Source organism: Nocardioides sp. LHD-245, assembly GCF_030929495.1.
Classification (GTDB): domain Bacteria; phylum Actinomycetota; class Actinomycetes; order Propionibacteriales; family Nocardioidaceae; genus Nocardioides.
Window position 1 is genome coordinate 1 of record NZ_JAVFWN010000023.1, and the last position, 57671, is coordinate 57671.

Genomic DNA, 57671 nt, shown 5'->3' on the forward strand with positions numbered 1-57671 from the left:
ACACCAGCTCGAAGAACTGGTCCCACTGCTCCCACGATCGACACGAACCCCGCCCTGACAACGGTCTCATCGCAACGCTCCTCCAAGGTCACGTTGCTTCGACCCCTTGAACCCGCCGCGCGCACGACGACGAATTCGGTAGTTGAACCGCACACACCGGCACCCGTCAGAACAGCACGAGCGCCAGGACCGGCACGAGCAGGCTGATCGCGAGCGCCGAGAGCCCCATGGCGAGGCCGGCGAAGGCACCCTCGGTCTCGTCCTCGCGCAGCATCCGCGAGGCGCCGATGCCGTGGCTGACCGCGCCGACGGCGAGGCCGCGGGCCCGGCGGTCGCGGATGCGGAGCAGGTTGAGCACGGCCGGGGCGGTGATCGCGCTGACGATGCCGGTCACGATCGCGAACACGGCCGCCAGCGGCGGGATGCCGCCGAGCGTCTCGGTGAGGGCGATCGCGACGGGCGTGGTGGCGGCCTTGGTCGACAGCGTCTTCTCCAGCGCCTCGTCGGCGCCGAGGAGGCGAGCGAGCAGGACGGCCGAGACGATCGACGTGGCCGCGCCGACGACGACAGCGACGAGGAGCGGGACGACGAAGCCCTTGAGCCGGTCCGCCTGCCGGTGCAGCGGGATGGCCAGGGCCACCGTCGCCGGGCCCAGCCAGAAGGCGATCAGCTCGGTGGCGCTGCGATAGTCGGCGTAGTCGACGTCGAGCACGGTGATCGCCGTACCGGCGACGGCGATCGCGACGAGGACGGGTTGCGCGAGGGCGTGCCCGCCGGTGCGGGTCTGGAGCCAGCGGCCCGCCTGGTAGCCGGCGAGGGTGACCAGCAGCAGGGTCAGCGGCGAGCGGGCCAGGTCGAGGAGGTCCTCCCTCACGGCACCTCCCCCGTCTCGCCCGCCCCGGGCAGGTCGTCGCGCGGCGCGCCGAGCAGCCGCTCCAGGCCGACCGCCGTCCAGCCGACGACGGCGAGGCCCAGCAGCCAGGAGCCCAGCAGGGCCACGGAGATCGGCAGGGCGTGCTCGCCGAGCAGGCCGAGATAGGCGACGATCCCCACGCCCGCGGGGATGAAGAACAGCTGCAGGTGCCGCAGCAGTGCGGATCCCGCGCGCACGATGGAGCCGCTGTCGTCGTACCTGCGGACCCGGAGGTAGACGAAGAGCAGCAGCATCCCCACGACCGGCCCGGGCACGGTGACGTCGAGGACCCGGACGATCGCCTCCCCGAGGACCTGGAAGGCGAGCAGCCAGGTGAGGCCGGTGATCACCGCCGCTCGCGGAGCCGCGCGTTGGGCAGTTCGGGAGCGGGGATCGGCCGCAGCGGCTGGTCGGGGACGACACCGAACCGCCCCGGCGCGACCTGTCGGCTGTCGGGGACGACCTCGCCGTCGGCACCGGTGATCTGGTCCTGCCAGGCCGCGCGGTAGGCGACGACCTCGTCGTGGGTGCGACCCACGAAGTTCCACCACATCACGATCGACTCCCCGAACGGCGGTCCGCCGAGCACCAGCAGCCGCGCCCCCTCGTCGCCCGCGGTGAGGGTGAGCTCGTCCGCGCCCGGCGGGACGTAGGCCAGGTCGGCCGCCCTCGCGGCGACACCACCGACGCTGACGCCGCCGAGGTCGACCAGCACCCCGTGCTCGTACGACGCGTCGACGGGGACGGCGAGCGTCGTACCCGGGTCGAGCACGAGCTCGGCCCCCAGCAGCGGCGTGAAGGTGGCGACCGGCGAGCTGTCGCCGAGCAGCGAGCCGAGGAAGACGTGGGCCCGCCAGCCCTCCCCGCCGATCGCGGCCGGTGCGTAGTGCTGGAAGCCGGCGTCGGTGTCGCGGTCCGCGTCAGGCAGCGCGACCCACAGCTGCGCGCCGTGCAGGACGGTGGTCTCCGGCGTCGAGACCTCGGAGTGGCTGATGCCACGGCCCGCGGTCATCAGGTTGACCTCCTTCGGCCGCACCATCGCGACGTTCCCGGCGCTGTCGCGGTGCTCGATCTCGCCGGTGAACAGCCAGCTCACCGTCTGCAGGCCGGTGTGCGGGTGCGGCGCGACCTCCATGCCGCCGCTCTCGCTGACGCGGTCCGGTCCGTAGTGGTCGAGGAAGCACCAGGCGCCGATCAGCGAGCGCTGCCGCTGCGGCAGCGTGCGGCGCACCTGCATCGCCCGCGGGCCGCCGAGCGGTACCTCGCGGGGCTCCATCACCTCGATGCCGGCTGCCTGCCGGCCCTCGCAGATCACCTCGTCGGGCGCGGCTTCCGGGTTGCTCATGCCCTCCATCCTTTCGCGCCCGTCAACCGGGCCGTGGTCGGGTCGTGACGCGCGGTTCACCCGCCGCCGCAAGGGTGTGCCCGTGCGGATCGCCCAGCTGGCCAACTTCGTCGGCGCGACGTCCGGAGGCATGCGGACCGCGATCGAGCAGCTGGGCCGGGGGTACGTCGCCGCCGGCGCGGAGCGGCTGCTCGTGATCCCCGGGCCGGTCGACGCCGTACGGACGACGTCGCTCGGGGACGTGGTCCAGGTCCGCGCGCCGCGCGTGGGCGGCGGCTACCGGCTGATCGTCGAGCCGTGGCGGGTCACCGACGTCCTCGAGCGGTTCGCGCCGACCAGCGTCGAGTGGAGCGACAAGCTGACCCTGCTGCCCGTCGCCTGGTGGGCGCGGCGCAACGGCGTCCGGTCGGTACTGCTGTCGCACGAGCGGATGGGGGACATGGTCGCGATGCGCACCGGCCTGGAGACCACCTCCAAGGTCTCGATCGGCCTCCTCAACCGGCTGATCGTGCGCAGCTTCGACGTGGTGGTCGTGACGTCGGCGTACGCCGAGGGCGAGTTCCGGGCCGTCGCCGACGCCGCCGGCTGCCCGGTCGCGCGAGTGCCGCTCGGGGTGGACCTGGCGACCTTCCGGCCCGCTGCTCGCACCGCCGGGGACGGCAGGGTGCGGCTGGTGCATGCCGGCCGGCTGTCCCGCGAGAAGTCCCCGCACCTGGCCGTCGCGACCGCGGTCGAGCTGCACCGCCGCGGCATCCCGCTGCGCCTCGACGTCTACGGCGAGGGGCCGCACCGCGACGAGCTCGAGGAGCTCGCCGCCGACGCCCCCGTCCACTTCCACGGGTACGTCGACGGGCGGGCCGCCCTCCGCGACCGGCTCGCCGCCGCCGAGGTCTCCCTGTCCGTGTGCCCCGGCGAGACGTTCGGACTCGCCGTCCTGGAGGCGCTGGCCTGCGGCACGCCCGTCGTCACCGCCGACCGTGGTGGTGCCCGGGAGCTCGTCGACGCGTCGTGCGGTGCGTGGGCGGAGCCGTCGCCGACCGCGCTGGCCGACGCCGTCCTGCGTCTCCTCGAGGTGCCCGAGTCGCGCCGTCGTACCGCCGCCCGTCGGCGTGCCGAGCAGTACGGCTGGGACCGCGCCGTGGCGCGGATGCTCGCGCTGCATGCCGGCGACCGGGTCGGCGCGCTCAGCGCCTGAGCGCTTGTAACTAAGGGTTACAGCGAGGAATTCGCTGCAACAGCACCCGGGTAGGTGTCATAGCACCTGGGTAGATGAGCTCAGGCCGACCGCCGGTCGCCGTACTCCTGGCGCAGTTCTGCGGCCTCGCGCGCCAGCTCCGGGTTCAGATCGGCGCCGAATCGCTGGACCGACTCGGCGTACCCGCGCCGGATCCGATGGATCGCCTCCGCGCGGCGGCGGCCCTTCCAGATGTCGTCGTTGACGACGCGCACCACGATCACCCCGCGGTCGGTGACCGCCCGCTCGCGGAGCTTCTCGTCGAACCAGGTCCGTTGTGGATCCTCCGACAGCCCACCGTCCGCCACCGGGGTGAGCTTGACCTCGCCGTCGGCCTCGATCATGAGGTTGCCGACTCGGAGGTCACACCACGCGATCCCGCGCGTCGTACGCACGGGGAACTGGGTCTCCGGTTCCCCGATCCCCGCCTCGATGACGAGTTCGCGCGCCAGGCTCTCCAAGACGCTCTCCGCTCCAGGGTCGGCCAGGTCGATGGCGGCGCGCGCCTCCTTCACGCCCGGCCAGCACGTCATGATGTCGGCCGCACCGCGGAGCTCGGCGCGACCGACGCCGCGTCTCATGGCTGCGTCGCACGCCACCAGGCCGTGGCGGAAGCCGTGCTCGCGGCCCAGGTCGACCGCCGTCCGGGCGAGGTCGAGCGCGCGAAGCCCGTCCCTGACGATCACCTGCGCGGGATCGAACCGGGCGAGGTGGTGCTTGACGCCGTACTCCGTCCAGGCGTTCGTCCAGCCCGGACGCGTCAGATGCACCAGCGGATCCCTCGGGCGCAGGATCGGCAGTTGCTGCAGGTGCGCGGACGAGTCGTGGCTCAGCACCCAGTCCCGCTTCGCGGCGAGGCCCGCGGCTCGCGCCAGGAGCAGTGGTCGGCCGACGTACTCGTCGAGGGCGTTCCAGTACTCGGTCGCGGTGAAGATCCCGCGTCTCAGCACCCGCAGGCGCGGTTCGTCCTCGTCGCGGCGTCGATGCAGCATCGAGCGGATCTGGCCCGGCCCGACGCCGAGGTCGTGCAGCTCGTGACGGGTGATCAAGCCACCGTTGGCGGCCATCGCGGCCAGGATCCTGGGATGCATGAGACGAACGGTTGCCGCCCCGGGCGCCCGCGACACATCGGACCTGTGGACCTGTGGATAGCCGCGTACGACGGGCGGACGGTCCGCCCCTTCCCGACGCGACTACCCGGGTGCTGTGACACCTACCCGGGCGTTGTTGCGCCGGTTTTCGCGCGGTAACCCTTAGTTACAAGGGGCGGGGCGAGCGGGGCGACGATCCGGGCCAGCCGCTCGCGGGCAGGAGGAGTGAGCAGCAGGAACGGGAGCAGCAGGGCGACGGTCATGCAGCCGATCACGATGGCGTAGTAGGCGCCGTGGAGCGAGGAGTCCAGGGGCGCGACCAGGCCGAGCAGCACCGAGACCGCGACGAGCGCTCCGGTGGCGTGGCGCGGGAGCCGCTGGGTGGCGAGGAACGGCGGCAGCAGCAGGAAGTACCACAGGTGCACGACCGGCGAGAGCAGCACGAACGCGGCTCCGGTGGCAGCAACGGCGGCGATCGCCGTACGCCGGGAGCCGGTCGGCCAGCGCAGGGCGACCCACCCGCCGATCCCCGCGGCGGCGAGGAGGCCGAGCGCGCGGACCAGGTCGCGGAAGAAGGCGGGACCGGTGCCGAGGCCGAGGTGGCCGGCCAGCCAGTCGAGGACGCCGCCGACCAGGGTGGTGGCGGAGAGGGGCGTGTTGACCTCGCCGGGGACGGTGAGGGCGCGCAGCCAGCCGTTGCCGATGCCGGTGACGAGACCCAGGCCGAGCAGGGTGCCGACCGAGACCGCGGCGACGGCGCCGAGGCGACGCAGCCGCGCGGCCAGCGGGGCCGCCACCGGCAGGGAGACGAGCACGATCCCGACGCAGACCAGGCCGCCGGGGACCTTGACCGCCGCGGCGAGGCCGGCGATCACCGCGCCCCACGCCCAGCCGCGCTCGACGGCCACGACGAGGGCCGCCGCCATCAGCCCGACCATGAGGAGATCGTTGTGGAGGCCGGCGACGCCGTTGGCCATCATCAGCGGCGAGACCACGACGAGGGCGGTGGCGACGGCCGGGTTCGCACCGCCCCAACGGGCGAGGCGCGGCACCGCCCAGGCCAGCAGGACCAGGCCCACCAGCGCGAAGCCCCGATGCCCGACGACCAGGATCCACGGGTTGCCGGTGACGCCGGCGACGACAGCGCCGAGGAACACCGGGACCGGCCCGTACGGCGTCGCGGTGTCCCACCACATCGGGTCGACCGCCTGCACGATGGGCGGTCCGGTGACCCAGCCGGGCAACGGGAGGAAGGTGGCGGGCGCCAGCGCCCCGGGACCGACGACGTACGGCGACAGCCCCACCTCGGCCAGCATGCCCTGGGCGGCGTACGACCAGCCGTCGCGGGAGAACAGCGGCGGCGCGAGCAGCAGCGGGGCCGACCAGACCACGGCGGCGAACCGCACCAGCGCCTCGCCGTCGGCCGGGTCGGCGGTCTCGCGGTCGCCGACGGCGACCGTCCGGCACAGCCGCAGCCACGCGTTCGCCAGGAGCCCCAGGCCCACCAGAACCACCACCAGTCCGGCCATCCGGCCGATCTCGTGACCGCGCAGCGCCTCCAGCGCACCGAGCCGGAGGACCGGCGTCGACGCGGGCAGCGTCGCCGTGACGACTCCGCCGAGCAGCACCAGCAGGCTGCCGAGCGTTCCACGAGCGATCACGGTCGGACGGTAGGAGGGGCCGCTGTCGCGGGGTTGAACGCCCGGGCAACGGGGCACGAACGCTCGCAATGCCTGCTCGGAGGCCGCCGGGGGCACTACATTGCTGCCATCCCGGTGCGCCCCCCGCACCATGACGCGAGGAGACCCCATGTCCGAGAACCAGCCGCCTCCCCCGCCCCCGCCGGGCGGGACTCCGCCGCCCCCGCCGGGTGGCTACGGCGGTGCGCCGCAGCCCGGCTTCGGCGGCGCGCCGGCCGGCGTCCCGCGCCCCGGCGAGCTGCTCAACCGCTTCCTGGCGCGCCTGATCGACCACGTGCTGCTGGGCATCGTGTACGCGATCCTCTACGCCGTCTTCAGCGGGATCTTCCTGACCGGCTTCGTGCACTCGTTCGGCGAGTACTTCCTGTTCTGGACGGTCACCGCGATCCTGCAGGCCGCCATCTATCTCGGCTACTTCGCCTTCATGGAGTCCAACTCCGGCCAGACCGTCGGCAAGATGGTGATGAAGCTGCGCACCTACGGCCCCGACGGCGAGAGCAAGCCGACCATGGAGCAGGCCCTCAAGCGCAACGCCTACTCCGCGCTCGGCATCTTGAGCATCATCCCGTTCATCGGCTGGTTCTTCCTCGGCTGGGCCGTGCCGCTGGCCGCGGTGATCTACATCGCGATCACGCTCAACAACGACCAGCCCAACCACCAGGGCTGGCACGACAAGTTCGCCGGCGGCACCCGCGTCCTGCAGGTCGGCTGACCGCGGCGCACGCCGTACGACGGGGCGTCCTCCTGCGCGGAGGGCGCCCCGTCGCGCATCTGGGCCCGCCCGCACCACGGATGCGAGAACACGTTCTAGGGTTCGGCCATGGGCCTGTTCACCCCCGTCGCGATCAAGCTCGGCTCCCAGCCGTGGATGCCGAGGCTGCTCCCCCAGATCACCTGGACCGACCAGCACCTGCAGCGGCTCACCGGCCGCCGGGTCAGCCTGGTGGGGCTCGCCGGGCTGCCGAGCCTGCTGCTGACGGTGCCCGGCCGGAAGACCGGGATCCCGCGCTCCACGCCACTGCTGTGCGTGCCGTGGCAGGGCGGCTGGCTGATCGCCGGCTCGTCCTTCGGCGCCCCGAAGCCGCCGGTGTGGTCGGCGAACCTGCGGGCGGCGGAGACGGTCGAGATCGACTACCGCCGCCGGCGCCACACCTGCACCTGGCGTGAGCTCACCGGGGCGGAGAAGGAGCGGGCCTGGGGGCACATGCTGACGGTCTGGCCGAACTACGCGAAGTACGTCGCGTGGACCGACCGGGTGATCCCGGTCTTCCTGCTCCACCCGCAGGAGCCATCTCAGTAAGGGCAGCCTCTCCGAGCCAAGGGCAGCCTTGCTTTAGCCTTCCCCCATGGGGGAGGGCACAGCAGGTGCACAGGTCGCGGCGGGCATCGCCGACGACCTCGCCCGGCACGGCACCCACCCCGCGCTCCGGACGACGACCGGCACCGTCACCTACGCCGAGCTCGCCGCGCGCGTGGCCACCGCCCGCGCGGATTTGGACCTGCTCGGCGCCGGGCACCGGCAGCTCGTCCACCTACGCCCGGCCACCACCTCGGAGTTCGTGGTGGCCTGGCTGGCCGCCCTCACCGGCGGGCACGCCACCCTCCTCACCCACGACGACGGCCTGGCCCGCGCCTACGGAGTGTCCGTGGCCCACGACGGCCGCTCCTGGCGGCCGACCGGGCGCCCGGCTCCCGAGCTCCACCCCGACCTGCGGCTGCTGCTGAGCACCTCGGGCTCGACCGGGTCGCCCAAGCTGGTGCGCCTCTCGGCGGCGAACCTCGACGCCAACGCCGCCGCCATCGCCGACTACCTCGGCCTCACCGGCGACGACGTCGCGCTCACGACGCTGCCCCTCGACTACTGCTACGGCCTCTCCGTGCTGCACAGCCACCTGCTGGCCGGTGCCGCCCTCGTGCTCGACGACCGCACGGTGACCGACCCCGTTCTGTGGGACCGGGCCCGCGCCGAGGGGGTCACCTCCTTCGCGGGGGTGCCCTACACCTTCGACCTGCTCGGCGCCGCCGGCTGGCCGACGCTGCCGACGCTGCGCCAGGTCACCCAGGCCGGCGGCCGGCTCGCGCCCGAGCGGGTCCGCGCGCTCGCCGAGCAGGGCCGCCGCGAGGGGTGGGAGCTGGTCGTGATGTACGGCCAGACCGAGGCCACGGCCCGGATGGCCTTCCTGCCGTCCGAGCTCGCCCTCACCCATCCCGGCTCGGTCGGCGTCGCGATCCCCGGCGGGGCGTTCCAGCTCGACCCGGTGGCCGATGCCGAGCCCGGCGTCGGGGAGCTGGTCTACCGCGGCCCGAACGTGATGATGGGGTACGCCGAGACGCCCGCCGACCTCGCCCACGGCGCCGGGCCCGACGAGCTGCGCACCGGCGACCTGGCCCGGCTCAGCCCGGAGGGTCTGGTCGAGATCGTCGGGCGGCGGTCGCGGTTCGCGAAGCTGTTCGGACAGCGGGTCGACCTCGACCGGGTGCAGACCCTGCTCGGCCTCAGCGGGTACGACGCCGGGTGCGCCGAGTCCGCCGACGGCCGGCGTCTGGTCGTGGCCGTCCCGGGCTCGCCCGACCCGGCGACGGTGGGCGAGGTCGTCGACGCCGCCGCGACGGCCGCCGGTCTCCCCGCGCACGCGGTGCTCGGCGTACCCGTCGCGGCGCTGCCGCGGCTGCCCAACGGCAAGCTCGACCAGCAGGCGCTGGCCCAGCTCCCGCCGGCTCCCGCGCCGGACGCCGGATCGGCCGAGGCCTCGATCGCCCGCCTCTACGGCCGGATCCTGGGCCACGAGCGGGTCGACCCGGGCGCCTCCTTCGTCAGCCTCGGTGGCGACTCGCTGTCCTATGTCGAGCTGTCGCTGCGCCTGGAGAGCCGGATCGGCCGGCTGCCCCACGACTGGCAGACCTGGTCCGTCGCCGAGCTCGCCGCCCGGCCCGACGCCGACGCCCCAGCACCGGGCCGCCGGCCGCGCTGGGCGCGGGTCGACACCACGATCGTGCTGCGCGCGCTGGCGATCGTGCTCGTCGTCGGCTCTCACACCGACCTGTGGGTGGTGCTCGGGGGTGCCCACGTGCTGCTCGCCGTCGCGGGTGTGAACTTCGCGCGCTTCCACCTCGCCGACGAGGGCCCGCGCGAGCGGCTGCGGCGGGTCGGCCGGGCCGCCGGCCGGGTCGCCGTGCCGGCGGTGCTCTGGATCGGAGCGGTCGCGCTCCTCACCGGCCGGCCGGGCTGGCGCAGCGTGCTGCTGCTCAACGACGTGCTCGGGTCCCGCGACTGGTCCGAGCCGGCCTGGTACTACTGGTTCGTCGAGGTCGTGCTGCTGCTCGCGATCGGGGCCGGGCTGCTGACCGCCGTCCCGCGGGTGATGGCCCTCGAGCGCCGCCACCGGTTCCCGCTGGCCCTGGGGCTAGCTACCCTGGCCCTCCTGCCGCGAGCGTGGGCCGACCTGGCGTCGTACGACGGCGACGTGATCCACTCCTCCGTCTTCGTCGCGTGGCTCTTCCTCGGCGGCTGGGCGGCCGCCGTCGCCCGCGGCCGCCGCGACCGCGTCCTGGTCACCGTCGTCCTGCTCGCCGGCTGCTGGGGCTTCACCGGCAGCACCGACCGCGACCTGCTCATCGCCGCCGGCTGCCTCGCCCTGGTGTGGGTGCCGAGCGTGCCCTGGCCGCGGCTGCTGGTCGGGCCGATCGGGGTGATCGCCGGCGCCTCGCTCTACGTCTACCTGACCCACTGGCAGGTCTACCCGTGGTTCGAGAGCCGCTGGCCGCTCGGCGGGCTGATCGCCTCGCTGGCGGTCGGCGTCCTGACCTGGCAGCTCGTCAACCGGGCACCCGTCTGGGCCCGGCGTGTGGGCGCCGTCGTGGCCCCGTCCCGGCCTCACTACTCTCCCGTCCAACCACTCCGACAGGAAGTCCGATGAAGAAGCAGCTGGTCCTCGGCGTCACGGCCCTCACCCTGGTCTCCCCGCTCCTCGCCGCGTGCGGCGAGGACGAGCCGAAGCTGGTGATCTACAACGCCCAGCACGAGCCCCTGCTCAAGGAGCTGGCGCCGGAGTTCACCGAGGAGACGGGCATCGAGGTCCAGCTGCGCAACGGCAAGGATCTCGAGCTGTCCAACCAGCTCGTCCAGGAGGGCAAGGCCTCGCCCGCCGACGTCTTCCTCACCGAGAACTCGCCGGCCATGTCGCAGGTCGAGGCCGCCGGCCTCTTCGACCAGCTGCCGGCCGACATCCTCGACGTGATCCCCGCGCAGTTCCGGCCCGTCAGCGGCCTGTGGACCGGGTTCGTGGCCCGCTCGACGGTCCTCGTCTACAACACCGAGCAGATCCAGGAGGCCGACCTGCCGGCCTCGCTCCTCGACCTCGCCGATCCCGCGTGGAAGGGGCGGATCTCCTTCTCCCCCACCGGCGCCGACTTCCAGGCGATCGTCGCGGCGGTGCTCGAGCTCGAGGGGCCGGAGGCGACCAAGGCCTGGCTGGAGGGCATCAAGGACAACGGCACCGTGTACGACGGCAACAACCTCGTGCTCGAGGCCGTCGACTCCGGTGAGGTCGAGGTCGGCATCGTCTACCACTACTACTGGGAGCGCGACCGCAAGGAGAACGGCGACGTCAGCGACCAGAGCGCCCAGCACTACTTCACCGGCGGCGACCCGGGCGCCTTCGTCAGCGTCTCCGGCGCCGGCGTCCTGAAGTCGAGCGACATGAAGGAGGAGGCCCGTGAGTTCGTCGAGTTCCTCGTGAGGGAGAAGGGCCAGCAGGTCCTCGCCGACAGCTACGCGCTGGAGTACCCGCTCAACCCGGCCGTGCAGCTGCCCGGCGTCACCAAGCAGTTCAGCGAGCTCCAACCGCCGCAGGTCAACGTCTCCGACCTCGATGCCGAGGCCGTGGTCGACCTGATGACGGAGGTCGGCTTCCTCTGAGCCCACCCCGCGCCCCGGGGGCGTCCCGCTCGACCCCCGCCCTCCTCCTCGTCGGCCTGGCCATCGCCGGGCTCGCCCTGGTCCCCCTCGGCTACGTGCTGTGGACCACGGCCGAGCTCGGCCCGGGCGAGGCCGGCGACTTCCTGTGGCGCCCGCGGATCGGGGAGCTGCTGTGGAACACCACCCGGCTGCTGGTCGCCGGGGTGCTCACCAGCGCCGTCGTCGGGGTGGCGGGAGCGTGGGTGGTCGAGCGGACCGACGTACCGGGACGCGGCTGGTGGCACGGCCTGCTGTGCGCACCGCTCGCCGTACCCGCGTTCGTCAACGGCTTCGGCTGGGTCTCGACGACCCACGCCGTGCAGTCCTTCCCCGGCGCCGTCATGGTCGTCACGCTGTCGTACTACCCGCTCGTCTACCTGCCGACCGTCGCCGCGCTGCGCCGCCTCGACCCGGCCGTCGAGGAGGTCGCCACCGCGCTCGGCAAGGGTCCGTGGCAGGTGTTCCTCCGGGTCACCCTGCCGGCGATCAGCCCGGCCGTGCTCGGCGGCGCGCTGCTGGTGGGCCTGCACCTGCTGGCGGAGTACGGCGCCCTGCAGCTGCTCAACTACCCCACCCTGACGACCGCGATCCTCCAGCAGTACGCCACCGTCTTCAACGGCCCGGAGGCCACCCTGCTGGCCCTGGTGCTGGTCACCTTCTGCCTGCTCCTGCTGGGCCTCGAGCTGCTGCTGCGCGGCCGGCGGCCCCGGTCGCGGGTCGGCGCGGGCACCAGCCGGGAGTTCGCCCGGGTCCGGCTCGGACGACGTCGCCCGGTCGTCGTCGCCGGGCTGGCCGGGCTCGCCGTGTGGGCCCTCGGCGTCCCCCTCGCCAGCCTGGTCCGCTGGCTGGTCCGGGGCACCTCGGCCGGCCTGGAGACGGGCGAGCTCGCCGGCGCTCTCGGCAACACCCTGCTGCTCGCCGTGCTGGGCGGGGCGCTCACCACCGCCGCCGCGGTCCCGGTCGTGTGGCTCGCGGTGCGCCATCGCGGGCTCCTGACGACTGCGATCGAGCGGAGCGTCTACACCGCCAGCGCGATGCCCGGGATCGTGATCGCCCTGGCCCTGGTCACCGTGTCGATCCGCGCCGTGCCGGACCTGTACCAGACCCTGGCCCTGCTCCTCGCCGGCTACCTGATCCTGTTCCTCCCCCGTGCGGTGGTCAGCGTGCGCGGCACCTTCGAGCTGGTGCCGCCCGGCCTGGAGGAGGTCGCCCGCAGCCTCGGCTGCGCCGGGCCCGCGGTGGCGCGCCGGGTGACCCTGCCGCTCGTCGTACCCGGCCTGGCGTCGGGCGCGGCGCTGGTCGCCCTCGCGATCTCGACCGAGCTCACCGCGACGCTGCTCCTGGCGCCGCTCGGCACCGAGACGCTGGCGACGAAGTTCTGGTCCTACGGCTCCTCGATCGCGTACGGCGCCGCCGCGCCCTACGCGCTCGCCCTGATCGTCCTGTCCGTCCCGTCCACCTGGCTGCTGGCCCGGCTCAGCATCCGGGCCCCGAGGAGCACCCGATGACCGCACTCGAGATCCACGGGCTGGCGGCCGGCTACGGCCGCACCACCGTGCTGCAGGGCGTGGACCTCCGGGTCACGTCCGGCGTGACCGCGATCCTCGGCTCGTCGGGGTGCGGCAAGACCACGCTGCTGCGGGCGGTCGCGGGCTTCGTCGAGCCCACCGCCGGCACCATCGACGTGGCCGGTACCCGGGTCGTGGGCGGCTCGCGCACCGTGCCGGCCCGCCGCCGCGGGATCGGCTACGTCCCCCAGGAGGGCGCGCTCTTCCCCCACCTGAGCGTGGCCCGCAATGTCGCCTTCGGCCTGCCCCGCGCGCAGCGTCGCGACGCCGGGGCGGCCGTCGCCACGGCCCTCGAGCTGGTCGAGATCGACCCCGGCCTGGCCGAGCGCTACCCGCACGAGCTGTCCGGCGGCCAGCAGCAGCGGGTGGCCCTGGCCCGTGCCCTCGCGCCACGGCCGGCGCTGGTGCTGCTCGACGAGCCCTTCTCCTCCCTCGACGCGTCCCTGCGCGAGGAGACCGGCCGCGCGGTGGTCCGGGCCCTGCGGGCGGCCGGCGCCGCCGCCGTCCTCGTGACCCACGACCAGGGCGAGGCGCTCTCCCTCGCCGACCAGGTCGCCGTCATGGTGGGGGGACAGTTCCTCCAGGTCGCCGCCCCCGCCGAGGTCTACCTGACCCCCGCCGACCCCCGCGTCGCCGGCTTCATCGGCCACGCCTCGCTGCTGCCCGGAGAGGTGACCGCCGAGGGCCGGGGTCGCTGCGCGCTCGGTGACCTCCCCCTCCGTTCCGCCGCTTCCCCTACGCCGCCCGGACCGGCCCGGCTGGCCGTCCGCTCCGAGCAGCTGCAGGTCCACGCCGCCGCGGCCGAGGCCCCGGGGAGCGTCGGAGGCGAGGTCCTCGACGTGAGCTTCTTCGGCCACGACGCCACCATCCGGGTGCGGCTCGCCTCCGGCGAGCAGGTCACCGCCCGCACGCCCGCCGACTCCGTCCCGCGCCCCGGCGACCGGGTGCGGGTGGTGGTCGTCGGCGACGTGATCGCCTTTCCCGAGGGAGTGTCCGACGTCGCGCGGAACGGGCCAGCCCGGCCGAGCTGATGGCGCCGAGCAGCGGGCCCGGCGCCCCACGGGACGGTCAGAGTTCCGACCTGATCTCCCAGAGGTCGGGGAACGCGGGCCGGAACAGGGTGCTCCGCAGGTAGGCGGCCCCGGCCGAGCCGCCGGTCCCGATCTTGGCACCGATGATCCGCTCCACCATCTTCACGTGGCGGTAGCGCCACTCCTGGAGCCCCTCGTCGATGTCGACCAGCGCCTCGGCAAGCCCCGCCTCGACCGACCCCTCACGGCGGTAGAGGTCGATGAGGACCCGCTGGACACGTTCGTCCCCTTCCCACTCCTGGGTGACATCCCGAGACAGGACGTCGGCCGGGATCGGCCAGCCCTGGAGGGCGAGGCACTGCAGGAACGAGTCGAACACCGAGCGCCGGGAGACGATGGCGGACAGGCTGTCGTCGCGTGCCCCCGCGCTGAAGTCGCGACGGCCGACGACAGCCTCGATGTAGCGGAACTGGTAGGACTGGAAGCCGCTGGAGGAGCCGAGCTCGGAGCGGAAGCTCGTGAAGCCGCCCGGCGTCATCGTCTCGAGGATGTCGAGCTGCCCGACGACCGTCTTGAGGATCTTGCCGATCCGGCGGGCGGGCGCCAGCGCACCGGCGCACTCCCCGCCCTCGAGACGCGACTGGAGAAGCGCCGCTTCGTGCAGGATCTGCTTGAACCACAGCTCGTAGGTCTGGTGGATGATCACGAAGAGCAGTTCGTCGTGGGCGTCGGTCTGCGTGGTCTGGGCGTCGAGCAGGTCGTCGAGGCGCAGGTACGAGCCGTAGGTCAGGTCGGTGGCGCTCATCGGTGGTCCTCTCGGTGGGGCAGGAGCGAGCGAGCGGCGTTGGCGGCGAGCACGCCCGCGGTCGCCACCGCGGTGACCAACCGCTGCCTGCCGACCCGGGCAGGGATCTCGGCGTACGGCACGGTCGTGAAGGACACCAACTCGTAGCGTGAGACGAACCGGCCGGGCAGCGTGCGCTCGAGCCAGTGCTCGGCCTGGGTCTTGGCCTGGAACACCGGGGAGTTCACGCGGTCGCGCATCTCCACGAAGTTGTCGAGCGCCATCTCCGCGATGGCGTCGCAGTTGGCCTTGCGGCGCTGCTGGTAGGCGTCGAGCGCGCGCCGCCAGTCCCCGTCGTGCTCGGCCAGGGACCGGTCGATCTCGATGCAGTCCTCGAACGCGCAGTTGGCGCCCTGGCCGAAGAACGGCACGATCGCGTGCGCGGCGTCGCCGACCAGCGCGAGCGTCGCCCGTTCTCCGCGATGCACCCACGGGTAGCTGCGGATCGTGGCGAGGGAGCCGATCGGGTTGTGCCGGTAGTCGTCGACCAGGTCCGGCGCGAGCCCCACCACGTCGGGGTAGCGGGCGGCGAAGTGGTCGACGATCTGTTCGTCGCTGACGAGCGCGTCGAACTCCGCCCGGGTCCAGAACAGCGTGCAGGTGAACGACCGGTCCATGTTGGGCAGCGCGATCATCATCGATCCGCCGCGCGGCCAGATGTGCAGGGCGTCGGGACTCATCGCGAACTCGCCGTCCGCGGTGGGCGGGATCGTCAGCTCCTTGTAGCCGTGCTCGAGGTAGTCCTGGCTGAAGTTGAAGCCGGTCCGGAACGTCACAGCCCTCCGGGCGGCGCTGAAGGCGCCGTCGGCGGCGAGCACGATGCTCGCCCTCACCTCCTCGGCGCCGGCCGGGGTGTCGAAGGCGAGCACGCCGCTGTCGAGGTCCGCGCTGCGGAGTCGGTAGCCGAACCTCAGCTCGACGCCGGGGGTCTTCGCCGCCTCCTCCAGAAGCGCGAGGTTGAGCTCGGAGCGGCTGATGGAGTGGATCGGCCGGGTTCCGTCGGCGCTGTAGGGACGCGACGACTGCTCGCCGGTGGGCGTGTGCACCATCCGTCCGTGCATCGGGAGCGCTCGCGCCAGGGCGTCGTCCTTGAGGCCGACCTCGTCGAGCGCGGCCAGACCGCGGGCCGAGATCGCCAGGTTGATGGACCTGCCGCGCTCGGGCTCTGCCGTGCGCGGGTCGGCGCGGCGCTCGTAGAGCGTGACCTCGATGCCGCGACGCCCCAGGAGCGCCGCCAGCAGGCACCCCGCCAGCCCGGCGCCGACGATGGCGACGCTCTCCCCCCGGTCAGCCACGGAGCAGCTCCGCGAGCGCGGACGCGGCGCGCCAGCAGTCGTGGTGGGTCACGTACAGCGGGACCGGGGCGAAGCGGATCACGTCGGGCTGCCGCGCGTCGGCGTATACCCCGTGCTCCTCGCGCAACCGCGCGGTGAGCTTCCCGACGTCGGTGTCGTCCAGCTGGACCGACAGCTGGCTGCCGCGGCGAGCAGTGTCGCGGGGCGTGATCACCCGCGCGGCGTGGCCGACGAGCACATCGTCGAAGAGGTCGTAGAGGAACGACGAGAGGCGGCGGCTCTTGGCCCGGAGCGCGGGCATCCCGACCTCGTCGAACATCTGGAGGCTCAGCAGGACCGGCGCCATCGCGAAGATCGGCGGATTGGACAGCTGCCAGGAGTCGGCGGTGGCGACCGGCGTGACGGTCGGCTCCATCCGGAACCGGGTCGCTTCCTGCGTCGACCACCACCCCTGGAGCTTCGGCAGGGCCGGGTCGGCGACGTGCTGCTCGTGGACGAACGCGCCGGCGAGGGAGCCCGGACCAGCGTTGAGGTACTTGTAGGAGCACCACGCCGCCCAGTCGACGTCCCAGTCGTGCAGCCTCAGCTCCACGTTGCCCGCAGCGTGGGCCAGGTCCCAGCCGGCGATCGCGCCGGCCTCGTGCGCGGCACGGGTGATGGCAGCGATGTCGAGCAGCTCACCGCTGTAGTAGTTGACCCCACCCAGCAGCACCAGCGCGACGGTCGAGCCGTGCTCGGCCAGGTAGGCGACGATGTCGTCGCTGCGCAGCGCCGCCTCGCCCGGTCGGGGTCGCAGGCGGACCACGGCTGTGTCCGGGTCGTAGCCGTGGAAGGCGGCCTGGCTGCGCACGGCGTAGGAGTCGGAGGGGAACGCCGTGTCCTCGATGAGGATCTGCCACCGGTCGGCGGTGGGGCGGTAGAAGCTGACCATCATCAGATGGAGGTTGACGGTCAGGGAGTTCATCACCACGACCTCCTCGGGTCGCCCGCCCACGAGTCGCGCGGCCGAGTCGCGCAGGAGGCTGTGGTATCCCAGCCACGGCCGGGTCGCCTCCAGGTGTCCCTCCACGCCGAGCCGGGCCCAGTCGTCGAGCTCGGTGCCGACGAAGTCACGCAGCGCGCGGGGCTGGAGCCCCAGCGAGTTGCCCGCGAAGTACGCCGCCTCGCCCTCGCCGTACGGCGGGACGAAGAACTCCGCGCGCCGGGTGGGCAGCGCGTCGCCCGTGTCGAAGGCGCGGGCGTCGGCTTCGTTCAAGGTCATGCGGGCTCTCCGGTGGTCGTGCCGCCGGGCGCCGCGGTCGGTCGTTGCATAGCCCCAGTCTCCGCCCGTGGTCCTATGTCGATCCAATGCCTCTTCGCTCGACCACCATGCCCGAACAGGCATATCCTGTCGACATGGGCCACCCGGAGCTGCTCAACGGCCGCCTGAAGATCCGGCATCTCGTCTACGTCGACACGCTGGCCGCCGCCGGCAGCGTCGTCCGGGCCGCCGAGCGGCTCCACATCACCCAACCCGTGATGACCCGCGCCCTGCGGGAGCTCGAGGAGATCGTCGGGGTGCAGCTGTTCGCGCGAGGAGCGCGCGGGATCTCCCCCACGCCGTACGGCACGGCGTTCGTCGACCATGCCCGCACCGTGCTGGCCGAGCTCCGCCTCACCGCCAGCCACCTGGCCGAGCTGGCCGACGCCACGACCGGGACCGTCACTGTCGGCACCTACCTCTTCGGCTCCAACCGGCTGCTCCCCATGGCGATCGAGCGGCTCAAGCGCTCCCGTCCCCGGGTCACGGTCGTCGTCCGCGAGAGCAACCCGGAGGTGCTGGTGACCGAGCTCCTCGCCGGTGGCCTCGATCTCATCGTCGGTCGCCTCACGCCGCTCGACGACAGCAGCCGACTCGAGCAGCGTGTGCTCTACCAGGAGCCCGTCCGCCTGGTCGCCCGGAAGGGCCACCCCGCTGCACGCGAGCCGGTGCCCCCACTGTCCGCCCTCACGTCCTACCCGTGGGTCGTGCCGGTGGCCGAGACCGCGCTGCGGCGCGAGCTGGAGGCGGCGTTCCTGCGGGAGGGGATCCGGCTGCCGGCTGACCGCGTCGAGTGCATGTCGTACCTCACGACCCGCCACCTCATGGTCCACTCCGACGCCATCGCGGCCTTGCCCGAGATGATCACCGCCGACGACGAGCAGATCGCTCTGCTGCCCACCCCCGTGCCGTCCCTGGGCAGCGCGGTCGGGCTCACCGAGGCCCAGGGGCGGAGCCAAGGCCCCACGGCCGCCCTCTTCGTTGAGTGCCTCGACGCCGTGGCCGCCGGCATCCGGGACTCCGCGCCGCAGCCGCCCCTGCTCCCGTCGAGTGACGCGGCCGCGCGGCCCAGCTGATTGATCCCGAGGACTCGCTCGCGAGATCCCTTGGAATCACTCAGCTAGCGCAGAAGCGCGCTCGCGCGACGCTCGGTCTCGCGCCAGATCCTGGACGCCGGGTCGATGACAGCGAAGTGGTCGCCCTCCGCGACGATCAACTCCGGCCGGCCGAGGTGGTCGGCCCGGCTGAGTCGGAGGTTCATGTCCTGGAGGTCGAGGGAGTCGTCGGTGCCCTGCACGAGCAGCCAGCTCGCGCGGCGGGCGCGGTAGCCGGCCGGCGACGCGGCGGCGTACCGCTCGGGGACCTCGTCCGGTGCACCACCCAGGGCGAGCCGCACGGCGTCCTCCCCCATGAAGCGGGAGTGCGCGACCGGCAGGTCGACGACCCCGGCCATGGAGACCGCGAGCACCGCAGGATCGGACCGGTCCGGCTCGGGGAGCGACTCGACGAGCTGGAGCACGAGCTGTCCGCCTGCCGAGTGACCGAAGAGCGCCACCGGCAGTGTGGGGTCGAGCTGCCGCGCCGCCTCGAAGCCGGCCCGTACGTCGGCGACGGTCGCCTCCCAGCCGACCCGGTCGGGACGGCCGTACTCGAGGTTGACGGCGAGCCAGCCCTGGTCGGCGAGGTCGGCCGCGATGCCGTTCATCAGCGTCGCGTCCCAGAGCGAGCGGTAGAAGCCGCCGTGGACCAGCACGGCGATCGCCGCCGGCGTGCCGGCCGGTCGGCGTACGTCGAGCCACTGGTCGCGGTCGGTGCCGTAGCGGATGCGGTCGGCGGGCCGCGCGAGCCCGCGCAGCCAGTCCGAGACCGGGAACCAGAGGGTGTCGAGTCCGTGGCCGCGCACCTGCGCGACGTCCAATTCGGGCGCGGAGGCATCGAGCTCGACGCGCAGCAGCGGCCGTCCGGCGACCTGACCGACGGGGTCTCCGGATCCGGCGATCTCGACCACGGCGTCCGGCGCTGCGTCCGATGCTGTGTCCGGTGCGTCGGTGGCGACCAGCACCCAGCCTGCGCGCTCCGCGGCCCTGGCGAGCACGCGACGCAGGAGCTCCCGGTCGACCGCCGCCCGGCTACCGACCACGACCGCGACTCTCGGGCTCACGACGGGTCACGCTTCAGCATGGGCAGCACCTCGCGTCCGATCAGCGTGATGCCGACCTTGTCGTCCGCGAGGCCGTGCGGCGTGCCGAACTCGACCCGGTCGACGCCCGCGTCGATGAGCGCCTGCGCCTGGGCGGCCACCTGCTCGGGAGTGCCGGAGAACGCGAAGCGGTCCAGGATGTCGTCCGGGATCAGCTCCCCTGCCGCCGCGTGGTCGTTCGCGGCCAGACGGTCGCGGACTCCCGCGAGCAGCCCGGAAGGAAGCTCGACGGTCGGGTCCAGCTCGGCGACGGCGTCGAGGTACATCGCGACCTCGCGCCGCGCCGCCGTCCGCGCCGCGGCGCCGTCGGTGTCCACGACGGTCACCGCCCCGAAGCACAGCCGGACCGTGCCGAGCGGGCGGCCCGTGGCGGTCTCGCCGACCGCCAGCCGCTCCCGGACCACGGGCACCAGGTCGGGGTTGGCCGTGCCGCCCAGCTTCAGCTCGTCGGCCGTCCGGCCGGCGAGCGCGATGCCCAACGGGCCCCAGCTGCCGAGGAGCAGCGGTGGCTCGGGCCGCAGAACGGGATAGCGCAGCCGCACATCCGGCCGCAGTGGGTAGAGCTCACCGTCGTACCCGCGGCCGTCGCCCGCGAGCAGCGCCCGGATGTGGCCGACCGCCTCACGTAGGTGCGCCACCGCTCGCGGCTGAGCGACCCCGATCGCGCCGAGCCAGGTGCCCTTGGCCAGCCCGAGATAGGCCCGGCCGCCGCTTGCCTGGTCGAGGAGCGCGAACTGACCGGCGATCTCGTAGGGGTGCAGGGTGAACGGGTTCCAGCACGCCGCCCCGAGCCGGACCCTCTCGGTCGCGCCGGCGATCTCGAGCAGCGCGCCGATCGGAGGCTGGAAGAGCAGGTCGCTGAACACGCTGATCACGTCGATCCCGTACTCTTCCGCGGTCCTGGCCAGCTGCGCGTAGCGGCCGGGCAGCTTGTCGCACTGAAGGCCCAGCCCGATCTCGACGCGGCTCATGTGAGCTCCGAGGAGCGCATCGCCTTCAGTTCGCCCCGCTCGATCCGCATGATCAGTCGCTCGTCCGGGTCGGGACAGGCGACGTACTGGTCCCGCTCGAGCCAGTCCCCGGGCGGCAGCGCGCGCTGCTTGGCGGGGATGAGCGGCAGGACGGCCGAGAGCGCGTAGAGGCAGAACGCGCCCGGCACCCGCACATGGGCGGAGTTGACGACCTCGAAGCAGTCGCCGACCGACATCCCGCACACCGAGCGGCCCTCGATACGGTCGACGACCACACGAATGTCGTAGAGCTCCATGTCGGTCTCGTCGTCGTGGTGCTCGGGCTCACCCTGCACCGGGTCCTGCATCGGGCTCATGACTCAGTCTCCTCCATCCTGACGACGATCTTTCCGTGCGTGCGGCCGGACTCGAGGTCGTCGAGGGCGGCGGGTGCCTCGTCGAGCGTCACCACCCGCGACACCACCGGGGCGAGGCGGCCGGCCGCGACGTCGGCGAACAGCTCGCCGTACACCGCCCGGACCGCGTCCGGCTTCGCGAACGGGTACGTCGATCCCCAGGACAACCCGACCAGGTCGGCGTTGGCCTGCGTCAGCCGCACCGGGTCCACGGTCACCGAGCCGCCCGCCTGGCCGACGGCGACGTAGCGGCCCTCGAAGGCGATCACCTGGAGCGAGACGTCGAAGAGTCTCCCGGCGACCGGGTCGACCACGATGTCGACCGGCCCGCCTGCGTCCAGGATCGCGTGGGCAAGACCCGCGTCGCCGGAGTCGAACGCCGCCTCCGCGCCCTGCTCCAGGCAGTGCGCGACCTTGGCGGCAGTGCCGGCCGTCGCGATGACCGAGGCACCGCGCAGCCGGGCGAGCTGGATCGTCGCGGAGCCGACGCCGCCGGCGGCACCGTGCACGAGGACGCGGTCCCCCGGGCCGACCCGGGCGCGCTCGAGCGCCCACCACGCGGTCTGGTAGGTCACGGGCAGCGCCGCGGCGACCTCGGGTGGGATCGACGCCGGTCGATCGACCAGGAGCGCCGCCGGTACGACGACCTCCTCACCGAGGGCACCGTCGGGAAGGGTCGGGCAGGCGACGACCTCGCGGCCGAGCCAGGACTCGGCCTCCGCGCCGGTCTCGATGACCGTCCCGGCGGTCTCGACGCCGGGCGTCGCGGGGAAGGCCGGCTTCACGGGGTAGGCGCCTCGGCACAGCGTCGCGTCGAGGAAGTTGAGCCCGGTTGCCCGTACCCATAGTCGTGCCTCCCCGGCCCCCAGCACCCGGCGAGGCAGCCGCCGGGTGGCCAGGACCTCGCCGGGCGGGCCGAACCGGTCGCACGCGACCGCGGTATACGTGGCGTTCACGGACACTCCTCGCTGCGGGCCTGGTGCAGCGGGGCCTCGTCGGGCCGGGCTTCGTCGGGCACGCGCCGGGCCTCGGCGTGGTGGTGGGCGATGCGCCAGCCGGCCTCGTCCCGGGTGAGGACGTCGGTGATTCTCGTGGTCTCGGGGGTGCGGTTCGCGACCACGGCATGCAACAGATAGCGCGCGACCGCGACCCCGCCCCAGACGTCGACCCGGTGCACGGTCACCTGCAGGTCATCGATCGCGGGCAGGTCAGCCGGCGTGCGCCGGTCGCGGTAGCTGTCGAGCTCGTGGCGGTCGAACAGTCGCGGCAGGTGGCTCTCCCACGTCGTGGCGTCCGCGGCGAGGTGGCGGTCGAAGCGCACCCGGTCCTGGGCGAGGTACGCGTCGTACATGTCCCGGATGCCGCTGACGATCACCTCCACCTCGTCGGACACGTTGCTCGTAGACCTGCTCGTGGACGCGCTCACCGGGTTGCTCCTGCGACCGTCAGCCGGTCGTCGCGAACCGTCTTCCCGGACTTCATCACCCAGCTGATGCCACGCAGTGCGGACGTGTCGGCGAGAGGGTCGGCGTCCATGGCGATCAGGTCGGCCTGCTTGCCGACCGCGATGCTTCCCACGCGATCGTCGACCCTCAGCCACTCGGCGGTGGCCAGGGTGCCGGCCCGGAGTGTGGCCGCGGGACCGAGCCCGTTCTCGCTGACGTGCTCCATCTCTCGCACGATCGCCGTCGTGCCCTCGTAGAACCAGAAGGGCGGCATGTCGCTGCCGATGAGGATCTCGACCCCTGCCTCGATCGCCATCCGGAAGGACTCGAGGTGCCGGGGACCCGCCTCGAGCGACCGCTGCTGCATCCACGTCGGCACGCCGAGCTGGTCGAAGAACTCCCCACAGCGAGTCACGACGAGGGTCGGGACCAGCGCCGTCCCATGAGAGGCCATGGCACGGGCGACCTCCGGCGTCAGCTCGTAGCCATGCTCGACGCCGTCGAGACCCAGCTCGACGGCGCGGGCGATGACCGAGGCCGGCCCGGCGTGCGCGGTGACCTTACGCCCCCAGGCGTGGGCGGTCTCGATGACGGCGGCCATCTCGTCCTGGCTGAGCTGAGGAGTGGCGATCCCCTCGTGCTCGCCCGCGATGCCGCCGGAGATCATCACCTTGATCAGGTCCGCTCCGGCCTTGATCTGGGTACGTACGCCGCGTCGGAAGCCGTCCGCCCCGTCGCACTCGAGGGTGTCGTCCCCCTCGTGACCGTGGCCGCCGGTGCACACCAGGCCCTGGCCGGCGGTGTAGATGTCCGGCCCGAGAACCTCGCCTCGCTGAATCGCCTTGCGCAGCGCGAAGTCCGCGTGGCGGCGCTCGGCGACGCACCGGACCGTGGTCACCCCGGCGTGCAAGGTCCGGCGGGCTCCGTCGGCCATGTAGAGCGCCAGGCCCGCATCCTCGAGGGCCGCGATCTGCTTTCCGTAGTCGCCGGGAAGCGCGAGCGAGAAGTGGGTGTGCATGTTCATCAGGCCGGGCGCCAGATAGGCGCCGCCGAGCGAGATCTCCGCCGCGCCGTCCGCGACGGCCAGGACCTCGTCCCGGGTGCCGACGGCGGCGATGGCTCCGTCGCGCACCAGGACCGCGCCGGGGGCGGAGGTGGCCGTCTCGACGTTCACCACCTGCGCGTCGGTGAGCAGGACCTCCCCGGGCTGAGGGGCGGCGGAGGCCAGCTGGGAGAAGGAAGCGGGGTCAGACATCGTTCACTCCATAGATCTCACGGGCTGCCTCGGGGGAGACATATCCCTGGACCACATCGCGGCGCACCGCGCCGGGGTCGCGCAACTGGGGGTCACCGTGCCCTGCTCCCCCGCCCGTCTCGAGGACGATCAGGTCGCCGGTGCGCACGGCTACCCGGCGAGTGCTCAGGAGCCGCTCGCGGTCGGTTCCGGGAAAGGCGACGACCCGCGTGGGCCGCGACTCCTCACCGCCGTCGAGCGCCCACGGCCGGCTCCGGGTCCGCTTCACGACCGAGAGGAACTCTCCGTCGGAGACGAACCGGATCTCGCGGCGGATGCCACAGCCGCCGCGCCACTTCCCGGCACCGCCGGAGTCGGGTCGCACCTCGAGCCGCTCGAAGCGCATCCCACTACGCGCCTCCAGGACCTCGAGCGGAGTCGTGCGGGCGACGGTCTGGCAGATGTGGTTGACAGCGCTCTCGCCATCGTGGTCGGGGCACGCACCCCAGCCGATCACGTCGTTGTTGCTGATCGCGAAGAACTCTCCGGTGTCGGGATGGTCGCCGACCATCATGAAGCCGGGCACGTCCCCGCCCGAGCACGCTGCGACGCGGTCGGGCATTCCCAGGGCGAGCGCCTTGTAGATGAGCTCGACCGCGAGGTTCCCGGTCCACTGCGTGAAGGTCGCCGCGGGATAGACCGCGTGGAACAGCGACCCCTCGGGCGCGTGCACCGTCAACGGCCGGAAGTGGCCGGCGCTGCTCGGGCCGAACGTCGTCGTGAGCGCCTTGAAGGCGACCCGGGCGCAGGCGATCGTCGCCCCGATGGGGAGGTTCACCGGCCCGGGGACCATCGGGGACGACCCCGTGAAGTCGACGTGGAAACCCTCCGCGTCGATCGTCACCGTCGCCTGGAGCCGGATCGGGTCCTCACTGATGCCGTCGTCGTCCATCCAGTCCTCAGCGGTCCAGCTGCCGTGCGGGAGAGCTGCCAGCGCGTCGCGCGACGCCTGCTCGTCGGCGTCGAGGAACCGATCGATGGCGGCCCGGACGGTGTCCCTGCCGAACTTCTCGACGACCTCGAGCAGCCGCCGCTCCCCCGTCCTGAGGCAGGAGACCTGGGCGTGCAGGTCGCCTATGACCAACTCGGGCATCCGCGAGTTGAACCGGATCAGCTCATGCATCGCGGTCACCGGCTCGCCACGGTCCCACAGCTTCGTGCCCGGGAAGAGCAACCCCTCCTGGTGCACGTCGGTCGAGTCCAGGACGTAGCCGCGGTCCTTCGCCCCGAGGTCCATCCAGTGAGCGCGGACGCAGACGTAACCGACCAGCTCACCGCCGTCCGGCGGGAACACCGGCGCGAACAGCGTGGCGTCGTAGGTATGGGCGGCATTCCAGTACGGGTAGTTGAGCATCACGACGTCGCCGGCCTGGAGGTTCTGCTCTCCGACGTAGGCCAGACCCATGCGCAGCGAGTGGTCGTTCGCACCCAGGAACCGGGTCAGCCCAGGGGCCTCCGCCACCAACCGTGCCTGCTCGTCGTAGAGGGAGATCCCGAAGTCGAGGACCTCGTAGATGACGGGGTTGAATGCGGTGCGGATCAGCGTCGTGCGCATCTCGTCCGCCACGGCGAGGAGATAGGAGCGCACGACCTCCACGGTCGCGCCGTCGACGGCGACGGTCACAGCTCGAGCCCGTAGACGTCACGGGCGGCCTCGGCCGACACGTAGCCCTCCGCGACATCGCGGCTCACCGCTTCCGCGTCGCGCTGCCGCGGCTCGCCGTGCCCGCCGCCGCCGGCGGTGATGATCCGGATGAGGTCGCCCGGTGCCACCGCCGTCCGCTTCGTGCTCACGACCTGCTCGCGTTCGGTCCCCGGAAAGACGACGACCTGGTTGGGCTCCGGCTCGAGACCACCATCGAGCGACCAGGGAGCCGTCTTGGTCTTCTTGATCACCGACAGGAACTCACCCGGCGAGAAGAACCGGATGTCGCGACGGATGCCGCAGCCGCCGCGAAACTTGCCGGCGCCCCCGGAGTCGGTGCGGATCTCGAGCGCCTCGAACCGCATGCCGCTGCGCGCCTCGAGGACCTCGATCGGCGTGTTCCGAACGATCGACTCGGAGATGTGCATCGTGGCGTCGAGGCCGTCGTGGTCCGGTGACCCGCCGCGGCCGACGACGTCGTTGTTGCTGATCGCGAAGAACTCACCGGTGTCGGGATGGTCACCGACCATCATGAAGCCCGGCACGTCCCCGCCTGACGACGCGGCCAGCCGGTCGGGCATCCCCTGGGCCAGCGCCTTGTAGATGAGCTCCAGGGCGACGATCCCCGTCCAGAGAGTGAACGTCGGCTGTGGGTAGACCGCGTGGAACAGGGTCCCTGGCTCGGCGAGCACCGTGAGCGGGCGGGACGAGCCGGCGTCGCCCGGCTCGTTCGGCGAGGTGAGGTTCTTCAACACCACCTTGCCGAGGGCGATGGTCGCGCCGAAGGGCATGTTCACCGGTCCCGGCACGGCCGGCGACGACCCGGCGAAGTCGACGACCATCTCGCCGTTCGCGATCGTGACCGTCACCTTCATCAGGATCGGGTCCTCGGTGATGCCGTCGTCGTCGAGCCAATCCTCCGCGGTCCAGGTCCCCTGCGGAAGCTGCAGGAGGGCCTCCCTCGTGCGGGCCTCGCTCTGATCGCGGATCGTCGCGACCGCCGCGTCGACCGTGTCCTTGCCGAACTTGCGGATGATCTCCCGGAGTCTGAGCTCACCGGTGCGTAGGCACGAGACCTGAGCGTGGAGGTCACCGATGACCAGGTCGGGCATCCGCGAGTTGAACCGGATCAGCTCGTGCATCGCGGTCACCGGCTCGCCGCGGTCCCACAGCTTCGTGCCCGGGAAGAGCACCCCCTCCTGGTGCACGTCGGTCGAGTCCAGGACGTAGCCGGGGTCCTTGGCGCCGAGGTCCATCCAGTGCGCGCGAACGGAGACGTAGCCCAGCAGCAGGCCATCGGACTCCGGGTCCTCAGCGCGGGGCAGGTAGACCGGCGAGAACATCATCGCGTCGTAGGCGTGGGCAGCACTCCAGTACGGGAGGTTCACCATGACGACATCGCCGCGGTGCACGTTCTCGGCACCGACGTACTCCATGGTCTTGACGATCGAGAAGTCGTTCGCACCGAGGAACGAGGTGAGCCCCGGAGCCTCGGCGATCAGCTCCAGATGCTCGTCGTAGATCGAGATCCCGAAGTCGTGGACCTCATAGATCACCGGGTTGAACGCGGTCCGGAGCAGAGTCGTCCGCATCTCCTCGGCCGCCGAGAGCAGGTAGGAGCGGACGACCTCGACTGTCGCGCCGTCGATCCTCTCGGTCATGCGAACGCCCCTTCCGAGTCGGGAGTGATCAACAGGTAGCCGTGCTCCTCGACCATCACCTGCTGGCCGCTGTGCACGACGGTCGTCGAGGTGCCCTCGTCGACCAGGGCCGGCCCACGGAACCGGTCGCCCGGCTCGAGCTTGGAGCGGTCGAAGACCGCGAAGTCCGCCTCCGCGCGGATGCCGAAGTCGAACGCGCGCCGGGTCGTGACCAACGCCCGAGCAGCGTTCCCGTCACCCGCCGGCGAGGTGGGCAGCTCGGGTCGCTCGGTGCGACCGATCCCACGCACCCGCGAGGTGAGGATCTGGATCGGGTTGTCCATGGAGTGGCCGTAGCGGACCCGGTGCATCTCGTTGAACGCGTCCCGGATCGTCTTGGCGTCGAGACCGGCGTGAATCGAGAGGGTCAGCGTGTGCTCCTGGCCGAGGTAGCGCAGCTCGAGCTGTCGCTCGACGGCCATGTGCGACTCATCGACACCCTGGTCGGCTAGCGACCGGAAGGCGTCCCGGCCGAGCTCGTCGAGCTCGGCGGCGACGTCGCCGAGGTCCGCTTCGTCCAGCAGCTCCATCCTGGTGCGGGACAGGTCGGTCACGACGTCGGCGCTGAGCATCCCCCACGCGGAGAAGCCCGACGGTGCGAAGGGCACGATGACCTCGCCCACATTGAGCTCCCGAGCGAGCAGCGGCGCGACCAGAGGTCCGGCACCGCCGAAGGCGAGCAGCGAGAACGCCTTCGGGTCGTGGCCGCGCTCGACGGTGATCTGCCGGACGGCACCGACCGTCTTCGCGAGCATCACGTCGAAGATCCCCGCGGCTGCTTCCCGCGGCGTCAACCCGAGCGGTCCGGCGATCTGCTCGGTGACCGCTGTCAGCGCCTCCTTGTCGTGGAGCCGCATCCGCCCGGACAGGAAGCTGTCGGGGTCGACGTAGCCGAGCACGACAGCGGCGTCGGTGACCGTGGGCTCGGTGCCGCCGCGTCCGTAGCACACCGGGCCCGGCTGGGCACCGGCGCTTCTCGGACCGACCTTGAGCAGACCGCGCTCGATCGTGGCGATCGAGCCGCCGCCGGCGCCGATCGTCCGGATGTCGTAGGTCGGCATCAGGAGCGGGTAGTGCTCGAGCTCTGCCTCGTGAGTGATGACCGCGGTTCCCTGCTCGATCACGCAGGCGTCGAGCGAGGTGCCACCGATGTCGAAGGTCAGCAGATTGTCGCGGCCGAGCACCTCGGCGATGTAGCTGCCGCCCACGATGCCGCCGGCCGGCCCCGAGAGCACGGTGGGCGTCGGTGAGTGCTTGGCGGCATCGGAGGTCATCGAACCACCACCGGACCGCATGATCAGGAACCGGCCAGCGAAGTCGCGGTCCGCGAGGCCACGCTCGAGCTCGTCGACGTACCGCTCGAAGATCGGCCGGATGTAGGCCTCGAGGACAGTCGTCGAGGTCCGCTCGTACTCGCGATACTCGCGGACCACATCCGTCGACACCGACACCTTCAGCTCGGGGTACCACGAGCGGAGGAGCTCGGCGGCGCGTTGCTCGGACTCGGGGTTGAGGTAGGAGTGGAGGAAGCACACCGCCACCGAGATGACGCCCTGCTCCTCGACGAGCTGCCGGGCGACGTCCCGCAGGTCGTCCTCGTCGAGCGGCTCCAGCACCTCGCCGTGGTGGTCCAGGCGACCACGGACTCCGGCGGTGTGCCGGCGCTGCACGAGCGACGGAGGCCGCTCGTACTGGAAGTTGTACATCTGCTCGTCGGGCAGATTGCCGCGTCCGATGAGGAAGATGTCACGCAGCCCCGCGTTCGTGATGATCCCGGTCGCGCCCCCTCGGCGCTCGAGCACGGCGTTCAGCCCGAGGGTCGTGCCGTGGATGAAGACCTCCGCCTCGGCGAGGTCGGTGCCGAGTGCCTCCACCGCGGCCAGCACACCCTCCCAGGGTGCTGCGGGTGTGGTCGACGCCTTGCGGAACCGGACGACTCCCGTGCGCTGGTCGAGCTCCATGGCGTCGACGAAGGTCCCGCCGATGTCGACGGCGAGATGGTAGGGGCGTGCGGTCACGATGTGGTTTCCTCTCGTGCGGTGGGGTTGTCGACGAGCCGCCCTCCGAGACGGGGGGCTGCGGCGAGCAACGACTTCGTGTACGCGTGCCTCGGGCTCTCGAAGACCTCGGCGACGGTGCCCTCCTCGACGATCTCGCCGAGGTAGACGACGACCACCCGGTCACAGAACGAGCGGACTGTCGCCAGGTCGTGGGAGACGAACACCTGCGCTCGCGCGGTGTCGGCAGCGAGGTCTCGGATCAGGTCGAGGATCTGCGCCTGCACCGTCACGTCGAGGGCGGACGTCGGCTCGTCGAACACCAGCAGATCGGGATCGGCGACCAACGCGCGAGCGATGCCCACCCGCTGCGCCTGTCCGCCTGACAGCTGGTGGGGGTAACGGCTCAGGAACCGGTCGTCGAGTCCGGTGCGCCGCAGCACCGCGGTCGCCCGCTCCTGGCGCTCGGCGTTGCTCAGACCGAGGGGAATCAACGGCTCGGTGATCGCGTCCAGGACCGTGCGCCGGGGGTCCAGCGCGCCCAGCGGGTCCTGGAAGACCATCTGGACCGACCGGCTGAGCCGGCGGCGGGAGGCGCGGTCGAGCCGGCTCAGGTCCGTCCCGGCCACGCTGGCTCGTCCCGCGCTCGGCGCGACCAGCCCGAGGAGCATCCGCGCGAGTGTCGTCTTCCCGGAGCCGCTCTCGCCGACGATGCCGACCGTCGTTCCGGCGTGGACCTCCAAGCTGACGCCGCGCAGGGCGTGGTGTCCGGTCCGTCCGAACCTGGCCCGGTAGTGCACGTGCACGTCCTGCAGCGTCACGACCGGCGCAGCCGCCGTCGAGCGGTGGTCGACCGGCGGCAGCGGCCGGTCGATGTCCGGGACCGCGGCGAGCAGCTCCCGGGTGTAGTCGTCGCGGGGAGTGTCGATGACCTGCCGCGTCGGCCCCATCTCGACGACTTCGCCCGCACGCAGGACGACGATCCGGTCGCACACGAGCGCGGCCGCGGCGATGTCGTGGCTGATGAGCAGCACACCGCGCCCTTCCTCGGTGGCCAGCCGGCGCAGGAGGCCGAGGACATCTGCGGTGAGGGTCACGTCGAGCCCGGTGGTGGGCTCGTCGGCGAGCAACAGGCCGGGCGCGCAGGCGAGCGCGAGCGCGATCATCACGCGCTGCGCCATCCCGCCCGACAGCTCGTGCGGGAACGCGGCGAGCACCCGGTCGAGGTCGGTGATCCCGACCTCGGTGAGGAGCCGGCGGCTCTCGTCATGGACGCCCTGTCCACCGAGGTGGCGATGGGCTCGTAGCCGGTCGGCCAGCTGCTTGCGGACCTGGCGCATCGGCTCGAGCGCCGCCCGTGCGTGCTGGAAGCACATGGCCGCGCCGTGGCCGCGGTGGTGGAGGAGCTCCTCGCGCGTCATCGTGAGGACGTCCGCACCGCGGAAGAGCACCTCGCCCTGCGTGACCGCGTTCGCGGGGAGCATGCCGATCACCGCGCTCGCGAGCATGCTCTTGCCACCGCCGCTCTCGCCGACGAGGCCGACGACCTCGCCCGGCTCGACGCGGAGGTCGACACCGCGCAGCGCGTGGACGGTCCCGTCGCGGACCGGGATCCTCACGTCGAGGCCGCGGACGTCGAGCAGCGGTCCGGCACTCATCGGCTCCTCCTCCGGGTCTCGCGCTCCTGCAGCCCCTCACCGAGCAGGCTGAAGCCGAGCACACAGATCACGAGGGCGAGACCGGGCGGGACCGTGGTCCACCAACGGCCCGCCACGATGTCGCTGGTGCCCTCGCTGATCATCACGCCCCACTCGGGCTGCGGCACGGGGACGCCGAAGCCGAGGAACGACAGCCCGGCGAGCGCCAGCATCGCCCACCCGACGTTGAGCGGGGCGACCACCCGGACGGCGGTGAGGCTGTTCGGCAGCACGTGCCGCCACAGCACCGCGAGGTTGGAGATTCCCGAGGTTCTCGCCGCGTCGACGTACCCGAGCTCGCGTACGGTTCGCACCTCCGTCCGCACCAGGCGCGCATAGGAGGGCACGGCGACCGTCGCGACGACGATGCCGAGGTTCACCGCGCCCGGTCCGAGCACCACCGCCACGGCGAGGGCGAGGATGAAGGTGGGGAACGACTGGGTGATCTCGAGGATGCGCATGACGAGCGCGTCGAGCCATCCGCCGACGTATCCCGTGAGTGCGCCGATCGCCGCACCGACGGCCACCGCCACGGCGACCGAGATGATGGCGAGGCCGAGGTCGATCCGCGCCGCGTGGAGCAGCCGGCTCCACACGTCCATGCCGTTGAGGTCCGTGCCGAGCAGGTGCTCCGAGCTCGGCCCTTGCCGGATCGCGGTCGGGTCGATGTCCTCGGGCCCCCAGCTGGTCAGGAGGGGGGCTGCCAGCGCCAGGATCGCGACGGCCGCGACGAGCACGGCTCCGGTCCAGGTGAGGACCCCGGGAGCCATGGTGCCCTGCGCCCGGGAAGCGCGTGACGCGCGCCATGTCGTCATGAGGGACATCAGAGCTTCACCCTCGGGTCGAGCAGTGCCTGCACGAGGTCGGCGACGAGGTAGGCCACAGCGAAGACCACGGCGCTGATCAGCACGCCTGCCTGGATCACCGGATAGTCGCGGTAGAGCAGCCCGCGCAGCAGCCACTGACCCATGCCCTGCCAGGAGAACACGTACTCGACGAGGACGACGCCGCCGAGGACGTTGCCGAGGACGATCGCCACGAGGGTGGGGAGCCGGGCCGCTGTCCCCCGAAGGAGATACCCCCGCAGGAGCGCGCCACGTCGGACGCCGTGGGCTTGCGCGGTCCGCCAGGTCGGCGAGGCGAGGATCTCGATCGCGCTGGCCCGGACGTGTCGCATCAGGGAGGCACTGATGCCGATCACGATCGTCGCGACGGGCAGGACGAGATGCGCGAGCGCCGACGAGAGCGCCGTGAGGTTGCCGGCGAGGAGCGCGTCGAAGCCCTCGGCGCCGGTGATCGACGTCAGGTCGACCCCTCGGTCGACCCGGCCGCTGGGCGCCGGGAACCAGTGCAGCGTCTTGTAGAAGACCGCGATGAGGATGAGACCCAGCCAGAACTCCGGCAGTGCAGTGCCCACCAGGGAGCCGACCCGGATCACATGGTCCTCGGGGCGATTGGCCCGCAGGGCGGACCACACCCCCAGCACGAGAGCGAGGAGGAGCGAGATGACGACCGAGATGACGACGAGCTCCATCGTGGGCCCGAACCGGGTCGAGAGCTCGGTCGTGATCGGCGAGCCGGACTGGATCGAGGTGCCGAGGTCGCCCCGGAAGAGCCCCCCGACGTAGGTCGTGAACTGCTCCCACATGGAGACGTCGAGGCCGAGACGCTGGCGGATCTTCTCGATGTCCTCGCTCGTGGTCGACGGCGTGACGAACGCAGCGAGCGGATCGCCTGGCAGCACCCGCACCAGGACGAACGAGAGCACCACGACGCCGAGCAGGGTCGGGACGAGAAGCGCCAGACGCAACCCGAGATAGCGGACGATTCTCATGGTTCCTCGCGGGGTCTCACGGGTCGGCTAGGGCCCTGGTGGCGCTCCGGCCGACGCCTTCGGGCGTCGGCCGGAGCCGGTCATCCGGTGCGTCAGTCGAGCGAGATCGTGTTGTAGCGGAGCAGCCCGTCGCCCGGGACCACCACACCGCTCACGTTCTCTCGCACCGCCAGCTCGTAGTTCGGCTGGACGAGCGGGATGATCGGGACGTCCTTGGCGAGCTCGCCCTGCAGCTGGAGCCAGAGCTCCTCGCGCTGCGCCTTGTCGGTGATCGTGCTCGCCTCCTTCACCAGGGCGTCGACCGTCGCGTTGGAGTAGTTGGAGTTGTTGAGGTAGCCGCCGGTGACGAGCTGGTTGTTGGCGAGGTACTCCACGTCGCTGACCCAGTCCTGACCGCGCGCGACCTGGGCGTCGAGGTCCTTGGCCTCACGGTGCTCGCCCATCGCCGCGGGGTCGAGGGGCAGCGGGGTGACGGTGATCCCGACGTCCGCGAGCGCGTCCTGGATGATGACGGCGATCTGCTTGGCCGCGCTGTCCTCCGCGGGGAAGGCGAGGTCGAAGGCGACGTTCGACTCCCCGGACTGGGCCACGAGCTGCTTCGCCTTGTCGACGTCCTGCTCGTAGGGGAACCCGGTCTCGCTGTAGCCCGGCATGTCGATCGGGACGAAGCTCTTCGGCCGACGCCCCTCACCGCCGTAGACGGTGTCGATGATCTGGTCGTACGGCAGGGCGTAGGCGAAGGCCTGGCGCAGGGTGGGGTCCGCGAACGGACCGGAGGCCGTGTTGAGCGGGAGGTAGACCATCTCGCTGCTCGGCGCGGAGACGATCTTGACGCCGTCGGCCCCCTCGAGGTCGTCGATCTCCGAGGAGGACAGCCCCTCGGCGATGTCGATGTCGCCCGCCTCGAGCATCGCTGCGGCCGCCGCCGTGTTGGAGGCGACGGTGATGTGGACCTCGTCGACGATCGGGGCGTTGTCACCCAGGTAGTCCGGGTTCTTCTTCAGCACGATCTCCTGGCCCGGCGTCGCCGACTCGACGGTGAAGTAGCCGCCATCGCTCGGGTTCTTCGCCGTCCAGTCCTGGGCCCACGGGTCGTCGCCGGTCGCGTGCTTCTGCAGCTCCTTCGAGTTGTAGACGAAGAGACTGATCGCCTGGATCTGCGCGGACAGCGCACTCGGCACCGACTGGTGGAAGACGACGGTCTTCTCGTCGACGACCTCGACCTGGTCGGGCTCGGTGAGGCCGATGAGCTGGTAGACGCCGGCGACGTTCGCGTTCGCGGCGAATGCCCGGTCCTTGGACCACTTCACGTCCTCGGCGGTGATCGGGTCGCCATTCGGGAACGTCGCGTCGTCCTTGATCTTCAGCGTCCAGTTCTGACCGTCCGGGGAGTCGAACGACTCGGCGTACGTGGGCACGATGGTCTCGACGTCGAGGATCTCGCCGCCATCGACCGACTTGGTCCCGTAGTCGACCAGGTAGGGATAGATGTTCTTGTACAGCTCGAGCGCCACCAGGTCGAAGGCGACGAAGTCCTGGTCCCAGCTGCTCGGGTAGGCGGTGACGGCGATGCGCAGCTCGGTGTTGGACTCCCCGTCGGAGTCGTCGTTCGAGCCGGATGCGCAACCGGCGAATGCGAGCGATGCGACGAACAGAGCGGCGCAGATCGTGGTCAGCCGGCGATGGCCGGGTCGAGGTGTAGCTGTCACTGTTCCTCCAGGTGGCGATCTCCGCAGGAGCGGGGTCGGGGCGGCCCGAGCTTGAACGTGAAGACTGTTCTACCTCACTAAACACTCCGCTCGCTACTGCGAAACAGGAGTGTTTCCTGGAAGCAACACATCCGAGCTCGAGGCCGCCCTTGCCCGGCGGCTGGGGGCCCTCGACGAGCCAGCCGAAGAGATCGTGCCGATGAGCGGCGCTCAACGCGTGCGACGCAAGGCGCAGTCGCCGGGCGTGCGGCCGCACGCCGAGCGGCTGCCATGCCGCCCGCGTGCTCTCGGTAGGTCTGATGCCGCCTAGTAGTGCCGCGGCGTGACGACTGATACGACGACAGCCGTCTCGGTGCCGTCGTTGCGGATCGAGTGAAGCGTGCTCGAGCGCATGTAGAAGCTGTCGCCCGGGCCGAGGTGGTACTCGTCGTCGCCAACGCGGTAGACGAGCTCGCCGCGCAGCACGTAGGAGAACTCCTCTCCCGGGTGCGCCGAGGGCTCTTCGGCACGCCCACCCGGCTCGATGTAGACCAGCATCGGCTCCAGAACCAGTCCGGGTACGCGCGCGGAGAGCATCTCGTAGTGCCAGCCAGACGATGCGACACGGCGGGTGCGGTCGACCGAGCGGGTGAGCGTGAAGATCGGCGAGTCGTCGAACGGCTCTGGAGTCTCGTCATCCCCGAAGAACTCCGACATGCTCTGGCCGAGTGCCGCCGCGACATTGTGAAGGGTCGACAGCGCGATCGAGCTCTGCCCGTTCTCGACCTGCGAGAGGAAGCCGACCGACAGGCCGGTGAGCGAGGCGAGCTTGCGCAGCGACAGTCCGGCGGCCTCCCGCAGCGCGCGGATCCGCGGCCCGACGGCGAGCTCGTCCTGGTCGCCCGGTCGCTCGGGCATGGACGAGCCACCACCGCCGGGGATCGTCGGCGCCCTCACGCCGAGGCCGTACGAGCGAGCAGCGCGGTGTATCGCGCGAGGTTCTCGACGGGGTCGAGCACCGGGACGGCTTCGCGGGTCGCGTCGATGCCGGCTCCGACCGCATCCTGTGCGATCCGGCGATCCCGTTCGACCTGAGTGTCGATGCCGATGGGGTCGATGAGCAGAATCCGGGGCATGTCACCTCTTGCCGGTCGCAGTGTTCGCTCATACTAAACGACGTTCGCCGGATTCGTGCGCGCTCCCCGTGTTTCCGTCGACACAGTCACGGCTCTCGACGAAACCGCGGGCGGGTGGCGGCCGACGAGACCCCATCCTGCGGAAATCCCCACGGGGGCGCGCCTGCTCCGCACAATGATGAGGTGACGGCGCATCCGGGGGGCCGTCGGGATCGGCGGCCCGCCCAGGCCCGCTCCCGGCGGCGGGTTCGCCACGGCGGGCAGGCTCGTCCTCACTCGTCGTGGTGGTGGAGCGCGGCCGTCACCGGCCTGCTGCTGCACCCGTACCTGGTGGTCGCGCTCCTCGGTGACGGCGGGGACGCCCGGCTGGCGCTCGCCGGCCGGTCCAGCATCCTCCTGGCCGACCTGCTGGTGCTCGGCGCCGGAATCGCCCTGGCCGTCGACGCCCGCCTCACCCAGGACCCGCTCCGCGGCAGTATGGCGATCGCCGCCACCCTGGTTGCCGTCCAGGACGCTCCCCTGGTGGTGCTGGCGACGGTCGACCCGGCCCTGAGCAGCCACTCCTACCGCCTGACCACGGGCCATCTGACGACGGTGCTCGTCGTGCTGGCCGTGCTCCACCGGGGGCGTCGCACGGTGACCGCACCGCAGCGGCCGATCGCCGGCGGCGTGCTGCTCGGCCTCGGCGCGCTCGGCATGACCCTGGGTCTGCACGCCCTGTCGGCGGCGCTGGAGCACGGCTCGGGATTCCTCAGCACCGGCGAGCCGTTCGACGTGGCCCTGATGATCCTCGTCGGCGTCGTCCTGGCCGTGATCGGGCTCCAGCTGCGTCACTCGCCGCTGCCGGCCTGGGCCTCCACCCGGATCGGCGTCGGGATCCTGGCGATCTTCGCCGCCCGGCTGTGGGCGACGCTGACCGCGGCGGCCTCGCCGCCTCCGCTCGCCGTCGCCGGCGTCGCGGTGTTCAGCGCGCTGACGGCGACCACGGCCGCCGCGCTGCTCCGGCTCTCCCTCGAGCAGACCAGTGACCGCGTCGCCCGCTATGCGCGGATCGCCGCCGAGGCCCAGGCGGAGGTCAAGCAGGACCGCGAGGTGGCGCACGACATGCGGTCGACGGCCGCCGGCATCGCCGCGGCCGCCCGGCTCCTCGCCAGCGGACAGGTACCGCCGGGACCCCGGCGCGACGCCCTCGAGGAGATGGTCGACAGCGAGACCGCCCGGCTGGGGCGGACCGTCGCCGCCCGGCCCGGGCCGCTCGCCGTCGTCGCGGTGGACGCCGTCGTGTCGCCGCTCGTCCTCGCCCAGGAGGCCCTCGGCCACCGGGTGGCCTGGACCCCCGGCGGGCACCGGGTCCTCGCCCGCAGGGATGCGCTGGTCGAGGTGCTCGTCACCCTCGTCACGAACGCCGCCGACCACGCCGGCGGTCAGGGCACGACCGTCCTCTCGGCGGCGATCGGCGACCGCGTGATCATCGTCGTCTCCGACGACGGTCCGGGCATCGACCCCGACATCCGCGCCAGCCTGTTCCAGTGGGGCGCCCACCGCAGCCGGTCGACGGGTCAGGGCATCGGGCTGCACCGCGCCCACCGGCTGATCCTCGAACAGGGCGGGACCCTGGATCTGGTCGACGACGCCGGGGCGGCCCGGGGGACCGTCTTCGTGATCACCCTGCCCCGGGCGCCCTCCCCCGCGGCGGACGGCGGCTGACCCGCGACCGACCACGACAACCAACGACGACCCACGACCGGACGGCGACCGGTCAGCGGCGGGCGCGCGGGAACACCTCCAACGAGCGCCGGTAGAGCGCGACGGCCGCGAGCTGCGAGTCCACGTCCAGCTTGCGGCGCAGCGACTTCACCTGGCTGCGCACCGTCGCCTCGGCCACGCCCGACGCATCGGCGATCCGGCGCACCGACATGCCGTCGTACAAGGAGCCGAGGATCTCGTACTCCCGGTGGGTGAGCAGCTCCATGCGCCGGATCAGCTCTCGTTGCTCCTCGGCGACGCTCTCCCACGCGGCCAGGGCGCGCTCGCGCAGCGCGGCGGGGGTCGGCGACCTGCCGGCCATCGTGTCGCGGAGGGCCTTCTCGAGGCTGGCCGTGGTCGTCGTGGTCGGCAGCACGCCCAGCGCACCCGCGCCGAGCACGGTCCCCCAGCGCGGCCCGAACTCGCTGTCGGTGAGCACCAGCCACCGGATCGGTCCCCGAGCGACGAGCAGCTCGACGTCGTGCAGGAGATCGGGAGTGCGCAGGTCGCACAGGATCACGCCGACCGACGCGCCGCTGCGGGCGAGAGCCCGACGGAACGACAGCCGACCGCCGCGTTCGGGCCAGTCGAACAGCACCGGTGCCAGGCCCCGGCCGCGGAGCGCCGCCGCGATCGCCTGGCCGACCAGCCGACGCTCGGCGACCAGCGCGATCCGCCTGACCGGCTCCTCAGCGGACATCGACGACGACACGGTCGATCGTTCCGTGGAACTGGTCGGCGGAGTCGCCGGCGATCCCGCCGCGGGCGGTCACCTTGGCGCCGATCGACAGCGGGACGTGCGCGAAGGCGATCTCCCCGGGATCGCCGGCGGCCGTCCACTCCTGCGGCGCGGCCGGGTCCTCGAGATCCAGCAGCCGCAGGTGCACGGCGCCTGCGGACCGGGTGCAGGTCAGGCGGTACCACCGGTCGGGGGTGACCGGCTGATCGCCGGCCACCACGATCTCGCCCAGGGTGCCGGCGAGGCGGCACGAGGGGACACCGTGGTCGAGCTGTATCTTCAGCTGGGTGGCGTCACCGAACCGGCCACGCTGGACGAGGTTGTCGCCGTCGTCCCCGGGCCGGCCCGCCGTGGCCGGGTCGGCGCGGAAGTCCACGCCCACCACGAGGTCGCGCGTCCCGGGGTCCAGCGGATCGGGGACGGTGGGATCGGTCCGGACCACGATCGCCGCGGCCGGGACGGGGCCCTCTGCCGCGTAGGCCGGCGTCCGTACGGCCGCGCCGCCACCCCGGCCGGGTGTCCAGGTGAGCCGGCCGCCGCCCTGGGTGACCACGGTGATGTCGACCGGGGCGGTGCCGTCGTTGACGGCCCCCGGGACCAGGTCGCCCGGGACGACCACCTGGTCGAAGCCTAGGCCGAGGTCGACGCCCCGCAGGCCGCGTGCCGGGTCGTGGGGCCGGGCCGGCACGGCCCCGTCGCTCACCCCGCACCCACCGGCCACGCCGAGCGCGAGCAGGACCAGGGCGACGCTCCGCGCCGGCACGGCTCAGCCGCCCCGTCCGGTCGCGGGGCCGACGAAGACGGTGCCCGGCCCCCACCGGACCCCGTCCACCCGCCGGCCGCCGACGTCGGCCACGGCGCCCGAGGGCACCGCCGCCGACGCCGTCCGGGTCCAGCCGGTGCGGCGCAGGCGACCGGTGGAGGTGGTCCAGTACAGCCGCTTCCCGGCCACGAACATCGCCCGCACGCGGCGCGGGTCGAAGCCGCCGCCCCGTCGCGACGCCACCAACCGCACCGCCCCCACGATGCCGCTCTCGGGGTTGAAGTAGCGATAGTGCAGGACACGCGACCCGGCCAGCGTGAAGTAGAGCCGGCCCCGGTCGTAGAACAGCCCGGTCAGCGTCCTCAGCTCGGCCCGCCAGGCGTCCAGCGGGACCACGGCGTCCGCTCCGTCGACCGGCACCGCCGGTCCGTACGAGGCGCCGTCGAAGGCACGCCGCGTGAAGGTCCCGTCGCGACCCGCGACGTAGAGCTGCCCGCCCAGCAGGAAGGCGCCCGCCGCCGTGGTCCAGTCCGGGCCCCCCGCACCGGCCGGCACCGCCGACGGCGGCCCGGCGCGCGCCCCGCGATGGGTACGACGGGTCAGGTCGCCGCCCTGCGCGAGGTAGATCGTCGAGGCCCGCTGCGGCGTCGCGAGTGCCGGGTACGACGCGCCGCCCGCGGGCAGCAGGGCGATCCGGGAGCGCACCTGGTCGTGGCCGATCCGGTCGGTGTCGGAGCCGACCCACAGGCCCACCTCCGTGGCGAGCAGGTCCCCGACGCCGATTCCCTTGCTGCGACCGGGGTTCCAGGTGAACGGGAGGCCGTTGACCGGACTGAGCGCGGCGATGCCCTCCCGGGCGACGGCGCCCGGGCCCGGCGTGTTCGACCCGAGGGGGTTGTTGAACCAGCGGTGGTGGCCGCCGACGTACACCGCCGACGACGTGACCTCGACGGCCTGGACCGTGTCGCCCCCGGTCGACGCGATCCAGGACGGCTTCACCCAGCGGTCGCTGCCGCGGGTCTCGAACCGAGCGACGCTGTCGCACGGGGAGGACGGACCGCGGGGGCCGCCGGAGGTCACGACGACGAAGGAGGCCCCGTCCGGCGCGAAGTCCACGTCGCGCACGTAGCTGTAGTACATGGCGTCGCAGTCGGCGGCGTAGAAGCGGGTGCGGAAGCGCGCCAGCGCGGCGCGGTGCCGGGAGAGGTCGAGCACCGCGAGCTGGTGCCGCGGTTCGCCCTGCACGGACCGGAAGTTGCCGATCGCGACGAGTCGACGGCCGTTGGGGCTGAGATCGATCTTCGCCACCGTCGTGCGCCCCAGGCCGCGCCGGGCGCGGCCGGCGACCTTCACGTCGACGCCGTGGGCGGCGCCGGTGCGCGCCGCGAGCACGGCGAGCGCCCGCAGCCGTTGGCCGCCGATCCGGGAGAACGAGCCGGCGACCCACAGTCGGCTCCGCTGGAGCCGGAGGTCGCGGACGGGGCCGTCGACCCGGCCGGCGTCGAAGCCCGCCACGACCGATCCGTCGGCCAGGGCGACCTGCGCGATCCGCGGGCGCGGCTGGCCGGCGACGCTGCTGAACTCGCCCCCGACGTACACGGTGCCGGCGCGGCCGGCCACCACCACGTCGACCACGCCGTCCGGGTCGGGGTGGAAGGCCGGGTCGATCCGGCCGGTCGCGGCGTCGAACGCGAGCAGACCGCGACGGACGACCTCCGACGTGCTCCCGTCGTCGCGGGCCCGCGTGAAGGTGCCGCCGAGGACGATCGTCCCGCCGACCTGAGCGAGCGAGAGCACCTCCCCGTCGAGCACGTGTGGCGTGCCCGGGGCCGGGTCCTCGCCGACGAGACCGCCGCCCGTCTCGGTCGTCGCGGTGGCCGGAGCCACGAGGGTCGACGACCAGGCGACGGCCAGGCAGCACAGGAGTGCGGCGGCAGCAGTCCTGCGCATGGCGCCTCCCTCCCCGCCGGCCGATCACCGGGGTCCAGGCGACACTAGGACGGTCGTGCGGGGCCCGCGCCCCGCGCGGCGTTAGTCCCCCAAAATTGGTGAGCCGCGACCCGCTGGGCACAGGGTCTCCTAGGGAGATGACGTCCGCCACGCCACCGGGGGACCGGCCCGGGCTGGGCGGTCCCGGGAGCCTCGGCGCCGTCGCGAGCGGCGCCTCGCGCAGCCGGCGGGGAGACGCCGGGCGCGGTCTCGTCGCCGAGCGGTGCTTCGTCATCGGCATCGCCGGCCTGCCGGTGTGGTGGCTCCTGGGCGTCGCCTCCCTCGTGCCGCTGGCCCTGATCGTCCCGCTCTGCTGGGACCTGCGCTCACGGCGCCGGGTGTCCCTGCCGCCCCACGCCGGCTGGTGGCTGCTGTTCCTGCTGTGGGTCCTGCTCGGTCTCGGCACACTGTGGGCGGCCGCCCCGGACGCCGTGGACGACGGCGGCACCGGACGGCTCCTCGTCTTCGGCTACCGGTTCGCGTGGTACCTCTCCTGCACGGTGCTGCTGGTCTGGATCGGGAACACCCCGGCCCACCGGCTGCCCGACCGGCTGGTGCACCGGATCCTGGCGTGGGTGTTCGTCGTGGCCGTCCTCGGCGGCCTCCTCGGCCTGCTCGTGCCCGACCTGGCGATCACCACGCTCGCCGAGCGTGTGCTGCCCGGCGGGCTGCGCGGCAACGGCTTCGTCAACACGCTCGTGTCGGCCGAGACCGCCGACGTCCAGAAGGTGCTCGGCGACCCGGAGCCCCGGCCCAAGGCGCCCTTCCCCTTCACCAACACCTGGGGCAGCGTGATCTCGCTGACCCTGGTCTACTTCGTCGCGGTCGTCGTCACGAGCCGGTCCCGCGCACGCTGGCTGGCGGCGCCCGTCCTCGTCGCCGCGGCCGTGCCGATCGTGCTCAGCCTCAACCGCGGCCTGTGGCTCGCCCTCGGCGTCGGGGCGCTCGGACTCCTGGTGCTGCTGACGCTGCGCCGGCACCACTCCGCGCTCGCCGCGCTGGTGGCCGTGGTGGTCCTCGGCGGCATCGCGGTCACCTCCAGCTCCCTCGGCGACACGGTCTCGTCCCGCCTCGACAACCCGCACAGCAACGAGCGCCGCTCCCAGCTCCTGGTGACCACGGTCGACTCGATGACCCGCGGCTCGCCCGTCGTCGGCTTCGGCAGCACCCGCGACGTCGCGGGCACCTTCACCTCGATCGCCGGCGGTGCCACGCCGAGCTGCCCCGCGTGCGGCGTACCACCGCTCGGGACCCAGGGGCAGCTGTGGTTGGTCCTCTTCTCGCAGGGCTGGATCGGGACGCTGTTCTTCCTGACCTTCTTCGTCCTGGCGCTGCGCCGGACCTGGCGATGTCGGACCCTGAACCAGACGGTCGCGACCTTCGTGCTCGTGATCTTCCTGCTCCAGCTGACGGTCTACGACACCCTCGGACTGCCGACGATGATCGTGATGGCGGCGGTGGCACTCGCCTGGCGCGAGGAGCGGTCCGGTACGACGCTGCGCCGTCCGTCGGGCCGCGCGGTGGCGATCGCGGCCGCCGCCGGGGTCCTCGGTGCCGCGGTCGGTGTCGGCGCGAGCCGGGGCGAGGAGCGCCACGTCGCGAGCACCGTCACCGTCGCCCTGACCCCGTCACCCACCTATCTCGACGTCGGCGACGTCGCGCGGGAGGCCGACAGCGGGACCCTGGTCCGGCCACCCGATCCCGCGACGATCGACACCGAGGCGGCGCTGCTGCGCTCCGAGAGCGCGATGGAGCGCGCCGGGCAGCGGGTCGGGCTCGCACCGGCCGTCCTCCGCTCGGACATCGGGGTGGCCGCGCCACCCCTGTCGACCGTCCTCGACGTCACGGTGACCACGACCCGCCGGACCGACACCGCCGCGGCGGCGCTCGCCGTGGCCGAGGAGTACCTCGCCGAGCGCTCCCGGTTCCTCGAGACGCGGCGGACCGATCTCGTCGCGCGACTCGGGGAGCGGCTGGCCGCGGTGGACCCGGCCGACCCGGCCTGGGCGGCGACCCGCACCTACCTGCGCGCGGCGATCGACCACCTCACCACCCACCGCCCCGAGGTGGGCAACGTGATCCGGGTCGGTCGCCCGCGGGTCGTCGGTGACCAGCGCGGGGTCCCGCTCACCAGCGGCCTGGCCGTCGGTGGCCTGGCCGGGCTCGCGCTGGTCCGTATCCGCCCGCCGCGACGGGAGCGGTGGCGGCCGTGGCAGCGGTGGCGGCGATGACCCCCCGGCCCCGCGACGTGTGGACCCGGTTGGTCATCGACCCGCCGGCGAACCCGCTCGCGCGCGTCCTCGCCCCGCGCTCCGTCGTCACGCCGAACCGGGTGACCGCACTCGCGGGTGCCCTCGGCGTCGCGGCCGCCGCCTGCCTGGCCGCGGGCCGGCTGCGACTCGGCGGCCTGCTCTTCCTGCTCCGCTTCTTCGCCGACTGCCTGGACGGCAAGATCGCCCGGCTGCAGGGCTCCAGCTCCGCGCGCGGCGCCCTGCTCGACGTCGGGACCGACGTCGTGTGCGTCACGGCGGCCTACGCGGGGCTCGCCTGGTGGGCCGTCCGCACCGATCGCGTCGACGCCTCGGTCGCCGTGGGACTGCTGGCCGCCCTCGGCACCTACGGCTGGGCCCTGGCCCACCGCAAGCACCTCGCCGCCTCGGCCGGCCGCGGCGAGGGCGGGTCCGACCTGCTCGAACGGACCGATCTGCCCCTGTTGGACCCGTGGCTGCGGATCTGCCGGCGGCTCGGGATGAGTCCCGTGCCGTGGGCGGTCGAGGCCGAGACGCTCGTGCTGGGGCTGCTCCCCCTCGCCGGACCGCGGCCCGCGGTGGCCGGCCTGCTGGTGGGACTCGCCTTCTACCTGGTGGCCACCGTCGTCAACCTGCGCCGGAGCTGGCGGATCGCGGCAGCCCTCGACGTCGTACGCGCCCGGGAGCCGGGCGGGAAGGGGGCGTCATGAGCCGTCACCTCGGGCTGCCGGACGTCGACGTCGTGATCGCGACCCACGACCGGCCGGGCCTGGTCCGGGAGGCGATCGCGGCCGTCGTCGGCCAGGAGTACGCCGGCCGGGTCCGGTGCATCGTCGTCTTCGACCGCTCGGCGCCCGACGCCCGCCTGGTCCGGGCCGACAACGGGGACGGCCGGGCCGTCGACGTGATCGAGAACCACCGCAGCCCCGGTCTCGCCGGCGCCCGCAACAGCGGAGTGCTGCGGGGCCAGGGCGACCTCGTCGCCTTCTGCGACGACGACGACGTCTGGCTCCCCGGCAAGCTCGACCGCCAGGTCCGGGCCCTCCTCGACGGCGGTCCGCCGACCTGCGTGACCGGGATCGAGGTCGACTACGCCGGCACCACGACCGTGCGGATCCCGGAGCCGGCCGACCTCGAGCTGCGCAACCTCGTGCGTCGCCGGGTGATGGAGGCGCACCCCTCGACGGTCGTCGTACGGCGGCCCGAGCTGCTCTCCACGATCGGGCTGGTCGACGAGGACATCCCCGGCAGCTACGGCGAGGACTTCGACTGGATGATCCGCGCGGCCGGGGCCGGCGGCTTCCACGTCGTGCCCGCGCCACTGGTCCGGGTCCGCTGGGGCGGCTCGCAGTTCTCCCGCCAGTGGGCGACCATCGCGGCCGCCATCGACTACGGCCTCGCCAAGCACCCCGCCTTCCGCGCGGACCGCCGCGCCCACGCCCGCCTCCTCGGCCGCAAGGCGTTCGCCCTCGCCGCCCTCGGCGACCGGACCGCCCTCCGCTGCGCCGCCCGCACCCTGCGCGCCTCTCCCCGGGAGCCGCGCGCCTATCTCGCCGCGCTGGTCGCCCTGCACGTGGTCCGGGCCGAGCGGCTGCTGGACCTGGCGCACCGGCGCGGCCGCGGGATCTGAGTCTCGCCGCCCAGCCGGCGGCCCGGCGTCCTGCCTCCGGCTATCCTGTCATCATGGTTGACCCGGTCCTGGTCGAGAAGGCGATGAGCCTCTCCGTCGAGGAGCGTCTGGAGCTCATCGGCCGGGTGTGGGACAGCATCGACCACGCGGCCCGCCCCGTCTCTCCCTCGGTCGCCGCCCTCGTCGAGGAACGCGTCGCCGACGCGACGGCGAACCCGTTGACCGGCCGGCCCTGGGACGAGGTTCGTCACCGCCTCCGCGAGCGTCGCGGTCGGTGACCTACACGGTCCAGGTGCGGCCGGCGGCCGAGCGGGACATCGAGCGCGCCGAAGACTGGTACGCGATCGAGGCGCCCGATCATGTCGAGCTCTTCGAGAAGGAACTCGACCATGCCATCAACCGTGCCGTCACCCATCCGCTGCTCCCGCCGGCGCTCGTCGCCGGTGCCCGTCGGGTGCATCTGGCGATCTATCCCTACGAGATCTGGTACCTGGTGCACGAGCATCTGAGGATCATCGAGGTCGCGGCCCTCGTGCACGACCGCCAGAACCTGGACAGCGTCGTGGCCCGACTCTGATCGTCGACCATCGAAGCTCGCGGACCACCGGTCGTCACGGGTGGTCGTAACACCCTCGCAGCACCGCAAACGGTTCCCCTCCCCCTTCGTCTCTCCCCCATTTGGGGGACGGGATTCGCTCCGACTCCTCGCTCCGGGTCCAATCGAGCCGATCGAGGAATGACACGACAAGGCCGTGCGCAGGCTCCCCACGGCCATATTCGGGAAGGTGGCGTCATGCAGAACGCCCACAGACGTTGGACGTGGCTGGCCGTGGTGCTGGCGACGGTGATGATCGGGACCATGGCGGCGACCACGCCGGCCCAGTCCCGGTCGGCGGCACGGGAGAGCCTGCCCGCGGGAGACTTCGAGACCCACCTGGACGGCTTCGCCGGGGTGGACGGGAGCAGGGTCGCGCTGTCGCGCGACGGCGCGGGTCGCAACGACAGCCGCGCCATGGTCGTGCGCACGCCGCGCGCCGGGCGGGCGACCACGGTCAGCAAGCACCGGTTCGCCGGGGCGCACGCCGCCGGGACGGCGTACGTCGTCCGGGTGTGGGTGCGGGCCGCGGGCGCGCGTCAGGTGGCGCTCCGGGTGCGCGAGATCGCGCGGGGCAAGCCGGTCCAGGCCCGCACCGCACGGGTCACCGCCAAGGCCGGCTCCTGGACCCGGCTCAAGGTGCGGGTCACGACGAAGAAGCGCGACTCGGCGTTGAAGCTGCGCATCCGCGCCCCGCACGTGCCGGCCGGCACGAAGGTGCTCGTCGACGACCTGAGCCTGGCCCCGAAGGGTGACGCCGGCACGTCCGAGGGCACGGCGGGGATGCTGACCAACGGCTGCGGGCGCACGGCCCGCGGGATCCCCTCGTGCGGCACCTACGTCGGCGCCGCGCACGGCTCGAACACGGACCCGAGCACCCTGGAGCAGCAGCTCGGGGACCGCCTGGCCCTGCGCCGTACCTACTTCAACTCGACGGGCGTCGCGGCTGCGGTGCGCACCGCGCAGGCGGACCTGGCAGCCGGCCGGCTGCCGTGGGTGAGCTTCAAGCTGCCCTACTCGTGGACCGAGATGGCCGACGGCAAGGGCGACGCGTGGGCGACCGACCTCGCCCAGCGCCTGGCCGCGGTCGGCGGCCCGGTGTGGGTCGCCTTCCACCACGAGCCCGAGGGCGACGGCGACATCCAGGAGTGGCGCCGAATGCAGGAGCACCTCGCTCCGCTGGTCCGCGCCGCCGCGCCCAACGTGGCGTTCACCGTCGTGATGACCGGCTGGAACCAGTTCTACGGCGACGCGCAGTACCGCCTGGCCGAGATCTGGCCACGCGGTGTCAAGGTCGACGTGGCCGGCTTCGACATCTACCAGCAGTACGGCGTGACCAAGTCCGGCAGCACGACGAGCAAGTGGACCGACTTCGAGCAGTACTACCGGGCGATCTCGACCTGGTCCCGCAGCGTCGGCGTCGACTGGGCGCTCGGCGAGACCGGGGTGACCGACGTGGCCGCCGAGGCGCGCCCCACGGCGATCGCCGACGCGGTCCAGCTGATGGAGAACTACGGCGGCATCGCCTACAGCTACTTCGACAGCGCGCTCAACAGCGTGGCTCCGTGGACGCTGGGCACCCCGGCGAAGCGCGCCGACTTCGCCCACGCCCTCGCCGGGTCACCGTCGCTGAAGTAGCGCCAGCACCCGGGCGATCGCTTGTAACTAAGGGTTACAGCACGAATTCAGGTGCAACAGCACCCGGGTAGTAGCAACAGCGCCCGGGTAGTCGAGGGCACCTGGCCGACGTCCTAGACGTCGGCCAGGTGCTCCAGCGCGACCAGCGTCTGCATCGCCCGGGAGGAGATGTGCTCGCCGCCCGGGACGTCGACGAGCCGGAGATAGCGGGTCAGGATCGCCACCAGGTAGAGCAGGCTCTGCACGTGCGGCTCGCCGCCGAGGCTCCGGTCCCGGTACGACGCCAGCGCGAGCGCCCGCAGCACCCCCTCCGCCGACGCCGGAGCTCCCGAGTTGAGCGCGTTGACGACGTAGTGCAGGGCGTCGAGGCCGCGCGGGACACCGGTCTCGAAGCGCTCCCAGTCCCACAGCAGCACCCGATCGCCCGCGGGAGCCATGTTCCACGGCGTCCAGTCGCCGTGCCAGGCACCCCAGCGGAGCTCACGGTGGCCGGCGATCGCGGCGACCCGCTCCAACGCCCGGCCGAACCGGCTGCGCGACACCGGGTCCGGCAGCGTGCCGGTGGCCTGCCACTGGCGGCTCCACCACGCGGCCGAGGTGAGCTCGCCGTCGGCCGACGCGAACCGGGCGGCGAGCTCGTCCATCGCGGCCGTGGGCGGCGTCCACGCGCTCCGGTGCCGCCGCCAGGGCGAGGGCTCCAGGGGGCTGACCACCAGGACCGGCCGCCCCTGCCAGGAGGTCCGGGCGAGGAGCTCCGGCGGGATGACGTACCGGTAGGGCCGGGCCGTCACGGCGGCGAGCGCCCGGCCCTCCGCCGTCACGTCGGCGCAGGTGTTGCCGGACCAGCCGACCTTGACGAACGCCTGACAGCGTCCCTCGGCGTCGAACACCTGGAGCACCGGCTTCCTGTTCACCCGGGCCGTGCCGATGGTGATGCTGAAGCTGACCGGGGTGCCGAGGACCTCGGAGAGATGCTCGGCGAGACCGTCGGCGCCGCCACGGACCTCGACCCGGTGCCGCAACAGCCCGGGGACCGCACGGACCATCGCCCCCGCCGCGACCCGCGCCGTCGTGTCCCACCACGTCGAGGCGGTGCTGATCCGCCGCAGGGAGGCGCCGGCGGCGACCGGCGACTCGACCGGCACCAGCACGACCGGGCTGCTGCCGCGGCTGATCACGGCGTACCTGGCGCGCACGGGCCGACCGTCCTGGGCGGTGTCGGCCGGGACCAGGTCCGCGCCGGGCCACAGCTCGGCCGCCGCGTCGAGGAGATCGGTGGATCCCACGGGCGGGCCCATCTCAGGACACCGGCGCGGTGCGGATGCAGGCGAACAGGTGACGGCCGTAGTTGTCGGCGTAGGGGCCGACCGCGTCCCGGTCGGGACCGAGGTCGAGGATCTGGTCGAAGGTCGTGTGCTCGTGCAGGAAGGCACGGATGTGGTCGGGGTCCCAGCCACGCAGCGACGACCGGAACCAGCGCTCGTGGTCCTGCCCGGTGTCGAGGAAGAGCACCCGTCCCGTCGCCCGGTCGAGGAGCCGGACCAGCTCGACCTCGTCGCAGCTGCCGCGGCCGAGCACGAAGTGGTGCAGCAGGCTGAAGCACGACACGACGTCCCAGGTCTCCCGGGTCCCCCGCAGCAGCCGGACGGCGTCACCGGTCCGGATCCGCGCCGGGTCGAGGCCGTAGACGAGCCGTCCGAGCGTCGCCCCCAGCGGGTCCCGTTCCATCCCCTCCGCCTCGAAGCCCAGTCCGCCCATCTGCGCGACGAACCATCCGTAGCAGCTGGCGACGTCGAGATAGCTTCCGGAGAGCGTGGGCCCGATGACCCGGCGCAGGAGCGCGTCCATCGCCTCGAACCGGTCGACGCAGCAGCGCACCGTGGGCCACTGCGCGGCGAGCTCGGGCGCGTCGACGGGCTGGTAGAGCTGGTGGCCGCCCTCGAGCCACGACATGCTGCCCAGCAGGTCCTGGAGCGGAGTGGTCACCGCGCCGCGGCGTACCCGCACCGGCAACGTCACCGCGCCCTCCGCGGCGGCGCGCGCCACCCGGTGGTGGCCGTCGAGGACCTGGTAGCAGTCCGAGTGGGCGATCGGTACGACGAGCACCGGCTGCCCCGGCGGCGAGTGCAGGTCGCCCGGGGGCGGCGTACCGTCCCCCGCGTCGCCGCTGGCCAGGAACTCCCGTGCCTGCTCGACGATCCCGCCCGCGTCCTCGGCCGCGAAGTAGCGTCCGGTGCGCCGGATGCAGGTCCGGGCCATCCGCGCGTAGGGCGTCGCGAGCAGCTGCGCGTCGGAGAGGCCACCCGGCCGGGTGGCCAGGGCGAGCAGCCCGGCATGCGGTCCGTCGGCCACCCGGCGCGAGGGCCACAGCGGGTCCTCCAGCGCGGCCGCGAAGGCGGCGGCGCTCATGCCGTTCTGGCCGCCCAGCAGGAGCTTGGCCACCGGCACCTCGCGCAGGCGGGGCCGCCACCGGGTGACCCGGGCGAGCCGATGCCGGCCGGCCGCCGTGAGCAGGGGACGGGACGGGGTGCGGTGGGGGTGCAGGTCGGTCATGTCGTGCCTCGATCCGTGGTGGGGCGTCGTCGCGAGCGGCGCCAGAGGGGTGCGTCGGCCAGGCGCCGGCGCGAAGGCTGACTGGGCGTCTGTCGAGCGTCGGCAACGCCGCCGACGGGCCGCTCCGGTGTCGCGTAGCAGGCGCCCTGCCGCGGATCGCGGCACGAGACTTCCTCTCGCCAGCTGGGCGCCCTGCCGAGGAGCTCGGCCAGGGCGGCGTCGGGACCGTCGAAGCGGCGGCGCAGGGCGGCCGTCAGGTCAGGGGGCAGCGGGTCGCCGGGGCGCTCGTTCCACCGCCCCACCTCGTCGGGGCGGTGGACGCTCAGGCCGAGCCGGCGCTGGAGGTCGACATAGACCCCCACGGGATCGGCGAACAGGGCACCGGCGTCGACCACGTGCACGCGCTCCCGGCCGAGCGCGGCAACATAGCGGGCGAGCTGCCCGGCGTACTCGCCCCGCTGGAGGTAGGCGTGGTGGCGGTGAGCGAAGCTGGTCGCGCCCGGGTCGGTGACGAGCAGGTGGGCCTGGCCGGCGGTGCGCACGGCCTCCAGCGCGACGGCATCGGCGAAGGGCAGGTTCTCGTAGCCGCGGGCGCTCTCGTGCCGGTGGGCGGAGTAGGCGCGGGCCACGGGGTCGCGCACGAGGGCGACGACCTGGCAGCCCGGCAGGTCACGGGCGAGACGCTCGGCGGCCAGAGGGTGGAAGAGGTAGTAGCCGCTGCACTCGAAGGTCCGCCGGCCGCGGGCGGTCCGGCGCAGCGGGAAGTGCGCTCGGTACCAGCGCCGGGAGTGCCGGTAGCCGTCGTCGAAGTACCCGGTGCCCTTGTCGACCGTCGGCCGGCACAGCTCGGGGTGCTCGCTGAGCAGGCGGAAGAGGGTGGTGGTGCCGGCCCGCTGGGCGCCGACGACCACGATGTCCGGCTCCTGTCGCAGACCGGCCGTCAGCCAGCCCCAGGCCAGCAGCACGGCTCTGGCGGCACGGCGCAGCGGCGAGGGGAGCACGGGACGCAGCCGGCCGGCCAGGGCGCGGATCACGCCGCCACCGCCAGGCTCCGGGCCGGGCGCAGTCCCGCGGCGAACACGTCGACGGCCAGCCGGGCGCGCAGCCGCCACACCACGACGGCGTACCCGCTGCCGGCGAGGGCGCAGGCCGCGAGCCAGGCCGGCGGCGACAGGCCGGTCAGTCCGGCGAGGGCGACCGGCAGGCCGACGCAGCCGACCGGCAGCGCCGCGGCGAGGAGCAGCGGGCCGACCGGCGGGGCCAGCCCGATCTCGACGCGGAGCTGGACGACGGCGAGCACACAGCGCACCACCACGGCGACCACCCAGGCCACGGCCGCGCCGGCGATGCCCATCCGCGGCACGAGCACCAGGCACAGCCCGATGTCGAGCGCCAGCGCGACGAGCGTGTTGGCGAGGCTGCGGCCGCTGCGGCCTGTCATCAGCAGCAGCGTGTCGACGGGCCCGGACGCGACGGCGACGAGCATCCCGCCGGCCATGACGAGCGCGACGGCGACGGCCTCCCCCGCGACGTACGACGACCCGAACCAGCCGAGGTAGGCGGCCGGCGCCGCCGCGACCGCGAGATAGACCGGCCAGGCCAGCAGGATGCTCCAGCCCGTGGTGACGCCGAAGACCCGGTTGACGAGAGCCGGTGCCTCGTCGGGGGGTCCGGCCAGGATCATGGTGAACCGCGGCTGCACGACCGTCGAGACGGCCTGGTTGGCGAGCTGGCCGAACACCACGAACCGGGTGGCGACCGTGTAGACCGCCGCGTGCGCCGGCGAGAGCAGCCAGGCGACCAGCACGATGTCCAGCCGCTGCACGGCGACCTGGGCGATCCGGGCGACGGCCCGCGGCCAGGTGAACGACCAGAACGCGCGCGGGCCGACCTGCCCGCGATCCCCCGTCCCGCGCCCGGCGCGGCCGGTGACGGCGATGAGGGCACGGCCCGCGAGCACCGCGCTGCCGACGTACGCCGCCGCCCAGGCGCCCGCCAGCCACGCGCCCGGGAGCCCGAGCAGCAGCACCGCCACGACGAGCAGGACCTGCAGGCCGGGGCGCACGATCCGGTCCACGACGACGGTGGACCGGAACAGCGCGTGCGCCCGCACCGCCGCCAGGCACAGGTCCGCCGCCGCGGCGAGCGGCAGCGCCCACACCAGCGGCCGGGCGTCCGGGACGCCCACCGCGAGGGCGAGCGCCAGGCCGCAGGCGACCAGCAGGACCGGAGCGCCGGCCACCCGCACCAGGTGTCGTACGACGTCGGGCCGGTCGTCGCGCAGCACGAACCGCGCGAGCCCGGTGTCGGTGCCGAGACCCGCGGTCGCGAGCGCCACCAGGAAGACCGCGGTCGCGGCGAAGAAGCGGCCGGCGGTGTCGGGGGGCACGCTGCGGGTGACCACGAGGACGAGCCCGAAGCCCGCGAGGGTGCTGAGCACCGCACCGGCCAAGGTGGCCGCGCTCCCCCGCGCGACGGCACGCAGGTGGCGGTGCTCTCCGTCCGTGGCGGACGGTGTGCGAGGGGCCGTCACGGGTCGACCTCGACGACACCCACGACATGGGTCCCGACCCGTTGCGCCTCGGCCAGTACGGCGTCCAGGTCGGCCCGGGTCGACGTACCCGCCCCGACCTCGAGGACGACGGCGGTCGAGGCCGCCAGCACCGCCCGGCCGAGGGGGGTGCCGAGCCCCGGCGAGCGGACCAGGACGAGGTCGGCGCGCTTGGCGAGCTCGGCGAGACTGCGCCGCATCTCGGCGGAGGCCGCGAGGTCGGCGAAGTCCGCAGGCGGCCGGGTCACCTCGGTCAGCGGCTGCAGCCGACTGTGGAAGTCGCCGTCCGCGACGAGGACGTCGTCGACGACGGCCTCCTGGAGGACCAGCTCCGCCATCGCCGCCATCGCCGCCGGCAGGGCCAGATCGACGGTCACCACCTCGTACCGGGCGCGGGTGAGGGACTCGGCCAGGGCGGCGAAGGCCAGCGGGTACCTCCGGCCGGGGACCGCGACGGTCACGACCGGCGGCCGGTCCGAGCCGACAGCGAGCACCACGGACCGCACGTGGGCGATCACGTCGCTGTCGGCCCGGACCGGGGCCCTGAGCACACCGAGCGGGACAGGGCTCCCCTCCCCGCCGTCGGCGAGGTCGCTCAGGCCGAGGCCCACCGGGCGCCGGCCCCGGGCGACCGCGACGGACAGCACGAGCAGCGCGCCGAGACAGGCGGCGACGAGACCCGAGCGCACGGGGTCCGCCCACGGTCCGGCGCTGACGACCTGGCCGGGCGTCACCAGCTGCCCGGGGTCCAGGGCGACGGCCTGGGCGGCCGCGAGCTGCGCGCGCAACGAGCTGATCTGGACGACGACCTCCTGGACCTGTTGCTCGATCAGCTCGCGCTCCGGAGCGGCGGCGGCGAGCTTGTCGAGCCGCTCCAACGCGGCATCGCGCTCACCCTCGCGCAGACTGACGAGCTCCTCGAGCCGCGAGGTCCGCTCGTACACGGCCGACTCGGTGCGGGACCTGCGGAACCGGAGATAGACGTCCGCGAAGGCAGACGCCCGGGCCACCGCGGTCGCATCGTCGGCCCCGCGGGTGGTGATCTCCAGGAGCTGGGTGTTGGGCGGGACCACGACGGAGGTGGCGCCGAGCAGGTCGCTCGGCTCACCCGGCGCGCCGAGCTGGTCGAGGACCGCGCGGGCCACGGCGTCCGAGCGCAGCACCTGCGCCTCGGTCTCCAGGTTGACGAGGTCGTCGCCCCGGCCTCCCGGGCTGTAGGCGTTGCCCTCCAGCGGGTGCAGCATGATCACGGCGGTGGCCACGTGCTCGCCCTGGCGGTGGCGAGCCCACGCGACCGCGGCCGCCGCACTGAGCCCGGCCACCAGTACGGCGACGAGCACGAGTCGTGTTGCGCGGCGCTGTCCCATCGCACCTCCCCACCTGCGGTCATCTCCACGACGACCGCCCCACTATGGGACGGGACGGCGGCTCCGGAACGACAGATGCGCGGATACCCCCAATTTGTGGGATGGGCGGCGCCCGCCACCGTCGGCGCCGCTCCGCTCGCGCGAATCCTGCCCAATATCGGTCATGCCGCGGACCGTCCTGGTTGACACGATCGCAGCGCCCTCGGGACCGAGGGACCATGCGAGTGCGGGGACGGTGAGGCAGATGCGTTCAACCACCACCAGTCGGCGTCAACCGGTCCCAAGCCGACGATGGAGGCGCATCACCCGGGCGGTCGTCCCCATCATCACCGCCTTCGTGATCGTCCCCGCACTCGCGCCCATCGCGCCGTCCGCCGAGGCGGCGCCGGGGGAGATCTCCTTCGTCACCGTCACCAGCACGGCGGGCAACCGGACCGCCCACACGGTTCGGGTCCCCGCCGAGGTGCGGGCCGGCGACGTGCTGCTGCTCTCGCTCACCACGAACTCGACGGCCAGCACCATCCCGGATCCGCTGGCCGGCTGGACCTCGGTGGCCGGCCGCGACGGCAACGGCATCCGCAGCCGTCTGTGGTCGCGGACCGCCACGGCCGACGACAGCAACGCCAATGTCACGGTCACGACGAGTGCCGCGGCCAAGTCGGTCCTCACGGTCGCCGCCTACCGCAGCACGGGCGCCACCCCCTCGGTCACGGCGGTCGCCGGCGGCTCCGACACGTCCGGCACCGAGCACGTGGCACCCACGACCGCGGTCCCGGCCGCCGGCTCCTGGCTGGTGAGCGGCTGGGCGGAGAAGTCGTCCACCGACACGACCTGGACGCTGCCGGCCGGCGTCACCCAGCGCAGTACGACGGCCGCCACCGGCAGCGGCAAGGTGAGCGACGTCTGGGGCGACTCCGCGGGCCCGGTCGCCACGGGCAGCGCCGCCGCGCGGACCGCGACGACGAGCACCGCCGTCTCGCGCTCGGCGACGTACTCCGTCGTGATCGCTCCCGGCGACCTGACCGACAACCCGCCGGACGCCTCCTTCACGGCGAGCTGCAGCGGACTGGTCTGCTCCTTCGACGCCTCCGGCTCCGAGGACCCCGACGGCGACACGCTCACCTACGCCTGGGCCTTCGGCGACGGCGCGACCGGCACCGGCCGCACGACGCAGCACACCTACGCCGGCGCGGGTCCGCGGACCGTGGCCCTCACCGTCAGCGACGGGAGCCATCAGGACGCCGCGACCCGTCAGGTCAGCCCGGACGTCGCCGTCACGGCCGGTCAGGTCACCTACGTCGGCGCCGCCAGCACCGCCGGCAACCGCCCCGGTCACTCGGTCACCGTCCCCACAACGGTCGAACCGGGTGACCGGCTGGTCCTGTTCCTCGTCACGAACTCCACGACGAGCACGATCGAGGACACCCTCCCCGGCTGGGATCTGCTGCAGTCCCGCGACGGCAACGGGATGCGCGGCCGGGCCTGGACCCGCGCCGCGACCGCGGCCGACGCGGGCCGTACGGTCACCGTCACGGGCAGCGCGTATGTGAAGTCCGTGATGACGGTCGCCGCCTACCGCAGCACCGGGCCCGCCGTGATCGGGGCATCCGCCGTCGGAGGCGCGAACAGCCCGGCCACCAGCCACACCACGCCCGCCACGACGGCGACCCACGCCAACTCGTGGCTGGTCAACCTGTGGAGCGAGAAGTCCACCGACCCGACCACCTGGACGCTGCCGGCAGGCACTCCCACCCGCACCCAGGCGACCGCGACGGGCACCGGCAAGGTGAGCGCGATCCTCGGCGACTCCGACGGCGCCGTGCCCGTCGGCCCGCTGTCCGGTCGCACCGCCACCACCAGCACCACGGCCTCGCGCTCGACGCTGTTCTCGGTCGTGCTCGACCCCGGCGTCGACGCCACCGGCACGAACGAGCCGCCGGTCGCGGAGTTCTCGACCGGCTGCGCCGGCCTCACCTGCGAGTTCGACGCCGCCCACTCCTTCGACGTCGACAAGGACCCGCTGACCTACACCTGGCAGTACGGCGACGGCCAGACCGGCACCGGCGTGAACCCGACGCACACCTACGCCACTCCGGGCACCCGGACCGTGACGCTCACCGTCGGCGACGGCCAGGGCCACACCGACCAGGCCACGAGCAGTGCGACGGCGGTCCCGCCCAACCCGCCGCCCGGCCACACCGCGCTGGTGCCGGACACGCCGCGCACCAACCAACCGACCATCACCACGGGCGAGATCTGGGACATCGAGGTGGTCGGCAACCGCGTCTACGTCGCCGGCTCGTTCACGTCGATCCGCCAGCCCAACAACGGAACGACGGTCAACCAGGCCTACCTGGCGGCGTACAACTGGAGCACCGGGCAGGTCGACACGACCTTCCGGCCGACCTTCACCAACGGCCAGGTCGACGCCGTCGAGGCCTCGCCCGACGGCACGAAGCTCTACATCTCGGGCAACTTCGGCACGGTCAACGGACTCAGCCGCAAGGCGATCGCCCGGATCAGCCCGACGACCGGCGCCCCGATCGACACCTTCACCGCGAATGCGAACGGCAAGGTCAACGAGCTCGCCGTCACCAACACGACGGTGTACGCCGGCGGCCGCTTCACCACCGTCAACAACGTGCCCCGCGGGGCACTCGCGGCCCTCGACGGCGTCACGGGCGCCGTCCGCACGGACTTCGTCAACAACATCACCGGCGGCATCGGCACCAACGGTGAGCTCGCCGTGCAGCGGCTCAAGCTCACCCACGACGAGGGCCGCCTGCTCGTCGTGCACACCGGGCGCCAGGTCAACGGCAAGGACCGCTACGGCGTCGCGATCATCAACACCCGCACCAACAAGCTGACGCCGTGGAAGACCAGCCTGTGGGAGGACAACCTGCAGTTCGTCGGCGGCATCCAGCGCGCCTACGGCGGCGACATCGGCCCCGACGACTCCTACTTCGTCGTGACCAGCGGCTCCGGTGGTGACCGTCCGCCCATCAACGACACGGTCATCGCCTACGCGCTGAACGACGACAGCAACGCCCAGCCGCTGTGGATCTCGCGCCACTTCGACTCGGTCTACTCCGTCGCCGCGACCGAGGCCGGCATCTACATCGGCGGTCACTTCCAGTGGGCGGAGTCGGCGACCGCGCCGGTCCCGTGGCCCGGGCTGGACGACGTCGGCTACGGCACTGGACAGGGCCTGTCGGCGTACGCGCTCGGGGACGCGGTGGTCAAGCGGTTCCACCTGGCCGCCCTCGACCCGGCGGACGGACATGCCCTGGAGTGGTTCGCGCCGTCCAACTCCTACGAGGGCGACAAGCACATCGAAGCCACCCCGCGCGGTCTCTTCGTCGGCGGCGACGGCAACACCAAGGGCAGCTACAACGTCGGTCGGGTGGCGTTCTTCGACTTCGCCAACGTCGCCGCCCAGAACGGCACCCAGACCGTGATCACCGCGCCCATCGAGGGCCGGATCGAGCCCGTGGACGAGGCCTTCGAGCTCACCGGTACGGCGACCGCGGCCTCCGGCATCCAGCGGGTCGAGCTCGAGGTGATGGACCGGGGCTCGGGCCGCTATCTCGCCGACGACCTGACGACGTGGGGATCGACGACCTCCAACACGTTCAACGCGACGCTGGACCCGGGCACCGGGACCACGCGGACCTGGCGGCTGCCGCTGACGATGACGGCCAACCGTGAGCTGCTGGTCCGGGCCCGCGCGGTCGCCGGCAACGGCACCGCCGACAACACGAAGGCGACCAAGAAGTTCGAGACCTTCGGCACGGCCGACCAGCCGCCCAACACCAGCGTCAACGGCCCGGGCAGCCCGATCGCGGCGCTGACCTTCACCATCACCGGCAGCGCCACCGACGACTTCGGCGTCAACGGCGTCAGCTTCACCCTGCGCGACAGCCAGAACCGCTATCTGCAGGACGACGGCACGGTCTCGGGGACCTACAACACCTTCCAGGTCGATCCCGACGTGGTCGGCGCGACCAGCACCACGTGGTCCTACGAGATCACCGTGCCCTACGAGGACGAGTGGTGGGCGCAGGCCCGCGCCACCGACACGGCCGGACAGTCCGACCTCGACACCGCCGACCGACGATGGATCGTGACCGAGAACGGCCAACCGCCGACGGTGTCGATCACCCAGCCGGTGACCATGGTCCCGCCCACCACGGTGCAGACCGTGACGGTGACTCCCGGCAGCGCGATCACCTTCGCCGGCTCCGCCAACGACGACGAGTCGCTCGCGGAGGTGTCGATCACCCTGCGCAACAACTCCACGGGCGAGCGCCTGGCCGCGGACGGCTCGTGGGGCACCAGCGTGATCGCCGGCTCCTACCGGGTCTCTCCGGTCAACCTCAACCAGGCGAGCTACAACTGGAGCTACACCACGCCGTTCGCCCTCAGCCCCGGCACCTACTCGTTCACGGTCAGCGCCTCCGACGACATCGGGCTGAGCACCTCGTCGGCCAACCAGGGCCGGCTCACGCTCAACGCCGCCATCCCCGGCGACAGCCCGCCCAACGCGACGATCACGCCGACCGGGACGATCA

Annotated in this window: 47 protein-coding genes (1 of these 47 running past the window's edge); 16 read left to right on the forward strand and 31 right to left on the reverse strand. The window is 72.8% G+C overall.

The annotated features are described in order from the left end of the window. Window positions 1-166: 166 nt before the first annotated feature. From RB608_RS26330 to RB608_RS26340, 3 genes are read right to left on the reverse strand one after another with little or no spacing between them, the layout of a single operon-like run. Window positions 167-874 (reverse strand): LrgB family protein, encoded by a 708-nt coding sequence (locus RB608_RS26330; protein WP_308091063.1) that lies wholly within the window; start codon window positions 872-874, stop codon window positions 167-169. Then, window positions 871-1263 (reverse strand): CidA/LrgA family protein, encoded by a 393-nt coding sequence (locus RB608_RS26335; RefSeq protein ID WP_308091064.1) that lies wholly within the window; start codon window positions 1261-1263, stop codon window positions 871-873. Before RB608_RS26335 ends, RB608_RS26330 begins: the two co-directional genes overlap by 4 nt. After that, complete coding sequence (locus RB608_RS26340; protein WP_308091065.1) at window positions 1260-2258, reverse strand: pirin family protein; 999 nt, start codon at window positions 2256-2258, stop codon at window positions 1260-1262. Before RB608_RS26340 ends, RB608_RS26335 begins: the two co-directional genes overlap by 4 nt. A gap of 82 nt (window positions 2259-2340) precedes the next feature. Between RB608_RS26340 and RB608_RS26345 the strand changes: the two genes are divergently transcribed. Then, window positions 2341-3453 carry a glycosyltransferase gene (locus RB608_RS26345; protein ID WP_308091066.1) on the forward strand — a complete coding sequence of 371 codons (1113 nt, stop codon included), beginning with the start codon at window positions 2341-2343 and terminating at the stop codon, window positions 3451-3453. A gap of 80 nt (window positions 3454-3533) precedes the next feature. On the opposite strand, the gene RB608_RS26350 is transcribed toward RB608_RS26345, so the two are convergent. Both RB608_RS26350 and mptB read right to left on the reverse strand, forming a co-directional pair. Continuing rightward, a complete protein-coding gene (locus RB608_RS26350; protein WP_308091067.1) occupies window positions 3534-4583 on the reverse strand; it encodes a hypothetical protein in 1050 nt (349 codons plus the stop codon). A 122-nt stretch (window positions 4584-4705) separates the two neighbouring features. Continuing rightward, a complete protein-coding gene (mptB, locus tag RB608_RS26355) occupies window positions 4706-6244 on the reverse strand; it encodes a polyprenol phosphomannose-dependent alpha 1,6 mannosyltransferase MptB (RefSeq protein ID WP_308091068.1) in 1539 nt (512 codons plus the stop codon). Between the two features lie 148 nt (window positions 6245-6392). Between mptB and RB608_RS26360 the strand changes: the two genes are divergently transcribed. The 6 genes from RB608_RS26360 to RB608_RS26385 all read left to right on the forward strand — a co-directional run bounded on the left by RB608_RS26360 (window position 6393) and on the right by RB608_RS26385 (window position 13839). Then, window positions 6393-6995 (forward strand): RDD family protein, encoded by a 603-nt coding sequence (locus RB608_RS26360; RefSeq protein ID WP_308091069.1) that lies wholly within the window; start codon window positions 6393-6395, stop codon window positions 6993-6995. 108 nt (window positions 6996-7103) lie between these two features. Then, complete coding sequence (locus RB608_RS26365) at window positions 7104-7583, forward strand: nitroreductase family deazaflavin-dependent oxidoreductase (protein WP_308091070.1); 480 nt, start codon at window positions 7104-7106, stop codon at window positions 7581-7583. A 46-nt stretch (window positions 7584-7629) separates the two neighbouring features. Continuing rightward, window positions 7630-10200: an AMP-binding protein gene (locus RB608_RS26370; RefSeq protein ID WP_308091071.1), complete on the forward strand. Its 2571-nt coding sequence runs from the start codon at window positions 7630-7632 to the stop codon at window positions 10198-10200. After that, on the forward strand, window positions 10197-11201 hold the full coding sequence (locus RB608_RS26375) for an iron ABC transporter substrate-binding protein (RefSeq protein ID WP_308091072.1): 1005 nt from the start codon (window positions 10197-10199) through the stop codon (window positions 11199-11201). Before RB608_RS26370 ends, RB608_RS26375 begins: the two co-directional genes overlap by 4 nt. Window positions 11202-11296: 95 nt before the next feature. After that, window positions 11297-12748, forward strand: a complete 1452-nt coding sequence (locus RB608_RS26380) for an iron ABC transporter permease (protein ID WP_308091073.1) — start codon at window positions 11297-11299, stop codon at window positions 12746-12748. Further along, window positions 12745-13839, forward strand: coding sequence for an ABC transporter ATP-binding protein (locus RB608_RS26385; protein WP_308091074.1), 1095 nt, complete (start codon window positions 12745-12747; stop codon window positions 13837-13839). Before RB608_RS26380 ends, RB608_RS26385 begins: the two co-directional genes overlap by 4 nt. Before the next feature lie 37 nt (window positions 13840-13876). On the opposite strand, the gene RB608_RS26390 is transcribed toward RB608_RS26385, so the two are convergent. The 3 genes from RB608_RS26390 to kynU are packed head-to-tail and all read right to left on the reverse strand — an operon-like array spanning window position 13877 to window position 17239. After that, entirely contained in the window at window positions 13877-14644 is a 768-nt protein-coding gene (locus RB608_RS26390; RefSeq protein WP_308091075.1) for a tryptophan 2,3-dioxygenase family protein, read from the reverse strand. Then, window positions 14641-15978, reverse strand: coding sequence for an NAD(P)/FAD-dependent oxidoreductase (locus RB608_RS26395; RefSeq protein WP_308091076.1), 1338 nt, complete (start codon window positions 15976-15978; stop codon window positions 14641-14643). Before RB608_RS26395 ends, RB608_RS26390 begins: the two co-directional genes overlap by 4 nt. Further along, on the reverse strand, window positions 15971-17239 hold the full coding sequence (gene kynU, locus RB608_RS26400) for a kynureninase (protein ID WP_308091077.1): 1269 nt from the start codon (window positions 17237-17239) through the stop codon (window positions 15971-15973). Before kynU ends, RB608_RS26395 begins: the two co-directional genes overlap by 8 nt. Before the next feature lie 134 nt (window positions 17240-17373). Between kynU and RB608_RS26405 the strand changes: the two genes are divergently transcribed. Then, window positions 17374-18354 carry a LysR substrate-binding domain-containing protein gene (locus RB608_RS26405; protein WP_308091078.1) on the forward strand — a complete coding sequence of 327 codons (981 nt, stop codon included), beginning with the start codon at window positions 17374-17376 and terminating at the stop codon, window positions 18352-18354. Between the two features lie 44 nt (window positions 18355-18398). Here RB608_RS26405 and RB608_RS26410 read toward each other — a convergent pair whose 3' ends face one another. From RB608_RS26410 to RB608_RS26480, 15 genes are all read right to left on the reverse strand, one after another. Beyond that, window positions 18399-19439, reverse strand: a complete 1041-nt coding sequence (locus tag RB608_RS26410; protein WP_308091079.1) for an alpha/beta hydrolase — start codon at window positions 19437-19439, stop codon at window positions 18399-18401. Continuing rightward, window positions 19436-20449, reverse strand: coding sequence for an LLM class flavin-dependent oxidoreductase (locus tag RB608_RS26415; RefSeq protein ID WP_308091080.1), 1014 nt, complete (start codon window positions 20447-20449; stop codon window positions 19436-19438). The genes RB608_RS26410 and RB608_RS26415 overlap by 4 nt, the downstream gene beginning before the upstream one ends. Then, window positions 20446-20805 (reverse strand): TIGR04076 family protein, encoded by a 360-nt coding sequence (locus tag RB608_RS26420; protein WP_308091081.1) that lies wholly within the window; start codon window positions 20803-20805, stop codon window positions 20446-20448. The genes RB608_RS26415 and RB608_RS26420 overlap by 4 nt, the downstream gene beginning before the upstream one ends. Beyond that, on the reverse strand, window positions 20802-21800 hold the full coding sequence (locus tag RB608_RS26425) for an NADPH:quinone oxidoreductase family protein (RefSeq protein WP_308091082.1): 999 nt from the start codon (window positions 21798-21800) through the stop codon (window positions 20802-20804). Before RB608_RS26425 ends, RB608_RS26420 begins: the two co-directional genes overlap by 4 nt. After that, entirely contained in the window at window positions 21797-22270 is a 474-nt protein-coding gene (locus RB608_RS26430) for a DUF4440 domain-containing protein (protein WP_308091083.1), read from the reverse strand. The genes RB608_RS26425 and RB608_RS26430 overlap by 4 nt, the downstream gene beginning before the upstream one ends. Then, on the reverse strand, window positions 22267-23544 hold the full coding sequence (locus RB608_RS26435; RefSeq protein WP_308091084.1) for an amidohydrolase family protein: 1278 nt from the start codon (window positions 23542-23544) through the stop codon (window positions 22267-22269). The genes RB608_RS26430 and RB608_RS26435 overlap by 4 nt, the downstream gene beginning before the upstream one ends. Beyond that, complete coding sequence (locus RB608_RS26440) at window positions 23537-25207, reverse strand: hydantoinase B/oxoprolinase family protein (RefSeq protein ID WP_308091085.1); 1671 nt, start codon at window positions 25205-25207, stop codon at window positions 23537-23539. The genes RB608_RS26435 and RB608_RS26440 overlap by 8 nt, the downstream gene beginning before the upstream one ends. Further along, complete coding sequence (locus tag RB608_RS26445; protein WP_308091086.1) at window positions 25204-26889, reverse strand: hydantoinase B/oxoprolinase family protein; 1686 nt, start codon at window positions 26887-26889, stop codon at window positions 25204-25206. Before RB608_RS26445 ends, RB608_RS26440 begins: the two co-directional genes overlap by 4 nt. Further along, entirely contained in the window at window positions 26886-28946 is a 2061-nt protein-coding gene (locus RB608_RS26450; protein ID WP_308091087.1) for a hydantoinase/oxoprolinase family protein, read from the reverse strand. Before RB608_RS26450 ends, RB608_RS26445 begins: the two co-directional genes overlap by 4 nt. Then, window positions 28943-30583, reverse strand: coding sequence for an ABC transporter ATP-binding protein (locus tag RB608_RS26455; RefSeq protein ID WP_308091088.1), 1641 nt, complete (start codon window positions 30581-30583; stop codon window positions 28943-28945). Before RB608_RS26455 ends, RB608_RS26450 begins: the two co-directional genes overlap by 4 nt. Then, window positions 30580-31437 (reverse strand): ABC transporter permease, encoded by an 858-nt coding sequence (locus RB608_RS26460; protein WP_308091089.1) that lies wholly within the window; start codon window positions 31435-31437, stop codon window positions 30580-30582. The genes RB608_RS26455 and RB608_RS26460 overlap by 4 nt, the downstream gene beginning before the upstream one ends. An 8-nt stretch (window positions 31438-31445) precedes the next feature. Further along, the gene (locus RB608_RS26465; RefSeq protein WP_308091090.1) at window positions 31446-32456 is read right to left on the reverse strand and encodes an ABC transporter permease; all 1011 of its coding nucleotides are present in this window, start codon (window positions 32454-32456) and stop codon (window positions 31446-31448) included. Window positions 32457-32548: 92 nt separating this feature from the next. Then, on the reverse strand, window positions 32549-34165 hold the full coding sequence (locus tag RB608_RS26470) for an ABC transporter substrate-binding protein (RefSeq protein WP_308091091.1): 1617 nt from the start codon (window positions 34163-34165) through the stop codon (window positions 32549-32551). 306 nt (window positions 34166-34471) lie between these two features. Then, entirely contained in the window at window positions 34472-35062 is a 591-nt protein-coding gene (locus RB608_RS26475) for a cupin domain-containing protein (RefSeq protein ID WP_308091092.1), read from the reverse strand. A gap of 35 nt (window positions 35063-35097) precedes the next feature. Beyond that, window positions 35098-35280: a hypothetical protein gene (locus RB608_RS26480; RefSeq protein WP_308091093.1), complete on the reverse strand. Its 183-nt coding sequence runs from the start codon at window positions 35278-35280 to the stop codon at window positions 35098-35100. Between the two features lie 183 nt (window positions 35281-35463). On the opposite strand from RB608_RS26480, the gene RB608_RS26485 reads away from it, so the two are divergent. Further along, the gene (locus tag RB608_RS26485) at window positions 35464-36987 is read left to right on the forward strand and encodes an ATP-binding protein (RefSeq protein ID WP_308091094.1); all 1524 of its coding nucleotides are present in this window, start codon (window positions 35464-35466) and stop codon (window positions 36985-36987) included. Between the two features lie 52 nt (window positions 36988-37039). Here the strand turns inward: RB608_RS26485 and RB608_RS26490 are convergent, their stop codons facing one another. The 3 genes from RB608_RS26490 to RB608_RS26500 are packed head-to-tail and all read right to left on the reverse strand — an operon-like array spanning window position 37040 to window position 40478. Further along, complete coding sequence (locus tag RB608_RS26490) at window positions 37040-37726, reverse strand: LuxR C-terminal-related transcriptional regulator (RefSeq protein ID WP_308091095.1); 687 nt, start codon at window positions 37724-37726, stop codon at window positions 37040-37042. Beyond that, a complete protein-coding gene (locus RB608_RS26495) occupies window positions 37716-38528 on the reverse strand; it encodes a hypothetical protein (protein ID WP_308091096.1) in 813 nt (270 codons plus the stop codon). Before RB608_RS26495 ends, RB608_RS26490 begins: the two co-directional genes overlap by 11 nt. A gap of 3 nt (window positions 38529-38531) precedes the next feature. Next, window positions 38532-40478, reverse strand: coding sequence for a hypothetical protein (locus tag RB608_RS26500; RefSeq protein WP_308091097.1), 1947 nt, complete (start codon window positions 40476-40478; stop codon window positions 38532-38534). 137 nt (window positions 40479-40615) lie between these two features. On the opposite strand from RB608_RS26500, the gene RB608_RS26505 reads away from it, so the two are divergent. The 6 genes from RB608_RS26505 to RB608_RS26530 all read left to right on the forward strand — a co-directional run bounded on the left by RB608_RS26505 (window position 40616) and on the right by RB608_RS26530 (window position 46629). Continuing rightward, window positions 40616-42748, forward strand: a complete 2133-nt coding sequence (locus tag RB608_RS26505) for a hypothetical protein (protein ID WP_308091098.1) — start codon at window positions 40616-40618, stop codon at window positions 42746-42748. Further along, the gene (locus tag RB608_RS26510; protein WP_308091099.1) at window positions 42745-43476 is read left to right on the forward strand and encodes a CDP-alcohol phosphatidyltransferase family protein; all 732 of its coding nucleotides are present in this window, start codon (window positions 42745-42747) and stop codon (window positions 43474-43476) included. Before RB608_RS26505 ends, RB608_RS26510 begins: the two co-directional genes overlap by 4 nt. Next, window positions 43473-44396, forward strand: a complete 924-nt coding sequence (locus RB608_RS26515) for a glycosyltransferase family A protein (protein WP_308091100.1) — start codon at window positions 43473-43475, stop codon at window positions 44394-44396. The genes RB608_RS26510 and RB608_RS26515 overlap by 4 nt, the downstream gene beginning before the upstream one ends. 53 nt (window positions 44397-44449) lie before the next feature. Continuing rightward, window positions 44450-44674, forward strand: a complete 225-nt coding sequence (locus tag RB608_RS26520; RefSeq protein WP_308091101.1) for an addiction module protein — start codon at window positions 44450-44452, stop codon at window positions 44672-44674. Then, entirely contained in the window at window positions 44671-44973 is a 303-nt protein-coding gene (locus RB608_RS26525) for a type II toxin-antitoxin system RelE/ParE family toxin (protein WP_308091102.1), read from the forward strand. The genes RB608_RS26520 and RB608_RS26525 overlap by 4 nt, the downstream gene beginning before the upstream one ends. Before the next feature lie 216 nt (window positions 44974-45189). Further along, window positions 45190-46629 (forward strand): cellulase family glycosylhydrolase, encoded by a 1440-nt coding sequence (locus RB608_RS26530; protein ID WP_308091103.1) that lies wholly within the window; start codon window positions 45190-45192, stop codon window positions 46627-46629. 113 nt (window positions 46630-46742) lie between these two features. On the opposite strand, the gene RB608_RS26535 is transcribed toward RB608_RS26530, so the two are convergent. The 5 genes from RB608_RS26535 to RB608_RS26555 are packed head-to-tail and all read right to left on the reverse strand — an operon-like array spanning window position 46743 to window position 53100. Beyond that, window positions 46743-47915, reverse strand: a complete 1173-nt coding sequence (locus RB608_RS26535) for a hypothetical protein (RefSeq protein ID WP_308091104.1) — start codon at window positions 47913-47915, stop codon at window positions 46743-46745. Between the two features lie 13 nt (window positions 47916-47928). After that, window positions 47929-49182 carry a hypothetical protein gene (locus RB608_RS26540; protein ID WP_308091105.1) on the reverse strand — a complete coding sequence of 418 codons (1254 nt, stop codon included), beginning with the start codon at window positions 49180-49182 and terminating at the stop codon, window positions 47929-47931. Beyond that, entirely contained in the window at window positions 49179-50216 is a 1038-nt protein-coding gene (locus RB608_RS26545) for a sulfotransferase domain-containing protein (protein ID WP_308091106.1), read from the reverse strand. The genes RB608_RS26540 and RB608_RS26545 overlap by 4 nt, the downstream gene beginning before the upstream one ends. Beyond that, window positions 50213-51715, reverse strand: a complete 1503-nt coding sequence (locus tag RB608_RS26550; RefSeq protein ID WP_308091107.1) for a polysaccharide biosynthesis C-terminal domain-containing protein — start codon at window positions 51713-51715, stop codon at window positions 50213-50215. The genes RB608_RS26545 and RB608_RS26550 overlap by 4 nt, the downstream gene beginning before the upstream one ends. Next, entirely contained in the window at window positions 51712-53100 is a 1389-nt protein-coding gene (locus tag RB608_RS26555) for a hypothetical protein (RefSeq protein WP_308091108.1), read from the reverse strand. The genes RB608_RS26550 and RB608_RS26555 overlap by 4 nt, the downstream gene beginning before the upstream one ends. 337 nt (window positions 53101-53437) lie before the next feature. Between RB608_RS26555 and RB608_RS26560 the strand changes: the two genes are divergently transcribed. Then, a protein-coding gene (locus tag RB608_RS26560) for a PKD domain-containing protein (protein ID WP_308091109.1) crosses the window boundary here: on the forward strand, window positions 53438-57671 show its 5' portion. 1184 nt of this gene lie beyond the right edge of the window; the window shows 4234 of its 5418 coding nt (coding positions 1-4234); it begins with the start codon at window positions 53438-53440; its stop codon lies off the right edge, out of view.

Coding starts and splice junctions, on each gene's coding strand:
- RB608_RS26340 (WP_308091065.1), bottom strand. CDS start 2,258: ATGAGCAACCCGGAAGCCGCGCCCGACGAGGTGATCTGCGAGGGCCGG.
- RB608_RS26350 (WP_308091067.1), bottom strand. CDS start 4,583: ATGCATCCCAGGATCCTGGCCGCGATGGCCGCCAACGGTGGCTTGATC.
- RB608_RS26360 (WP_308091069.1), top strand. CDS start 6,393: ATGTCCGAGAACCAGCCGCCTCCCCCGCCCCCGCCGGGCGGGACTCCG.
- RB608_RS26365 (WP_308091070.1), top strand. CDS start 7,104: ATGGGCCTGTTCACCCCCGTCGCGATCAAGCTCGGCTCCCAGCCGTGG.
- RB608_RS26370 (WP_308091071.1), top strand. CDS start 7,630: ATGGGGGAGGGCACAGCAGGTGCACAGGTCGCGGCGGGCATCGCCGAC.
- RB608_RS26375 (WP_308091072.1), top strand. CDS start 10,197: ATGAAGAAGCAGCTGGTCCTCGGCGTCACGGCCCTCACCCTGGTCTCC.
- RB608_RS26385 (WP_308091074.1), top strand. CDS start 12,745: ATGACCGCACTCGAGATCCACGGGCTGGCGGCCGGCTACGGCCGCACC.
- RB608_RS26390 (WP_308091075.1), bottom strand. CDS start 14,644: ATGAGCGCCACCGACCTGACCTACGGCTCGTACCTGCGCCTCGACGAC.
- kynU (WP_308091077.1), bottom strand. CDS start 17,239: ATGACCTTGAACGAAGCCGACGCCCGCGCCTTCGACACGGGCGACGCG.
- RB608_RS26405 (WP_308091078.1), top strand. CDS start 17,374: ATGGGCCACCCGGAGCTGCTCAACGGCCGCCTGAAGATCCGGCATCTC.
- RB608_RS26415 (WP_308091080.1), bottom strand. CDS start 20,449: ATGAGCCGCGTCGAGATCGGGCTGGGCCTTCAGTGCGACAAGCTGCCC.
- RB608_RS26420 (WP_308091081.1), bottom strand. CDS start 20,805: ATGAGCCCGATGCAGGACCCGGTGCAGGGTGAGCCCGAGCACCACGAC.
- RB608_RS26435 (WP_308091084.1), bottom strand. CDS start 23,544: ATGTCTGACCCCGCTTCCTTCTCCCAGCTGGCCTCCGCCGCCCCTCAG.
- RB608_RS26445 (WP_308091086.1), bottom strand. CDS start 26,889: ATGACCGAGAGGATCGACGGCGCGACAGTCGAGGTCGTCCGCTCCTAC.
- RB608_RS26455 (WP_308091088.1), bottom strand. CDS start 30,583: ATGAGTGCCGGACCGCTGCTCGACGTCCGCGGCCTCGACGTGAGGATC.
- RB608_RS26460 (WP_308091089.1), bottom strand. CDS start 31,437: ATGACGACATGGCGCGCGTCACGCGCTTCCCGGGCGCAGGGCACCATG.
- RB608_RS26465 (WP_308091090.1), bottom strand. CDS start 32,456: ATGAGAATCGTCCGCTATCTCGGGTTGCGTCTGGCGCTTCTCGTCCCG.
- RB608_RS26475 (WP_308091092.1), bottom strand. CDS start 35,062: ATGCCCGAGCGACCGGGCGACCAGGACGAGCTCGCCGTCGGGCCGCGG.
- RB608_RS26480 (WP_308091093.1), bottom strand. CDS start 35,280: ATGCCCCGGATTCTGCTCATCGACCCCATCGGCATCGACACTCAGGTC.
- RB608_RS26490 (WP_308091095.1), bottom strand. CDS start 37,726: ATGTCCGCTGAGGAGCCGGTCAGGCGGATCGCGCTGGTCGCCGAGCGT.
- RB608_RS26500 (WP_308091097.1), bottom strand. CDS start 40,478: ATGCGCAGGACTGCTGCCGCCGCACTCCTGTGCTGCCTGGCCGTCGCC.
- RB608_RS26505 (WP_308091098.1), top strand. CDS start 40,616: ATGACGTCCGCCACGCCACCGGGGGACCGGCCCGGGCTGGGCGGTCCC.
- RB608_RS26510 (WP_308091099.1), top strand. CDS start 42,745: ATGACCCCCCGGCCCCGCGACGTGTGGACCCGGTTGGTCATCGACCCG.
- RB608_RS26515 (WP_308091100.1), top strand. CDS start 43,473: ATGAGCCGTCACCTCGGGCTGCCGGACGTCGACGTCGTGATCGCGACC.
- RB608_RS26520 (WP_308091101.1), top strand. CDS start 44,450: ATGGTTGACCCGGTCCTGGTCGAGAAGGCGATGAGCCTCTCCGTCGAG.
- RB608_RS26530 (WP_308091103.1), top strand. CDS start 45,190: ATGCAGAACGCCCACAGACGTTGGACGTGGCTGGCCGTGGTGCTGGCG.
- RB608_RS26540 (WP_308091105.1), bottom strand. CDS start 49,182: ATGACCGACCTGCACCCCCACCGCACCCCGTCCCGTCCCCTGCTCACG.
- RB608_RS26555 (WP_308091108.1), bottom strand. CDS start 53,100: ATGGGACAGCGCCGCGCAACACGACTCGTGCTCGTCGCCGTACTGGTG.